At 63.3% G+C, this 57671-nt stretch carries 50 protein-coding genes (2 of these 50 cut by a window edge); 20 read left to right on the forward strand and 30 right to left on the reverse strand.

Annotated elements, in window-relative coordinates:
• The 4 genes in view from VGN62_RS06835 to VGN62_RS06850 are tightly spaced (at most 13 nt apart) and all read right to left on the reverse strand, a layout consistent with a single transcriptional unit that may run on beyond the window.
• Positions 1 to 74, reverse strand: the beginning of a protein-coding gene (locus tag VGN62_RS06835) for a hypothetical protein (RefSeq protein WP_327452134.1). Its footprint begins 529 nt before the window's first position; the window shows 74 of its 603 coding nt (coding positions 1–74); it begins with the start codon at positions 72 to 74; the stop codon falls past the left edge of the window.
• Positions 71 to 1069, reverse strand: coding sequence for a L,D-transpeptidase (locus VGN62_RS06840; RefSeq protein WP_327452136.1), 999 nt, complete (start codon positions 1067 to 1069; stop codon positions 71 to 73). Before VGN62_RS06840 ends, VGN62_RS06835 begins: the two co-directional genes overlap by 4 nt.
• A 13-nt stretch (positions 1070 to 1082) precedes the next feature.
• Positions 1083 to 1376 (reverse strand): hypothetical protein, encoded by a 294-nt coding sequence (locus tag VGN62_RS06845; protein ID WP_327452138.1) that lies wholly within the window; start codon positions 1374 to 1376, stop codon positions 1083 to 1085.
• On the reverse strand, positions 1373 to 1756 hold the full coding sequence (locus VGN62_RS06850) for a hypothetical protein (protein WP_327452140.1): 384 nt from the start codon (positions 1754 to 1756) through the stop codon (positions 1373 to 1375). Before VGN62_RS06850 ends, VGN62_RS06845 begins: the two co-directional genes overlap by 4 nt.
• Positions 1757 to 1996: 240 nt before the next feature.
• Here VGN62_RS06850 and VGN62_RS06855 point away from each other — a divergent pair, with 240 nt between their 5' ends.
• The 8 genes from VGN62_RS06855 to VGN62_RS06890 all read left to right on the forward strand — a co-directional run bounded on the left by VGN62_RS06855 (position 1997) and on the right by VGN62_RS06890 (position 9161).
• Positions 1997 to 2722 (forward strand): hypothetical protein, encoded by a 726-nt coding sequence (locus VGN62_RS06855; protein WP_327452142.1) that lies wholly within the window; start codon positions 1997 to 1999, stop codon positions 2720 to 2722.
• Between the two features lie 179 nt (positions 2723 to 2901).
• Positions 2902 to 3060 (forward strand): periplasmic nitrate reductase, NapE protein, encoded by a 159-nt coding sequence (gene napE, locus VGN62_RS06860; RefSeq protein ID WP_327452144.1) that lies wholly within the window; start codon positions 2902 to 2904, stop codon positions 3058 to 3060.
• Positions 3057 to 3563, forward strand: a complete 507-nt coding sequence (gene napF, locus VGN62_RS06865; protein ID WP_327452147.1) for a ferredoxin-type protein NapF — start codon at positions 3057 to 3059, stop codon at positions 3561 to 3563. Before napE ends, napF begins: the two co-directional genes overlap by 4 nt.
• Complete coding sequence (locus VGN62_RS06870; protein ID WP_327452149.1) at positions 3556 to 3849, forward strand: chaperone NapD; 294 nt, start codon at positions 3556 to 3558, stop codon at positions 3847 to 3849. The genes napF and VGN62_RS06870 overlap by 8 nt, the downstream gene beginning before the upstream one ends.
• Entirely contained in the window at positions 3846 to 6338 is a 2493-nt protein-coding gene (gene napA, locus VGN62_RS06875) for a periplasmic nitrate reductase subunit alpha (RefSeq protein WP_327452151.1), read from the forward strand. The genes VGN62_RS06870 and napA overlap by 4 nt, the downstream gene beginning before the upstream one ends.
• Positions 6335 to 6853 (forward strand): nitrate reductase cytochrome c-type subunit, encoded by a 519-nt coding sequence (locus tag VGN62_RS06880; RefSeq protein WP_327452153.1) that lies wholly within the window; start codon positions 6335 to 6337, stop codon positions 6851 to 6853. The genes napA and VGN62_RS06880 overlap by 4 nt, the downstream gene beginning before the upstream one ends.
• The gene (locus VGN62_RS06885) at positions 6850 to 7473 is read left to right on the forward strand and encodes a NapC/NirT family cytochrome c (protein ID WP_327452155.1); all 624 of its coding nucleotides are present in this window, start codon (positions 6850 to 6852) and stop codon (positions 7471 to 7473) included. The genes VGN62_RS06880 and VGN62_RS06885 overlap by 4 nt, the downstream gene beginning before the upstream one ends.
• A gap of 368 nt (positions 7474 to 7841) precedes the next feature.
• Positions 7842 to 9161: a site-specific integrase gene (locus VGN62_RS06890; RefSeq protein ID WP_327452157.1), complete on the forward strand. Its 1320-nt coding sequence runs from the start codon at positions 7842 to 7844 to the stop codon at positions 9159 to 9161.
• A 78-nt stretch (positions 9162 to 9239) separates the two neighbouring features.
• Here the strand turns inward: VGN62_RS06890 and VGN62_RS06895 are convergent, their stop codons facing one another.
• The 4 genes from VGN62_RS06895 to VGN62_RS06910 form a co-directional block, all read right to left on the reverse strand.
• Complete coding sequence (locus VGN62_RS06895) at positions 9240 to 9707, reverse strand: MucR family transcriptional regulator (RefSeq protein ID WP_327452159.1); 468 nt, start codon at positions 9705 to 9707, stop codon at positions 9240 to 9242.
• 173 nt (positions 9708 to 9880) lie between these two features.
• Positions 9881 to 11614, reverse strand: coding sequence for a ParB/RepB/Spo0J family partition protein (locus VGN62_RS06900; protein WP_327452161.1), 1734 nt, complete (start codon positions 11612 to 11614; stop codon positions 9881 to 9883).
• A 98-nt stretch (positions 11615 to 11712) separates the two neighbouring features.
• Positions 11713 to 12156, reverse strand: coding sequence for a DUF2958 domain-containing protein (locus tag VGN62_RS06905; protein WP_327452163.1), 444 nt, complete (start codon positions 12154 to 12156; stop codon positions 11713 to 11715).
• A 961-nt stretch (positions 12157 to 13117) separates the two neighbouring features.
• A complete protein-coding gene (locus VGN62_RS06910; protein ID WP_327452165.1) occupies positions 13118 to 13753 on the reverse strand; it encodes a hypothetical protein in 636 nt (211 codons plus the stop codon).
• Positions 13754 to 13848: 95 nt separating this feature from the next.
• Between VGN62_RS06910 and VGN62_RS06915 the strand changes: the two genes are divergently transcribed.
• Both VGN62_RS06915 and VGN62_RS06920 read left to right on the forward strand, forming a co-directional pair.
• Positions 13849 to 14532 carry a response regulator transcription factor gene (locus VGN62_RS06915; RefSeq protein WP_327452167.1) on the forward strand — a complete coding sequence of 228 codons (684 nt, stop codon included), beginning with the start codon at positions 13849 to 13851 and terminating at the stop codon, positions 14530 to 14532.
• A 983-nt stretch (positions 14533 to 15515) separates the two neighbouring features.
• The gene (locus tag VGN62_RS06920; protein ID WP_327452301.1) at positions 15516 to 15878 is read left to right on the forward strand and encodes an ATP-binding protein; all 363 of its coding nucleotides are present in this window, start codon (positions 15516 to 15518) and stop codon (positions 15876 to 15878) included.
• Here the strand turns inward: VGN62_RS06920 and VGN62_RS06925 are convergent.
• Entirely contained in the window at positions 15788 to 18880 is a 3093-nt protein-coding gene (locus VGN62_RS06925) for a CHAT domain-containing tetratricopeptide repeat protein (protein ID WP_327452169.1), read from the reverse strand. The two genes, VGN62_RS06920 and VGN62_RS06925, sit on opposite strands and share 91 nt — an antisense overlap.
• 720 nt (positions 18881 to 19600) lie before the next feature.
• Between VGN62_RS06925 and VGN62_RS06930 the strand changes: the two genes are divergently transcribed.
• The gene (locus VGN62_RS06930) at positions 19601 to 20116 is read left to right on the forward strand and encodes a hypothetical protein (RefSeq protein ID WP_327452171.1); all 516 of its coding nucleotides are present in this window, start codon (positions 19601 to 19603) and stop codon (positions 20114 to 20116) included.
• 222 nt (positions 20117 to 20338) lie between these two features.
• Here VGN62_RS06930 and VGN62_RS06935 read toward each other — a convergent pair whose 3' ends face one another.
• From VGN62_RS06935 to VGN62_RS06945, 3 genes are all read right to left on the reverse strand, one after another.
• Positions 20339 to 20905, reverse strand: coding sequence for a hypothetical protein (locus VGN62_RS06935; protein WP_327452173.1), 567 nt, complete (start codon positions 20903 to 20905; stop codon positions 20339 to 20341).
• Between the two features lie 241 nt (positions 20906 to 21146).
• Positions 21147 to 22679 carry a class I SAM-dependent methyltransferase gene (locus VGN62_RS06940; protein WP_327452175.1) on the reverse strand — a complete coding sequence of 511 codons (1533 nt, stop codon included), beginning with the start codon at positions 22677 to 22679 and terminating at the stop codon, positions 21147 to 21149.
• Positions 22680 to 22755: 76 nt separating this feature from the next.
• A complete protein-coding gene (locus VGN62_RS06945; protein ID WP_327452177.1) occupies positions 22756 to 28707 on the reverse strand; it encodes an autotransporter outer membrane beta-barrel domain-containing protein in 5952 nt (1983 codons plus the stop codon).
• A gap of 306 nt (positions 28708 to 29013) precedes the next feature.
• On the opposite strand from VGN62_RS06945, the gene VGN62_RS06950 reads away from it, so the two are divergent.
• Positions 29014 to 29550, forward strand: a complete 537-nt coding sequence (locus VGN62_RS06950; RefSeq protein WP_327452179.1) for a hypothetical protein — start codon at positions 29014 to 29016, stop codon at positions 29548 to 29550.
• A gap of 41 nt (positions 29551 to 29591) precedes the next feature.
• Here VGN62_RS06950 and VGN62_RS06955 read toward each other — a convergent pair whose 3' ends face one another.
• From VGN62_RS06955 to VGN62_RS06995, 9 genes are all read right to left on the reverse strand, one after another.
• Positions 29592 to 30101, reverse strand: coding sequence for an RNA polymerase sigma factor (locus tag VGN62_RS06955; RefSeq protein ID WP_327452183.1), 510 nt, complete (start codon positions 30099 to 30101; stop codon positions 29592 to 29594).
• Positions 30098 to 30589, reverse strand: a complete 492-nt coding sequence (locus VGN62_RS06960; RefSeq protein WP_327452186.1) for a hypothetical protein — start codon at positions 30587 to 30589, stop codon at positions 30098 to 30100. Before VGN62_RS06960 ends, VGN62_RS06955 begins: the two co-directional genes overlap by 4 nt.
• Before the next feature lie 219 nt (positions 30590 to 30808).
• Complete coding sequence (locus tag VGN62_RS06965; protein WP_327452188.1) at positions 30809 to 31729, reverse strand: HEPN domain-containing protein; 921 nt, start codon at positions 31727 to 31729, stop codon at positions 30809 to 30811.
• A 40-nt stretch (positions 31730 to 31769) separates the two neighbouring features.
• The gene (gene mobF / locus VGN62_RS06970; RefSeq protein WP_327452191.1) at positions 31770 to 34580 is read right to left on the reverse strand and encodes a MobF family relaxase; all 2811 of its coding nucleotides are present in this window, start codon (positions 34578 to 34580) and stop codon (positions 31770 to 31772) included.
• A complete protein-coding gene (locus VGN62_RS06975) occupies positions 34580 to 36478 on the reverse strand; it encodes a type IV secretion system DNA-binding domain-containing protein (protein ID WP_327452193.1) in 1899 nt (632 codons plus the stop codon). The genes mobF and VGN62_RS06975 overlap by 1 nt, the downstream gene beginning before the upstream one ends.
• The gene (locus VGN62_RS06980; protein ID WP_327452195.1) at positions 36475 to 36843 is read right to left on the reverse strand and encodes a hypothetical protein; all 369 of its coding nucleotides are present in this window, start codon (positions 36841 to 36843) and stop codon (positions 36475 to 36477) included. Before VGN62_RS06980 ends, VGN62_RS06975 begins: the two co-directional genes overlap by 4 nt.
• A 207-nt stretch (positions 36844 to 37050) precedes the next feature.
• Positions 37051 to 37578 carry a hypothetical protein gene (locus tag VGN62_RS06985; protein ID WP_327452197.1) on the reverse strand — a complete coding sequence of 176 codons (528 nt, stop codon included), beginning with the start codon at positions 37576 to 37578 and terminating at the stop codon, positions 37051 to 37053.
• Positions 37579 to 37640: 62 nt separating this feature from the next.
• A complete protein-coding gene (locus VGN62_RS06990) occupies positions 37641 to 37814 on the reverse strand; it encodes a helix-turn-helix domain-containing protein (RefSeq protein WP_327452199.1) in 174 nt (57 codons plus the stop codon).
• Between the two features lie 178 nt (positions 37815 to 37992).
• On the reverse strand, positions 37993 to 38844 hold the full coding sequence (locus VGN62_RS06995; protein ID WP_327452201.1) for a hypothetical protein: 852 nt from the start codon (positions 38842 to 38844) through the stop codon (positions 37993 to 37995).
• A gap of 420 nt (positions 38845 to 39264) precedes the next feature.
• On the opposite strand from VGN62_RS06995, the gene VGN62_RS07000 reads away from it, so the two are divergent.
• Entirely contained in the window at positions 39265 to 40533 is a 1269-nt protein-coding gene (locus VGN62_RS07000) for a site-specific integrase (RefSeq protein ID WP_327452303.1), read from the forward strand.
• Between the two features lie 26 nt (positions 40534 to 40559).
• On the opposite strand, the gene VGN62_RS07005 is transcribed toward VGN62_RS07000, so the two are convergent.
• On the reverse strand, positions 40560 to 40985 hold the full coding sequence (locus tag VGN62_RS07005; protein WP_120222407.1) for a DUF5990 family protein: 426 nt from the start codon (positions 40983 to 40985) through the stop codon (positions 40560 to 40562).
• Between the two features lie 94 nt (positions 40986 to 41079).
• Here VGN62_RS07005 and VGN62_RS07010 point away from each other — a divergent pair, with 94 nt between their 5' ends.
• The 6 genes from VGN62_RS07010 (at position 41080) to hutC (ending at position 46038) form a co-directional block, all read left to right on the forward strand.
• Positions 41080 to 41409, forward strand: a complete 330-nt coding sequence (locus VGN62_RS07010) for an ArsR/SmtB family transcription factor (protein ID WP_011542685.1) — start codon at positions 41080 to 41082, stop codon at positions 41407 to 41409.
• Positions 41410 to 41422: 13 nt separating this feature from the next.
• Positions 41423 to 41851, forward strand: a complete 429-nt coding sequence (gene arsC / locus VGN62_RS07015) for an arsenate reductase (glutaredoxin) (protein WP_011542686.1) — start codon at positions 41423 to 41425, stop codon at positions 41849 to 41851.
• A 9-nt stretch (positions 41852 to 41860) separates the two neighbouring features.
• On the forward strand, positions 41861 to 42925 hold the full coding sequence (arsB, locus tag VGN62_RS07020; RefSeq protein WP_011542687.1) for an ACR3 family arsenite efflux transporter: 1065 nt from the start codon (positions 41861 to 41863) through the stop codon (positions 42923 to 42925).
• A 5-nt stretch (positions 42926 to 42930) separates the two neighbouring features.
• Positions 42931 to 43686: an arsenical resistance protein ArsH gene (gene arsH / locus VGN62_RS07025; protein WP_011542688.1), complete on the forward strand. Its 756-nt coding sequence runs from the start codon at positions 42931 to 42933 to the stop codon at positions 43684 to 43686.
• A 162-nt stretch (positions 43687 to 43848) separates the two neighbouring features.
• A complete protein-coding gene (locus tag VGN62_RS07030) occupies positions 43849 to 45174 on the forward strand; it encodes an alginate export family protein (RefSeq protein WP_327452207.1) in 1326 nt (441 codons plus the stop codon).
• Between the two features lie 63 nt (positions 45175 to 45237).
• Complete coding sequence (gene hutC / locus VGN62_RS07035; RefSeq protein ID WP_011542690.1) at positions 45238 to 46038, forward strand: histidine utilization repressor; 801 nt, start codon at positions 45238 to 45240, stop codon at positions 46036 to 46038.
• A 6-nt stretch (positions 46039 to 46044) separates the two neighbouring features.
• Here hutC and VGN62_RS07040 read toward each other — a convergent pair whose 3' ends face one another.
• The 7 genes from VGN62_RS07040 to VGN62_RS07070 all read right to left on the reverse strand — a co-directional run bounded on the left by VGN62_RS07040 (position 46045) and on the right by VGN62_RS07070 (position 55728).
• Positions 46045 to 46779, reverse strand: coding sequence for a PepSY domain-containing protein (locus tag VGN62_RS07040; protein WP_011542691.1), 735 nt, complete (start codon positions 46777 to 46779; stop codon positions 46045 to 46047).
• On the reverse strand, positions 46776 to 47480 hold the full coding sequence (locus VGN62_RS07045; protein WP_011542692.1) for a PepSY domain-containing protein: 705 nt from the start codon (positions 47478 to 47480) through the stop codon (positions 46776 to 46778). Before VGN62_RS07045 ends, VGN62_RS07040 begins: the two co-directional genes overlap by 4 nt.
• Positions 47481 to 47491: 11 nt before the next feature.
• Entirely contained in the window at positions 47492 to 50197 is a 2706-nt protein-coding gene (locus VGN62_RS07050) for a TonB-dependent receptor domain-containing protein (protein WP_037553305.1), read from the reverse strand.
• A 285-nt stretch (positions 50198 to 50482) separates the two neighbouring features.
• Complete coding sequence (locus tag VGN62_RS07055; RefSeq protein ID WP_039578994.1) at positions 50483 to 51235, reverse strand: amino acid ABC transporter ATP-binding protein; 753 nt, start codon at positions 51233 to 51235, stop codon at positions 50483 to 50485.
• Positions 51232 to 52398, reverse strand: a complete 1167-nt coding sequence (metC, locus tag VGN62_RS07060) for a cystathionine beta-lyase (protein WP_232003384.1) — start codon at positions 52396 to 52398, stop codon at positions 51232 to 51234. Before metC ends, VGN62_RS07055 begins: the two co-directional genes overlap by 4 nt.
• A gap of 70 nt (positions 52399 to 52468) precedes the next feature.
• Positions 52469 to 54661, reverse strand: coding sequence for an ABC transporter permease subunit (locus VGN62_RS07065; RefSeq protein WP_223181174.1), 2193 nt, complete (start codon positions 54659 to 54661; stop codon positions 52469 to 52471).
• Complete coding sequence (locus tag VGN62_RS07070; RefSeq protein WP_327452212.1) at positions 54658 to 55728, reverse strand: amino acid ABC transporter substrate-binding protein; 1071 nt, start codon at positions 55726 to 55728, stop codon at positions 54658 to 54660. Before VGN62_RS07070 ends, VGN62_RS07065 begins: the two co-directional genes overlap by 4 nt.
• Before the next feature lie 55 nt (positions 55729 to 55783).
• On the opposite strand from VGN62_RS07070, the gene VGN62_RS07075 reads away from it, so the two are divergent.
• Entirely contained in the window at positions 55784 to 56689 is a 906-nt protein-coding gene (locus VGN62_RS07075; RefSeq protein WP_003046376.1) for a LysR substrate-binding domain-containing protein, read from the forward strand.
• A 36-nt stretch (positions 56690 to 56725) separates the two neighbouring features.
• Here the strand turns inward: VGN62_RS07075 and VGN62_RS07080 are convergent, their stop codons facing one another.
• A protein-coding gene (locus tag VGN62_RS07080; RefSeq protein ID WP_054589301.1) for a TonB-dependent receptor plug domain-containing protein crosses the window boundary here: on the reverse strand, positions 56726 to 57671 show its final stretch. It continues 1526 nt past the right edge of the window; only the last 946 of its 2472 coding nucleotides appear in the window; its start codon lies off the right edge, out of view; the stop codon is at positions 56726 to 56728.

A 57671-nucleotide genomic window follows, 5' to 3' on the forward strand; every position in this document is an offset into this window, starting at 1 on the left:
GCGGGCTGCCCATACGCCGGCAACGCCACCAGCAAAGTCAGCGCGAGGCCGGCGATGCGCGGCGCGCGCGTCATTTCGCTTCTTCGCTCGCGAGCACCGTCAGCTTGCCGCCGGTGGAGGCGGGCAGCACGGGCGCCTGCGTCACCAGCATCGTCGTCCCCGGCACAACCACCCCTAGCACCGCCTTGCGAAAGGCTTCGGGAATCCGCGCCTTGCCCGCGATGCTCATGTCGAGCGGCCGCCCCTGATCGCCGTCGTGCCCCGGGACGGCGACATAGGCCCAATGGCCCTCGGCACCGCCCGCGCCCGCGATATAGGTCAGCACATGCGTCTCGAAATTCTGGTCGGGCAGTTCGACGCGCGCGCGGCCGATCTCGATCCCGTTGCGCATCACGATCGCGCGCCCGTCGCTGCGCGACAGGATGATCGTCAATGGCCCGGTCGGCGACAATTCGGGTTGCCAGCGATAGCTTTCGTCGGCGGCGAGCGGCATATGGGTCCCGCGCCGGTCGCCCGCCGGGCTGAAGACACCCGCCGAAGCCCCGCCGATCGGTTCACCCGCGCGTCCGCTGACGATCACCGTCCCGCCGAGCTGGGTCGTCGCGAACAGAAGTTTGGAAAATTCGAGCGGCAGGTGCACGCAGCCGTGGCTTTCGGGATAGCCCGGCAGGCCGCCGGCATGGAGCGCGACCCCGTCCCACGTCAGCCGTTCCTGATAGGGCATCGGCGCGTCATTATATTTGCTCGACCGATGGTGTGGGTCCTTCTGGAGGATCGTGAACACCCCCGTCGGGGTTTCGTGTCCCGGCTTCCCGCTCGATACCGTCGAGACGCCGATCCGCACGCCGTTGCGATAGACGGTCGCGACCTGCCCCGACAGGTCGACGACGACGAGGACCGGGCCCTTGGGCGAAATTTCGGGCGCCCACACCCACTGACCGGGTTGCAGCCGGCCGGCCTCGCGCGCCAGTTCGACCGCAGACGTCGTATGCGCGCCCTGCGCGAGCGCGCTCGCGGGGAGAGCGACCGAGAGCGCCAACAGGCCGAACGGGATCAGGTGCAATGCCAAAGAAATCCTCCCCTTAAAGCCCGGGTCCCGCCGAGCGCCGCCACCGCGCGACCAGCTTGCCAATCCCGAGTAGAATCAGCATATTGAGCGCCATCGCGGCGGCCAGCAGGATCATCGTGGCGGCCGTCCCCAGCGTTGGCAAATGCCCGAGCGCGGCGCTCCACGGCAGCGCGAGCAGGATCGCGAACACCCCGCCGAGCGGATCCTGCGCAACGCCGAACCAGCCATATATGCTCGCCGGAACAAGCAGAAGCGCAATCAGGCACAGCAGCGCATAAAGCGCCGCGAGCACGCGAAAGACGATCACCTCACGCCGATCGTCAGCGTGTAATTGGCGGTCTCGTTCCGGCGTGCGGCGTTGCGCATCAGATAGACGCGCACCTTGTAATCGCCGCTCGACGGGATCTGGACGCTGGCACGGTTGCCGTCGGTCGACCCGGTGAACATCGCGGCGTCGGCACCCGGCGCGATGATGTTGAAATAAGCCGACGCATTGCTCGTCGTCAGCGACACCGTCATCGTCTGTCCCGCCCGCACGCCGAGCGCATAGTCGACCGTCTGATAGCCTTTGATCGACGCCTTGATCGCCTTCGACGAAGCGCCCTTGGCAAACTGGACGCGCTCGGTGCGGATCGGCGCCTGCGCCAGCGACGGCACGGCTAGCGCGGCAACCAGGACAGCGGTCATCAAGGTCTTCCTCATCACCTTTTCTCCTCACATCAGGGACCGGCAGTTCATGCAGTCGGTACGAACAGATTCAGTATAGCTGGGGCCGGGTTTGAACTTGCAACCGGTTTCCATCCATGTATCATTGAATCGAAACTTGCAAAAGCGATGAACAGTGGGAGATAGGGGGCGAAAACATCGCTTTTCCCGGCCTTGTCCGCTGTTCATATGTTGCCCGATCGCGTTTCGAGGAGGACAATGATGACCGTCCGGAAATCCGCTCCCACCCTTCTCGCGGCGTTCGCCATCGCATCCTTGCTGGCTTGCGGGTCGGGCAATCCCGACGCGAAGAAACCCGCGGACGATTTCGCCTGGCCCGCATCGCTTGTCACCGTCGGCGACGGCTATCCGGCCCCCGGCGCGCCGTGCCGCCGCGTCGGTGAATCCGCGGCGACCTCCAATTTCCTCGACGATTCAGCGACGCTCGTGGGCTGCCCCGGCCGCCCCGGCGATCCCGCCGCCAGCGCGATCACGACGATAGCCGGCACGGTCGTGGGCGAGGTCGATGGCGTGACGCTGATTTCGGTCCCGGCCGCGCGCGAGGCCGCGCCCGGCATGACCCCTCCGGTCGCCGCGCCCGCCGGCAAGGTAAGCGACGAGGGGGGCGATGCGCTCGTCGCCGGAACGAACTTCAACGCCACCGGGACCGTGCCATGCGCGCGCAGTGCCGGGCAACCGACCACCGAATGCCGTTTCGGGGTCGTGCGTGCGGCCGACGGCAGCGCGACGGTCACGATCTTCTGGCCGGGCGGCGGACAGCGCGCGATCTTCTTCGACACCGCGGGCAAGCCGACCGGCTTCGACGCCAACCAGGCCGACGGTTCGGCGAAGGCGCAGATCAGATCGCGACGCGATTCCGATCTCAACCTGATTTCGATCGGAACCGAGCGTTACGAGATTCCGGACGTCGTGGTCGTCGGCGACTAGCCGCGATGCCGGGAAGCGAGCCGATGTGCCGGATCATGACACTCTGCGAGTCAAAGCCGCGATCGCGACGAAGGGAGGCCTTGAAACAGGCGGGTAGCCGGTCGGCATGCATGGAAAAACGACGAAAGGTCTGTTAAGGTTAGACAACAGCTTGAGCATATGAACGGGGGAAACCGTCGATGAGTCAAAATGCTGATCCGGGGACGAGAAAAAGGGAACTGCGCCTCTTCCTCTTCATGACCGTAGTGCTGTTTCCGGTGCTCGCGGTACTGACCGTGGCCGCTTACGGCTTCCTCGTCTGGATGTGGCAACTCCTCAACGGCCCGCCGGGGGTGTGACCGGCACGGCGGCCTTTTCGGCGGACCGCCGCGCTTTCCTGCGCGGGCGCGCCGAGGTGCCGTCGCCGCTCCGTCCACCATGGGCGCTCGATGAGGCCCGCTTCGTCGATATCTGCACCGGCTGCGACGATTGCATCACCGCCTGTCCCGAACATGTGCTGGTCCGCGGCGACGGGGGCTATCCGCTCTTCGACCCGCGGCAGGGCGAATGCCTGTTCTGCGAAAAATGCGTCGAGGCGTGCGACACCGGTGCGCTCGACGGCAGATTGTCCGGCCCATGGACGATCAAGGCGGGCATTGCCGCCGCCTGTCTTGCGCACAATGGCGTGACCTGTTTCAGCTGCCGCGATGCGTGCGGCGAGGCGGCGATCCGCTTTCGCCCCGCGGTCGGCGGCGCGCTTCCCGAACTCGATCCCGCACGCTGCACCGGTTGCGGCGCGTGCGTCGGGGTCTGTCCCGTCGCGGCGATTTCGCTGGCGATGCCGGAGGCGCTCGATGGTTGACGAAGTCCATATCGCAAGCTTCATCGTCCACCACCGGCCCGACGCGATCGCCGCGATCGAGCATCTCGCCGCGGCGACGCCCGGCGCCGAGATTGCGGCGCGCGAGGCGGGACGCGCGATCCTGCTCCACGAAGGCGGCGGAACGCGCGAGCTTCTCGCCTGCATGGACGCGGTGCAGGCGCTCGCCGGGGTCGTCGGCGTCAGCCTTGTCTATCATCATGCCGAACCGCGCAGCACGCTCGGCGACATCGTCGAGCCCAGCGCAGAACAGGGGAGCCGTTTATGACGACGCGCCGTGATTTCATCCGGGCCAGCGCGGTGGGGGCCGCGGCATCGGCCGCCGGCATCGCGGTTCCCGCGAGCTTCGCCGAAACGGCGACGACCGCGGCGCCGGCCGACGTCAAATGGTCGAAAGCGCCGTGCCGTTTCTGCGGCACTGGCTGCGGGGTGCAGGTCGCGGTGCAGGCGGGGCGTGTCGTCGCGACGCACGGCGATGCCGATGCCGAGGTCAATCGCGGGCTCAACTGCGTGAAGGGCTATTTCCTTTCGAAGATCATGTACGGCACCGACCGGCTGACCACCCCTCTGCTGCGCAAGAAGGACGGCCAGTTTTCCAAGGATGGCGATTTCGAACCGGTGAGCTGGGACGAAGCGTTCGACGTCATGGCGGCACAGTTCAAGCGCGTGCTGAAGGCGAAGGGCGGGACCGGGATCGGCATGGCGGGGTCGGGCCAGTGGACCGTCTGGGAAGGCTATGCCGCGAACAAGCTGATGAAGGCGGGGTTCCGGTCGAACCATATCGACCCCAATGCACGGCACTGCATGGCGTCGGCGGTCACCGGCTTCATGCGTACCTTCGGCATGGACGAACCGATGGGCTGCTATGACGATTTCGAGGCCGCCGATGCGTTCGTGCTCTGGGGCTCGAACATGGCGGAGATGCACCCGATATTGTGGACGCGCGTCACCGACCGGCGGCTGTCGCACGACCATGTGAAGGTCGCGGTGCTGTCGACTTTCGAACATCGCAGCTTCGACCTTGCCGACATCCCGATCATCTTCAAACCGCAGACCGACCTCGCGATCCTGAACTATATTGCGAACCACATCATCCAGTCGGGCAAGGTCAACGAGGATTTCGTGCGCAAGCATGTGAGCTTCAAGCGCGGCAACGACGATATCGGCTATGGCCTCCGCCCCGACAATCCGCTCGAGCTGAAGGCCAGGAATGCGAAGGATGCGGGCGGCAGCACCCCAATCGATTTCGACGCCTTCAAGGAATTCGTCGAGCCCTATACGCTCGACTATGCCGCCGAGCTGAGCGGGGTCGAGAAAGGCTTTCTGAAGCACCTCGCCGAACTCTACGCCGACCCCAAGGTCAAGGTGATGTCGCTGTGGACGATGGGCTTCAACCAGCACACCCGCGGCACCTGGGCCAATAACATGGTCTATAATATCCACCTCCTGACCGGGAAGATCGCGACGCCGGGGAACAGCCCCTTCTCGCTCACCGGCCAGCCATCGGCGTGCGGCACCGCGCGCGAGGTCGGCACTTTCTCGCACCGCCTGCCCGCCGACCTCGTCGTAACCAACCCCGAGCACCGCAAGCATGCAGAGGAAATCTGGAAGCTCCCCGACGGGCTGATCGTCGACAAGGTCGGCTATCATATCGTCGAGCAGAACCGGATGCTGAAGGACGGCAAGCTCAATGCCTATTGGGTGATGGCGAACAACAATATGCAGGCGGCGGCGAACCTCGGGAACGAGGGCTATCCGGGCTATCGCAACCCCGACAATTTCATCGTCGTGTCGGACCCCTATCCCACCGTCACCGCGCAGGCGGCCGACCTGATCCTGCCCACCGCGATGTGGGTCGAAAAGGAAGGCGCCTATGGCAACGCCGAGCGGCGCACGCAATTCTGGCACCAACTCGTCAAGGCGCCGGGCGAGGCGCGATCGGACCTGTGGCAGCTCATGGAATTTTCCAAACGCTTCACCACCGACGAATGCTGGCCCGCCGAGCTGCTCGCCGCCAACCCCGCGTACAAGGGCAAGACTTTGTTCGAGGTGCTCTATCGCAACGGCAAGGTCGATCGCTTCGCACCGGGCGAGGTCGAAGCGGGCTATGCGAATGACGAGGCGGCGGCGTTCGGCTTTTACCCGCAAAAGGGCCTGTTCGAGGAATATGCCGAATTCGGGCGCGGCCACGGTCACGACCTCGCCCCCTTCGATGAATATCACAAGGCGCGCGGACTGCGCTGGCCGGTGGTGAACGGCAAGGAGACGCGCTGGCGCTACAAGGAAGGCACCGACCCCTATGTGAAGCCGGGAAGCGACTGGCAGTTTTACGGCAACAAGGACGGGCGCGCGGTGATCTGGGCCTTGCCTTATGAACCGCCGGCGGAATCGCCCGATACCGATTATGATCTGTGGCTCGCGACCGGGCGCGTGCTCGAACATTGGCATTCGGGGTCGATGACGATGCGCGTTCCCGAACTCTACAAGGCTTTCCCCTCGGCGGTCGTCTTCATGAATCCCGACGACGCCAAGGCGCGCGGGCTGAAACGCGGCGACGAGGTCAAGGTGATCTCGCGGCGCGGCGAGATGCGCAGCCGGGTCGAGACGCGCGGGCGCAACCGCGTACCGTCGGGGCTGGTCTTCGTCCCCTGGTTCGACGCCGCGCAGCTCATCAACAAGACGACGCTCGATGCGACCTGCCCGATTTCCAAGCAGACCGACTTCAAGAAATGCGCGGTCAAGGTGGTGATGGCATGAGGGGGCTTCTGATCCGCGCGCTGTTGCCGCTGGTCGCCGCCGCAAGCCTCGCCGCGTGCGGGTCGAAGCATGAGGAAACGCCGCGCAAGGCACCGAGCGCCCCGGTGGTCATCACGAATGCCGGGCAACAAATCGATGCGATCCGCCGCGGCGTCCCGATCGACAAGGAAGCCTCGCCGCTGCCGATGGCGCGCGTCGAGAATTTCGACCGCGTCCGCCCGGTGAATTACGAAATGCAGCCACCGACGATCCCGCACGCGATCGACAATTACCAGCTCACCGTGAACACCAACCGCTGCATGCTGTGCCACACGCGGTCGAACGCGAAGAAATTCCAGGCGCCGCCGGTCAGCGACGCGCATTATCTGACGCGCGACGGCAAGGTGCTCGAGGAGATTTCGTCGCGCCGTTATTTCTGCGTCCAGTGCCACGTCGTCCAGACCGACGCCGAGCCGCTGGTCGCGAACCGGTTCGAGGGCCTCAACACCACATTGGCGAAGGAGGAGAAGCAATGATCGGGGGGCGGCTTCGCACGATCTGGCTGCGCGTCTGGGGCTGGATCAAACCCTTCTGGACCACGGTGTGGCGGCCCAGCCTGCATTTCAGCATGGGGTTCCTGACGCTCGGGGGCTTCATCGCCGGGATCATCTTCTGGGGCGGTTTCAACACCGCGATGGAGGCGACCAATACCGAGGCATTTTGCACCAGCTGCCACGAAATGAACGACAATGTCTTCGCCGAGCTCAAGACGACGATCCACTACAACAACCGGTCGGGCGTGCGCGCGGTCTGTTCGGACTGCCATGTCCCGCACAATTGGACCGACAAGATGGGCCGCAAGATGCAGGCGTCGAAAGAAGTATGGGGCAAGATTTTCGGGTCGATCGAATCGCGCGAGAAGTTCCTCGATAAACGGCTCGAACTCGCCAAGCATGAGTGGGCGCGCCTGAAGGCGAATGATTCGCTCGAATGCCGCAACTGCCATCAATATGATTCGATGGACCTCACCCGCCAGTCGCCGCGCGCCGGGCAGATCCACCAGCAATATCTGGGGACGGGCCAGAAAACATGCATCGATTGCCACAAGGGCATCGCGCATCACTTGCCCAATATGAAGGGCATCCCGCAAGGCTGAGCCGGAGCCCATCTCCGTCGGACATCGGCCTTGCCGGACGCTTCGACCAAGCGGCGCGGTTTCGCGCGTTGCCGCGGCGAGACCAGCGGGTTGCAGGACGCACGGACGAGCAAGCCGCCACTCGGGCATCATTTCAGGAAAACGATGGAAAATCTGGAGCGGGCGAAGGGATTCGAACCCTCGACCCCAACCTTGGCAAGGTTGCATATTTACGTTTTTACTTGTTTTCCGTTGATTGCCCCTGACTACCAAAATCCTAATAATCCGACAATTTTTTTCGATCTAGCTTCCTGCAACCATCGGCAAACATCTTCGCGGTGGTAGCCCGGTGGTAGCCCAGAGAGAGAAAATATGCTACATACCCGCCCATGAAAACGAAACTCTCAAAGACCGCAGCGGAAGTCGCCGAAGCCCGATCGAGCCGTTACAATCTATGGGATTCGGAGATTTCCGGATTCGGATTACGGGTGACCCCGACAGGTATGAAAACCTGGGTGGTGAAGTACAGAACCGGCGAAGGCGGCAGGAGCGCGGTAGCCCGATGGTACACAATTGGCGGATTTCCAGAGATTTCTGCATCGGATGCGCGAAAAGCGGCCGAGATCGCGCTCGCGCGGGTGCGTCTCGGGGAAGACCCAGGAGGTGAGCGCATTACAAAGCGCACCGAAATGACAGTGGCGCAAGCCATCGACTTTTATGAGCAAGAGGGATGCTTCATTCAGCGCGGCATTCGGCAGGGCGAGCCAATGAAGCCGATGACGAAGGCTTACACTCTCGCGCGCCTCCGTCATCATGTCGTGCGGTTGCTAGGCAAAAGGCGCGTCACCGAGATCGACGAGGGCGACATCACGACATTCGTGCGCGACGTCAGCGCCGGAAAGACTGCCCGCGACGAGTGGATCATCGATCCCCAAACAGGCAGGCGCAAGCGCGTCATCGTGCGCGGAGGCGAGGGCGCCGCGCGCAAGGTCGTGCGCGATCTGTCGGCGGTGTACTCGTTCCTAAAGACACATAAGCGGAAGACGCGTGTCACGCATAACCCGGTCGAAGACGCAAGCGTCCGGAAGACGGACAACAAGCGGACGCGCTTCCTCTCGATTGAAGAAGTGAAGCGACTAGGCGCGGCGCTCGACGCGGTGGAAGCCGAAGGCGCGAACGCCAAGGCGGTGAATATCGCGCGCTTGTGGGCCCTGTCCGGCTGTCGGCGAAACGAGATTGCCGAGTTGAAATGGTCCGAGGTCGATCTCGAACGTGGTTTGCTGATCTTCGACGATTCGAAGACCGGCCGAAGCGTTCGCCCACTTGGCGCGGCAGCCACCGCGCTTCTCGAGGCCCTGAAACCCGAAGAGGCCGAGGGCTATGTGTTTCCGGCGGAGCGCGGCGATGGCTTCTATCAGGGGACAAAAACCGTATGGCAAGCGGCAATCAAGAAAGCCGACCTGCCGGGCGTGACTCCGCATGTCCTGCGGCATACGCTAGGCAGCACCGCCGCTTCGGCGGGTGAAGCGCTCCTGATGGTCGGGTCGCTGCTGGGACATGCAAATGCCCGATCGACCGCCATCTACGCGCACATCTCGCATGATCCGGCCCGCATGGCGGCCGATCGTGTAACCACCCCGATCGCAGAAGCATTGGGTCGGCCCGTTCCAGCGCGGGAGGGAAAGCCGGAAGTTGCCGCAGTGGCTTAATCGCGCCCTGGTCTTCGGGGCGGGATGTCGAGTTGTTCAGTCTCCGCCACGACGACCGGGATCAGAAAATGATCACCGTCAGGCTTCCGTATTGGACCGTCCGCGCCGCGCAGGCGCGGTCTTCGCGGAGGGTTTCCGGCCGCCACCGCGCCCTTTGGTGCCAAGGCCGATCTGCTTAGCGAGCGCACGGCGGGTTTCGGCGTAGTTTGGGGCGACCATCGGGTAATCCTTCGGCAGGTTCCATTTGATGCGATAGTCGTCGGGCGTCATACCATAGTGCGTCATCAAGTGACGGCGCAGCATCTTGAGCTTCTTTCCGTCCTCGAGACAGACGATGTAATCTGGTTTCACCGAAGACCGGATCGATACCGCCGGCTTCTGTTCTTCAACTGGTTCCTCGGCCGGGCCGCCAAGTCCTGCGAGCGCGCCATGCACGCGCGCGATTAGGTCGGGAAGATCCGCCATGCCAACGCTGTTGTTCGATACATGCGCCGCGACAATATCGGCGGTCAGCGTGAGCAACATATCCTGAGTGCCTTCGGCCATGGGCAATCTCCTCTTCTGGCGCCGCCCTATCAGCCGCCCGACTATCCGGCCATGATTATTCGACGGACAGAGTATCGCGCCGTGCGCCCTGAAAGGGCACGCGGCGCACAATTTTTTTGAGACGCTGTTTATCGAACGAATGGGCGACGGCAATTTGCCGTCGTCCATTCTGGTTACGCAGCCTCGCGCTGCGGTTCGTCCTCGTCCACTTCTGCCGTCTCTTCGGTGAGAGCTACGGCCGTGCTCACCCCGCCGCGCTCGGTGTAGGCGGCGAACGGAAAGGCCATCCACTTCGGCACCCACCCTTCGACCTTGGTGCGGCCATTGCTCCCGTCCAGATGATCGCGAACGATCGCCTTCAAGGTCGTGCCCCTCTCTTTGGCATTGGCGGCGGCAACCGCGTCCCCACCGACCTCGGCGACTAGCGCGGTCAGCACCTCCTTGTCGCGAAGCCCGTCGAAGAAGGCGTCGTCGGCGTTCCACCATGCCGCCATATCGATACCGATTTGGAGGCCCACGGCCTCGACGACCGCGCTCCCGGCGCACAGAGTTTCGCCCATGACGATAGCGATCACATCCATCACGGCACGGTCGGGCAAGTCGAGCAGTCGCTGGAACAACTCCGCGAGCGGCATCGAATTACCACTGGTTACTGTCGGCTCCTCGGCATCGAAACCGATCAGTGCTAGCACCGCGCGCCGCTTCTCGTCGAACACAGCCTCGGCCCTGCTGACCTCGACGCTTTCGCGCACATCATCATCCTTGGCCGACTGCGGCTCGACCCGCACATTCCAGAGCGGCGAACCCGCGATGGCGTGGGCGACCATCAAGCGCAGCGCTGTGGCCGGATGGCCGGTCAGTTCAGCGCGCACGGCGGCATGGCGATGAAGATCGACATAGGTCTGCATCCGCGAAGTCAGTTCCGGACGCGAGGCCTTCGGCGCGGCCTCGATCTTCTCGCTCTTTTCGAGCCGCGCCGCTTCCTTGGCCGTGACATAGCCCTCGTGGATGTCGACCTCGCCGCTATCGCGGACTTCGATATAGACACGCCCGCCCTTGCGCTTCGCCGCGTGACGATGTTCCCATTCGCGAAAATAGTCGCCCTTGGCCAGAACGACGACCTCGCTCCACCCCGCGTCCAGAAAGCACGCCCGCCGTCCCTCGACGGCGACAAGCTGCGCGGTCCAGAAAGCATCGCTGTCCGCGAAATAGCGCTCGTCGCCGAACAGGTCCGCGATGATCGCGAGGCCGCTCGCCTCGACGTCGAACAGGGCATGGGCCGCGCTGATCGCGCCGCCGCCGAACAGCCAGTTCTTGAGCTGCTGACCCTGCGGGCAATAGGCATCCGCGTCGTCGAACAGCGCCAGCCATGCGCGCTGCCGAGATTTGGATGCCAACGTCAGATGCCGCACCGTGCCCGCGCTGATCTTTTCCTTCGCGTAAAGCGAGCGGATGCGCGGCAAGAGATTGCCGAGCGCGAGGATGCGCTTCACCATCGCCTCGGGCATTCCGAACGTGTCGGAGATGTCAGAAACGCTCCGGCCCTCGCGGACCAGCCGCGTATAGGTGACCCATTGCGTGACCTCGTCGGCATCGCGTCGCGCCACATTCTCGATCAACGAGGCTTCGAGCGCCGCGGCATCGTCGCCTTCTTCGAGGATCGCGCAGGGGAGCGGCTCGGCGTCGCCCTTCTCGCCCGCGACGATGGTCGCCGCTGTGAAGCGCCGCGCGCCAGCCACGATCTCGAATGCGCCCTCGGCGCAATTCGGACGGACGATGAGCGGAACGAGGATGCCACGCGCACGGACGGTGGGCAGAATATCCGCTACGTCGGGCGCCTTCTTCGCATAGCGCATGTTGGTCTTGCTGATCGACAGCTTGCCAAGGTCGATAAAGTCGAGTTTCATTGTCTTCACCTTTCTTCTAGAAGGTGCCGGTCCGTCGAGTTTCGCGATTGGGCGGACCGGCTTAGGTTCGGCGGCGAGACGCGCCGCCCGCGTCTGCCTCAGTCCACGGACTTCGGAAGCTCGTCGCCACGCGCGGCACGGCGGAAATTCTGTTCGGCGGTGATGATCGATCCCGCGCGGCGCGCCGCAGCGGCCCAGCCCGACAGCGGAACCTCGGACGCAAAGCCCAGATCGCGCTCGATGCCGAGACCGAAGGGCAGTCGCACCGACGCCAGTTCGGACAGACTGAACGAACCGAGTTCGGGACAGCCGAAACCCAGATCGGCAAGCCCGAACAGCGTATCGCCATCCTCGCCCAATTCGGTCGCAAGCCATGTAGCCGCGCCGACCGGTGAGAAGAATTTGGCAACCGGCACGAAGTCCGGCTCGACTGCCCCCGCCTTCACGGCAGCGCGCCGCGCCTCGTCATTCGCGCGCAAGGCGGCATGCAATTCAGTGGACAGGAGCTTGCCCCCACCACGGCGTTCGTTGGTGTTTCCCATGTCATCCTCCATTCCCGCCCCCTAACCATCAGGCCCCCGGCGGAGCGGGGGTGGGCGGCGAGAACGACCTGCCGGGCGCGGCCAGGAAGGCGGCCCGCACCCGAAGGGCTGGAACGAAGAGGAAGAGCCGCGCAGCGGCTTGCGGGACGCCGGGACGCGCCCAGAGGGGAGAGCCGGCCAACCCAGCGACAGACGGGAGGCCGATCGACAACGCCGCCGCGTGCCACGCGGCGCCGACATGATCGTCAGCGACGAAAACCTATCCGCCGTTCCGGCGGATAGTGAGAAGGAACGCGCTCTCGGGCCGGCCGCAGGCGGTGGGGCTTGCGTGCGCAGATGTGCTTAGCCGCCGCACCGCCAAGATAGCCGGACCGAGTGCGCAGCGCGGTCAGGACAGACGCGCGATCCCTTTCGGCGCCTGCCGCCGGCAGCGAGCGCCCATTTTCAACCGCGCAAAATTTCCGGGGCGTCGCGGGGCGGCCAGCTCCTGCGGAAGGGGTACGGACGGACTATAGGCCGGTCGTGAGGGGAAGGCATTCCCCTCTCTAACTCTCGTTGGCCAAGAATGAGTCGGTTAAAGACGATACCATCATCGTGCTGAAGAGGAGAGATAGGGTCGTCACCTGTGCAACATTGGCGCCTTCGGTTTGACTTAGCGACAATCGTCGGAATTTCTTTTCAGTGCATCCCCTGCCCAAGCTAATAGTCATTGTTCCTTGTCGCAGCGAACGCCGGTCGACCGGCCATCGGGGCATCGCACCAGCACCGAGAGCTGCCCTCAGGGCCTTTCGCGCGGATGCAGCCGCCACCCCACTGCTCCACCTCGAACACGGCCAGTTCCCCGTTGGACTTCCTGCTCGATCGGACCTGCAAAATCAGCCGGTTTCCCAGCAGCTTCCAGTCAGCTATCGCCTCGTTACCCACGATGAAAGTGCCGTCGCCGCCGAGGACCATCGCGGGTTCAGTTGGTGAAGATGCTGATCGCTCCGGCGCTGCCGCCATCGGGCGCGATGGTATCGACGACGACGCTCTGCGGGCTGAGCGGACGCCAGCGGCACAGGACGCGTCCGCGCGCGCGTTCCTCGTTACAGAGGATCTTGCCGGCTTCGTCGCGAACGCGCAGACGGAGCGGGGCCGGAAATTGCGTCCGGGCATAAACGATCGCGGGCGCGCCGCCTTCGAAGCGCATGTTGATGGACCCTGGGTCGCCGGGCGACCGGACCATTTTCTGCCGTCCGCCTTCGCGTCCGCGGTCGATGCCTGGAAGCCTCGCCAGCCGGTCGAGCAGACCCTCGCGGCTGTCGCCCGCATTCTCGGCCGCCTGCCGCGCTTCGGCCAGCCGCGTTTCATAGTCGATCGACGCGACGCCCCCACCGGGCAGGAAAACCTGTCCTTTCGCCCAGCTCAGCATCTCGGCGGACGAGACCAGCGCCTCGGCGCGCTGCTGCGGATCGGTAGCGGAATAAGCCTGTTCGCGCGCGACATCCGCCTTCGCCAGCCACTCGACAGCGCTGGGCGGTGCCTCCTCCGCCCCCGCGAACCCCGTCGCAAGAACGCCCGCGCCCAGCCCGGCGAATGCCATCGCGGACCGACGCAAGGACCGGCGCCATTTCATTTCCTGACGGGATTCGTCAAATGCATCCATAGATGAATTAGCCTAGTATGAAACAATCCGGGGGGAAAGCGCAGGCTATGCATATCGCGATACTCGAAGATGAAAGCTACTGGATTGATTGCATTCGCCGGACACTCGACGCCGCTGGCTGGCAAGGCAGCTTCTTTCGTACCGGCGAGGATTTCCTCGCGGGCCTTGGCCGCAACGCGTTCGATGCCGTGATCCTCGACATGCATATCGCGAATTCCCCGATGACGGGCGCGGACGTGCTGTCGCAGCTTCGCCGCCAGAAATCGTCCGAACCGATCCTGATGCTGACCCAGTTCGCCCGGCAGCATAGCGCCGCCGCGGCGCTGGACGAAGGCGCCGACGATTATCTGGCCAAGCCCTTCGACGGCGACGAACTATGCGCCCGGATTCGGGCGATCCGGCGACGCATCGCGGTGGCCGACGCCGACATGGTCCACGCGGGGCCCCTCCACCTCAGCCGCCAGTTTCGGTGCGCGCACTGGTTCGACCGCCGGATCAACCTCAGAGGACAAGGCTTCGACATTCTGCTGATGCTGGTCGAGGCGGATGGCGACATCGTCACACAGGACGCCTTGTGGCAGCGGGTGTGGGCCAAATGGAGGAACCTCGACACCCAGGCCCAGCCAATCCAGGCCGGGGTATCGCGGCTGCGCAAGGATATAAGGGAAGTCACCAGTTTCGAGGTCGTGGCAACGGTACCGGGGGTCGGTTACAGGCTGGCGCTCGGGTGATCGAGCAACTGTCCCGCTGGACATGGCGACGCGCATTGCCGTTATTGGCGCTGCTCGCGATCCTGCCGGGTGCCGCAGCGCTTTTCCTTGTCACCACCCGCGACCAGATGATGCGTAGCGCGGAAAACGAAGTAAACGCCGATGTCGCGGCGCTGACGCGGCTGACCGACGTCGACGGCGTCGTCACCGCGATCGAGGTTCTAGAAGACCGGGGCGCCCGCGGTGCGTCGGGCGGCTTGGCCTATATGCTGATCGACCCTGAAAATGGCGCGACGCTGGCCGGCAACATGGAAAGCTGGCCCCGAAGCATCCCGCGCGTTCTCACCGGAAAACCGATCGTTGCCGCCGGCGAGTCGCCGGTCCTGATCGGTCGGGTCATGCTGCTCGACGATCACTTCCTGCTCTTCATCGGGCGCCGGATCGAAGGTTTCGCGACGCTGCGCGATCAGACGATCCAGGTGGTCGGAGGCATTACCGTCATCATCCTGGCGGGCGGGCTGATATTCGCCTTCCTTTCGATCCGTGCGGCCGAAAAGCGGATTGCGGCGATCGAAGCGACGCTTACGGCTTTCAGCCAGGGTCGGCGTTCCGTCCGGATCGACGATCGCCGCCACGACCCGCTGGGCCGGGTATCGGCACGCGTCAACGCCCTGCTCGACCTGGTACGCGAAAAGCTACGGCATCATGAGTTGATCGCCGAACAGATCGCGCATGAATTGCGCGGGCCGGTGGCAAAGGCAGCGACGGCGATTCAGGGACGCCCGGGCGATCCGGCCAAGGCCTTTCTGCTGGCGCGCGGGACGATCGATGGCCTGTTGCAGATGATCGACGGCGTCCTGTTCATTACCGGGATGCGCATTCGCGACCTGAAGGTCGAACGCGTCCCGCTGCACGAGGTCGCCTCAGAGATCGCCGAACTCTTTGGCGAGGTCGCCGAAAGCAAGGAGATCGAACTTGAACGAAGCCTGCACCCCGCTTTCATCATGGGGGAACGAGCGCTGATCGAAAGGCTCACGGCAAATCTGGTTGATAACGCGCTCAAATATTCACCGCCGGGAAGTGCCGTTCGCCTGCGGGTCCGGGCCGATGCCGATGGCGCGCTGCTGGAAATATCGGACAAGGGGCAAGGCCTTGCCAACTTTCCAGAAACGCCGGGGATGCTGCTCGCGCGCGGGCAGGCGACACAAGAGGTCGCGGGAACCGGCCTGGGTCTCGCGCTGGTGCTGCGTATCGCGGAACGCCACGATGCGCAGGTTCACTTCGCCGATCGCGAGGGCGGAGGATTGATGGTCGCGGTTCGTTTCGCGCCCGAATCCGCAGGGGTCCCGGGGCCACCGGCAACATAGGAAAGCGCCGCCCAATAGCGCGGATGCCGCCAGCGGCCCGAGGGATCATCGCGCAGCGCGATGGCGGACTCGCGCAAAGCGTCGGCCAGATCGATCCCAGGATCCGCGCCGACCCGGGAAAAAAATTCGCGCATCTGAACATGCGCGGCGGCATCGTCGAGCGGCCAGTGGCTCACCAGCAGGTTGCGCGCGCGCGCCAGGAAAAAGGCCCGGGCGAAGCTGCTGAGGGGGTCCGCGTCCCCCGGCATCGCCGTCGCCGTGTCGCAGGCGGTCAGCACGATCAGCGGATGATCGAGACGCAGGCTGCCGATGTCGGTGAGCGACAACAGCCCGTCATTCGCCGTCGCTCCCGCTTCGGGCGCCAGTTGCAACGCCGGTTCGACGACCGGGCCGGGCAGACGGGTGCTGTGCGTCGCGAAAATGATGACCGCGGCCGACGCGACCTCCGGTGCCGTGGCCAGCCAGCCTTTCGTGGCCGCCTCGCCCTTGCGCACCGTCGCCGCCGCGCCGAATATGCGCGCCAGATCGTCGAGCTGGCGTTCCGCGCCGACGAGCAGCGGCAGCGATGGATCGGCGGAGCCGACCGCGCCGAGAGCCACAATTCCTCCAGCGGCCAATCCCGGTTCGTTCCCCGCCGTGATGCTCGCCACCGATGGCAAGCGCGTGATCCGAAAACGGTCGACGATCCAGTCGCCATCCCAGCGCAGCAGCGATAGCGGCAGATGAGCCAGCGGACCGGACTGGACCACACGCAGGCTCCGGATTTCGGCGAGCTGACGGCCGAAAGGACCGAACAGATCCTGTCCCAGCCGGTCGGCGGCGTCGCGGTCGAAGGCACCCGGCCCCGCCCCCCGCGTGTCCATCTGACCGCGCACGATTTCGGCTGACCCGGACTTCAGCGAGGCATTGAGCGAGGCAATCGCGCCGTCGAACTGTTCCGTCGACAGGCCCGCCCTGCGCCACCAGATACCGCGCGACGTGACAAGCCACATATGGTTGGCGTGCTCCGTCGGCAGCGTCAGGAGCAGCGCCTCATCGCGCCGCAGGTCCCGCCGAAGCGCGGCGGTGTCCAGCGGGACCGGCCGCAGCGCGACTTCATAATCGGGATAGTCCGCGCGAATCCGGTGGCTCAGCGTATCGAAACGGAGGCGGGCCTCGGCGAGGCTGGTGGCGGTATAGCGATGGTCCTTGCCGTCGGGATTGTCGCGGAGCGCGCGGATCAGATAACGCTCGTCCTTCACAATCTGCCGCGCGAGCAGGAAGCGCTCGCGTTCGAAGGCCGCCAGCCTGTCATCCCCCGCGCTGATCGTCGCCTGCACGAGGTCGCGCGCGCGGATCGCGGCGCTCCGGTGCGCGCGCTGCGCGGCGGCGAAGCTGCGCAGCGCGGCCTCGCCTTCGCTCATCTGCCCGGCATCGAGCAGCGCCGCCACGACGTCGATCTCGGTTTCGGCGATGTTGCACAGGCCCTTGCCGGGGCCCAGCCCGCCCGCCGAACCGAAGCTGTCGATCGTCTCGCGCGTCAGCGATTGCGCCGCCGCCGCTTCCAGCAGCGTCAACGCTTCGCGCAGCGTCGCGGGGTCGCGCGCCAGGAGCTTCGCAAGCCCGGCGCGCAGGTTCAGCGTCTGACAATGCGCCGCCGGAAGCAGTTTTTCATATCCAGGCAGAACGGCGCGATAGAGGGTGATCGCTTCGCCCCGCTTGTCGCGCTGGGCGAGAATGGACGCCAGCGCGGCCTGGATGTCGAGACGCAGAAGCGCATTCGCGGTGACGAACCCGGCGAGCGCCTGCCGCGCTTCGACCTCGGCCTCTTCCAACCGGCCGGACGCCTGCAGCGTTTCGGCCATCGTCAACCGGGTCTTGGCGATAAGCGCGGGATCGGCGCCCGATTCCCGGCTGCTCGTGTCGAGGACCGACAGCGCCTCGCGCAGCAGCGGGATCGCTTCGCCGGGCCGCCCCTCGCTCACCAGAAAATCGGCGTAGGCGACGAGCGTGAAAGGCTGTTCGCGCGCCGGCGCCAGTCTGCGGGCATAGTCCATGTTGCTGAGGAACAATTGCTCGGCGGCGCGGGGGCGGCCCAGCGTTGCGAGCGTTTTGGCAAGGCCCAGTTCGGCCCGGCGCGTATCGCGACTGTCGGGTCCCAGGCGTTCGAGATAGATGGCATAGGATTCGCGCGATAGCGTTTCCGCCTCGTCGAAGCGGTTGAGCTGACGCAGCACGATAGCACGGTTGTGGAGCGTCGTCGCCCGCACGGGATGCGTGGCAGGATAAAGGCGCGACTGAAGCTCGATAACCCGGGCGGAGAGCGCGGCGGATTCTTCGAGCCGGCCCTGATTGTCAAGATTACGGGCCAGATTGTTGAATTGGGAGGCCAGAAGCGGCGCGCTCTCCTCTCCTCCCTTTTCGGCTATGGCGATGGACTGCCGATAACGATCCTCCGCTTCCTTGTAGCGGCCCATATAATCCAGCAGCACCCCCTCATTTCCCAGGCTGATAGCCAGATCGGGGTGCTCGGGACCGAACAGCTTGCGCGTGATCGCAATATCCCGGGCGCGAAGCACGGCGGCTTCCTCATAACGGCCACGGCGCAGGTAGAGCGATGCCAGCAGGCCGGACGCCGACGCCATAGCTTCGCTGTCGGGCCCGTCGGTGGTTTCGGCGGCGGCAAGAAAAGCCAGGCCTTCGACTTCGACCAGCACATCGTCCTGCGCGTAAAGGCCGCTGTCGAGCAGTTCGTTCCAGAGCTGATAACATGACCGGGGCGGCAGGTCGGTACGCGCGCGGCACGCATCGAGCTCCGTCTTGGCAAGCCGGGTCGAGGTACGAAAGTCGCCGGCCTCATAGGCAGCGGTATAAGCGGCGCTGGGCGCGACCATCACCATTTCCGCCTCTGCGGCGTCCACCGACGCGGCCCAGACGATGCTGGCGAATCCCAGCAGCATGGATAAATTGGCGAACGGCAGACCTATGCGATCGCCATTCGGCGCGCCCCTGAATTTCGTCATTGTCACCCCCAGCCCCGTCTATTCCGAAAAGTCTGGAGTGACAAAAGGGACGCGTCAATCGTCTATCCGCCACGCCTCCGGCACGGCGGCAGAAACAGGTCGTCATCAGGTCGTCGAAGAGGGCGACCGCCATCGGTCAGGCTTCTTGCCGCCGTTCCGGCTGCGCAAAGGGCCGAAGAGGCGAGATAGCCCAGGGACGCTGAGCACCCTATCGCCCAAACTTGAAGTTGCGGACCTGTTTCACCCCAGCCCATTGCCATACGCTCGATCTTCGCCTTCGGCTGGCGCGGCGCCGTTCTGATTAGCGCCTGCCCCGGAAAGCCTCCCGTCACCAAAGCCAGCGGCAGTCTTCCTGACGAGTTTTGTCAAGTGCTTGGACGCTGCGGTCGTTCTAAAATGAGGCCGATCAATGCGCCCCCCGGGGGGGGGGGCGGTTGGGCCGTGGTGAGGGATGAATAGAATGAAATGGTCAGGCAATTTATCGCCCTGGAAATATCATCGCCGGACAAAGCGCTGCAACTGGCCACCCTACCCCGCCTGGAGTATGATCTCTCTTCGCGCTGACGGTATCGCCTCACCCCTTCGGAGGCCGAGGACGATGTCCAGGCGGAGCCACGCCAACTGTAGCAGGTGGCCCAAGTTGATTTTGGTTTACCGCACCTCTCCTTCGGATCGATCGGCCCGTTCCTATTGGCCGGACACGAAGTGAGAGTGAACGGAATGGCGCGCTATCAGCTCCAATTGATGGGAGCCTTTCATTTGATTGCGCCAGACGGCCAGCGTCTTAGCGTAGCTAGCAAAAAGGCAGTTGCGCTGCTCGGTCTGCTTGCTTGTGCCAGGACAGGCGAGCGATGGCGCACGTGGCTTCAAGACAAGCTTTGGGGTTCGCGCGCGCTGCCGCAAGGACAAGCCAGCCTGCGACGGGAATTGTTTCTTTTGCGGAAGCTGACGTCTACCTCGCCGTCGCCGCTGATAGAAACCACATCGCGGTCGGTTCGACTCAATCTGAATGCAATTGATATCGACATACGAAACAGAGCGATTTCTACCCATTATCCGGCGGAATTTTTGGAGGGCATAGATATTGCCGGGGAAGAATCGTTTGAAGAATGGCTGAGGGAGATGCGAAGTAACATATCCCAGTTCTCCGAGACGATCTCCAGGGGAGGCGAATCCTCAGAGCATCGCTTCGGGACAACGAATGGGACCCCGACGTCAGAATCTCTTTCAATGTAGAAAAAGACCGTTGCACAATACGCCAGTATGCGCAGGCCGAACGCCACCTGCAAAAAGAAAAATACCGCTGACGTAGTCCGCCAACTTTACTGTTCAGGGGATCGATACCGGACAACGTGATAGCGGGATGAATACGGGTGCCTCAGTCACCAACCGTTCGCCAAATACTAAGTAATATGATTTCTCTTTGTCTCATCGCCTATATGCGCCCTCGCACACACATCAAAAATCGATGCTCCACCCATGACGATCATCACTGATTTCTTGGGCCACACTTACGAGATTCCTGCGCATTTCTGTCAGCCAGCCTTCGAAATGATCTTCGCCCGCCACTTCAAGCCCCTCGAGGAATTCCGCAGAGTTGAGGTTCAGATTCTGCCGGATATCGACATCGATGTCGGCGAGGTTGAGGCGAACGACCCGGAAATCGGCGCGCAGCAGCGAAATGCCGTAAGGAGCAGTCAGCTTCCGGACACGATGCAATTCGCGTCGCAGCCCGGCTTGCGCCCGTTGCGGATCGAGGGTGCCCCATAATTTTTCCTGAAGCCAGGAACGCCATCGCTCACCCGTCGGCGCCGTGGCAAGCAATGCGAGCAGGGCCATCGCCTTCATGCTTCCGAGTTCGAGACGCTCTCCGCTAGGAGCGAGCAGCCTAAACGCGCCGAGAAGCGACATCCGGTATGCCCGCTCGCGCGGTTCCCAGTATAGCGGGCGGACCTTGTTGGCGGCACCGACATCGGAACTACCAAAAAAGTTCAGATGCTCTTGTGAAGCGATGGAATTCGGCATGAACGATATCCCCCACGTCGAAGAATCGAGCAGGCCTCCCGAGAAACCGGAAGGCCGCCCCACAATTCGACCCACTGATATTTGCGCCCTGCCGCGAATTGAGCCCCCCGGCCATCCGCGTTGTCGCTTATGACATTCCAGATATTTCTTTGTTTTTCCACCTAGAAAACATTGCAGCCTCGAAAGACCGATTGCAGTCGCCGTACGATCCGCAGAACCGACATGCTAAGGAGTAGCCCGGTCACTCGGGCGCCGCTCCAAGTCGCTGCAGAAGCGGCATAAGACGGGTCGATACCTCTTTGCGTATTTTCCCGATTTCTTTGATATTCTCCTCGGCCGTATCCAGGGTTTTGCCATCGCTGACCAAACGCTCGCCCTGCGCCGAGAGCCAGCCCCAGACCGTTGCCTCAATCTCCTTTTCTCCATCCCACAAGGCGAGCAGGACGAGCTGCTGTACCCGCGTTACGCTGACAGCAGCGCCAATCCGCGGTGCCGCCAGATTATTCGCGCCGGCTGTGTATCTCGAGCGTCGGCAAAGCTCATGGTTGAGCGCCTGCGATGCCGCTATGTCCTGATCGGCTGTCGCGGACTGACTCGCAGGCGCTATGTCTCCGCGCCCGGTCAGCACGAAGAGCGCCTCCGCAAGCTGCCCCCGCGTGACCCCATTCTTCGCCAGCGTATCTGCAAGCGCGCTGAACGAAATGACCGCGCCCTTCGCTTCAAGAAGCGCCTTCCACACAGGCCGGTATATTTCCTCGCGCAATGTTGCCGAGCCGGCGGGTGTCGAAAGCGACAACGGCAGTTCCTTCAAATCGGCCAAGGTCAGAAAGCTGTATTCCTCTAGCCGATCGGCAATCTCGGCGACCGTCATCTGGCGCTTGCCTTTGACATAGATGTCGCGCCGAAACTGGCTGTTGACGAGATAATCGCGTGTTGTTTCGTACAGCGCGGGATCCGAAATGCCCGCAAGAAGCTCCTGACAGTGCGATGGCACGCCTAGCCCCGGCATGTTGTCGATCAGATTGGCCGATGCGGCGAAATCCATTTTGGCCTCGGCAAGGCGCGCCGATACCTCGGAAAAGGATTCAGGCAACCAATGCCGGTTGAAATATTCGTGCGACACATAGTTGCGGTCGAGCTTCCCGATCGCCTGCACCATGTTCCCGATCGTCGGATATTGGGCGAAATAGCCCGTATTTGTATCGACTAGACGCTGCGCGAAATGGAGCGAATCTTCAACACGGGCAAGCAGCCCGCCCGTCGCCGCCTTTTCAGCATGGAGGCTGAGTAGATGACGCAGCGGTTCGATCGGAGCCCAGCCCGGCTTGCAATTATAGCTCACGTACAAAATGCCGCCTGGCTTTAGCTTCGTGCGGACAATCTCGACGATGGCGTCTCGCGCTTCGCCGCTGACCCACGACCAGATGCCGTGTAAAGCGATGACATCGAATTGCGGCAGATCTTCGCGGCGAGCAAACTCTTCGAAACTATCGTCAAAAATGCGCACAGGCTTTCCGCTCGCTCGCGCGACTTGCGACGCATAGACGGTCTGCGAAGGGTTGAAGTCCGTCCCGAAAAAACAGCCAGAAGAGGTCGCTGCATTGATGTTCAACGACACGCCCTGACCGAAACCAAGCTCAAGATAATTGGGACAATCCCCGACGTCGTGAAAAATGCCCCGTGACAGCAGCGCGAACTTGAGCCGCACCGGCGCGAGTTCCGAGAAGTATCCATAAATATAATCAACCTCCGAAACATAGCCCGCATTCCACATATCACTCTCCAAAAAATATGGGGGACGCGTCTTGGACGCGCCCCCCTCGGGGGTAACCCCAGTGGACCAGTTGAGCTCAGAACTGGAAGGTTACGCCGCCACGCAGGCCGGTCACCTTGTTATCTCCTCCGAACGTCTGGCTGCCGGTGAAGAACAGGTTCAGCCTGTCCGCCACCTTCGCTTCGAACCCTGCTTCGATCATGCCGAAGCTGTCGGGCTCGGCGCCTTTCAGGATGAACGCATCGCCGCCGCCGACATAGCGAGCGGTGATGTCGCTCGGCAGGTTGCCCTGGAAGGTATAGGACGCCCGCGCGAAGGGACGCAGCGTGACGCTGTCCGAAAGCTCAGTTTCGGTGCCGAGCTTCACGCCAAGGACCGGCGAGAAGACCGTCTTCTTGCGGCCTTCGACGTCTAGGCTGAACGCGCCTGCACCCGTCTCGGTGAAGCCTTCGAGCGACGTCCGGCGCAGGACCAGCTTGCCGTACGGCGTGATCGTCACGCTGCCGGTGCGATAATCATAACCGGCCTCGAGGCTGACATCGAACTGCTTGGCGTTGATCGATGCCTCTGCCGTCCGGGCCAACAGGCCCATCGTGCGGGTCGCGTCATAGTTGGTCCAGCCATAAGCGAGCTTCGCATTGGCATAGATCGGCCCAAAGCCCTGCGTGACATAGGCACCGACGGTCCAGGTACGCCCATCGACCGCTTCCGGCGTGCCGCGTGCGGCGATGTCATGTTCGGCATAGGCACCGCCGAAGCCGAAGGCCCCGTCGGCCGCATAGGCGAAGTCGACACCGCCCGCGAGACCATAGCTGTTCGCCCGGATGTCCGAGGCGCCAAAGGCGTCACCATCGCCATATTTCGCCCAGTTACCGACCGGATTGAGCCAGAGCTGCGTCGCCAGATCGCCGCCGAACGAACGACGGTTCGTCATGACGTCGAGCATCTGCCCGAAGACGCCATTCTGATCGACAGCCGCCAGCGACCCGTAAACCTCACCCGACGACAGCTCGTTGAAGAGCTGCGCGGCCTGGTCCGACGACAGGCGGAAATCGAGCGCCGTGGCGACGTTGGCGATGTCCTGCGCATAACCGAGTTCGGTCACCGAAGCGAAGCCTGCGCCGCCGGCGGCGTCGGTACGGATCTTGGTGATCGCCGAGGCGAGCGCCGAGTCGAGACCGGTCGCAGCGGCAACAGCGTTGGGGTTGTTCGCCCCACCGGCATAGCTGCTGCGCTTCACTTCCAGACGCACTTCCTTCTTCGCCGTGTCGTGCACCAGGGTGAAGCCGACGAAGGGCGAAGTCAGGGTCGGTGCGGCGGCGGCCGAAACAGCCCCCGTGCCGGTGTAGGTGAACAGCGTATAGCCGTCGCCATTGGCGTAGAGGCTGTCACGATAGACGTTCACCGCGACCTTCCCGGCCAGGTTCAGATTGCCCGTGATGTTGACCCGCGACGGATCCACTTCAGCATCTGCGAGCGCCGGCGTGGTGAAATAGCCCACCGACACATTGCCCGCGACCGGAGCCAGCGGCTCGGGCAGCGAGTCACCATTACCAACCGCAGTGCGATAAACGCGAACCAGCGTCGGCGTCAGGCCAACGACGGTCGTGCCCGCCGCGGTCTGATTATAGTCGCCTACCTGACGGACGGTGATGCCGTCGATCAATTCGGTCTGGCCGACGAGGCTGTTGCCGAACTGATTCTGCCCCGGGGTGATGCGGCGGCCGAGAACCAGCGTCGCGGCGTTGTTGATATTGCCGCGGACCCCGAACTCAGCGTCTGCCGCCTGGCTCGTCGTTAGTTGGACCTCGCCCGCCTTGATGTTGAAGTTACCGACATCAAGGGTGTAGCTCGGCTTGCCGCCCGGGAGCGCGGGTTCATAGGCCGCGCCATTGATGACGAACGTACCCGCGCCCTCCTTGTTGAGCGTTTCGACCCCGACGACGCGCACCTGATAGTTCGATCCGCCGAACAGATCCTGTGCATCTTTCCCAAGCGAGAGAACCGGATTGGGTTTGTCGTCGCCGACCGGCCATTTCTGGTTCGGGTAGAGGATCGCATCGGCGCCGAGGAAGCCCGAGCCGACAAGATTGACCGTGGTATTCGTCGTCCGGTTGCCGTCCTCGTCGACCTCGCCGAAGATGCTGCCGAGCGTCGCTGACCCCGAATTGAGGTTGATCGTCGCCTTGACATCGCTCGTCTTGACCCGGCCTTCACCCGTCGGATCATTGTCGAGACCGCCCCGGACATCGAAACCGCCCGAAACGCCATTCTGGTTGACCGTATAGGTCTGCGCGAGGAGCGCCGCTGCGGGCGTATAGCTCTCCTCGGTCGACGTATCGGTGCGGACCACCGTGCTGATGCCCGTGTCAATGTTCCGGCCGAGGAAGGTCGTGCCGCGAACCGTGCCGTTGTTCGTCACCGTGCCTTCGCCAGCTTCGACAAAGATGTCGCCGCCGATGGTCGCGCCCGTAGCATTGGTCACGCTGGCCTTGCCCAGCGCCACAACCGGCGTCGAGGTATCGGTCGTCGTCTGCAGCGAAGCCTTGCCGAAATTGGTGGTTTCGCTGCTGGAGTTGGAGCCGATGACGATCGCCGAAGCCGACACATTGTCGCCGATCTTGCCGGTGTTGTTCACCGTGGCCGACGTCGCGCTGGTGACGAAAACATCGTCGCCGATCAGCCCTGCATTGGTGACACTTGCGGGACCGCCGACGATGGTCGTCTTCGTCTCGCTCGCCAGATTGACGGTGCCCTTGCCATCGTTGCTCGTCGTGCTGGTTGTCACGCTGTTGAAGGCGACGCTTTCGGCTTCGACATCGCTGGCGATGATCGAGCCCTTGGTGATTTCGACCGAGGCGCCGCTCACGCCATAGGCATAGACATCGTCGGTCGCCGCAGTCGCCTTGTCCTTCAGTGCCTGCACCGAGTCGACCAGAACGGTCGCCTTGCCGCCGACCCTCGTGATTTCGGTGGTGATGCTTTCTTCGAGCGTGCGACCGGTCAAGCTGCCGACGAGCGTGCCGAAGTTTTCGGACGCCGACTTAGTCTTGCCGGTCCATTCGCGCTCGATCGTGGTCTTGGTGACGCTGCCGTCCGCGATGGCAGTGACATAGTCCTCCGAAACACCGGTCAGGGTGACCGTCGCGTTGCCACGTCCGGCGTTCACATAGGTGCCGCCTTCGACGGTGCCGGCGATCGTTGCCGCGGCATTGCCCTGCGCCGCCGCGTCACCGCTGGTTGAGACGATCTTTTCCGAGGCGGTGGCCACGCCGGTCTTCGCATCGCGGACATAGCTCTGTTCGGTCGACGATTCGCTGTCGGTGCCGTTGCGGGCGTTCACGAACAGATTGCCGCCAACGACAGCCTTGCTCGCAACGTCAACGGTTGCCGACTTCACGCCATTGACCGAGACCGAACCGCCGACGGTGTCGCGGCTGGCCGAGGCCTTCCCTGTGATCGACGCCGACGCGACGCCGTCGGTCACGACGACCGAATTGCCGAATTTGACATTCAGTTCATCGGTGACAGGCGTGCCCTTGGTGATGGTTTGGGCGAAGCTGCCCGCATTGTTGGACTTGATCGCGTTGGCGCCAAAGGCATTGCTGGTGACATCCTGCTCGACCGAGCCGCTCACGGCGACCGAAGAACTGTTCGTGCCCTGCGAGAAAACGCTGGCGCTCCCACCCGCATTGCTCGTTGCCACCTGCCCGGCGATGACGACCTTGCTGTCGCCGCCGCTGATCGCTGTCGCCTCATAGGAGTCGGCATATTCGCCGCTGCGCGTGCCGTTGGCGTCGACATCGAGCACGACCGCTTCGCTGCTGCTGCTCTTGTCCAATGTTCCCGCGACGCCCGAATTGCCGGCCGTCGAGTTGACGTTGCCGAAAACCGATCCGGTCACGGTGACGGTGCTCGCGAGATCGGCAACCTGCGTGACGTTACCGATGGCTGCGGGCACGAAATTCTTCGTACCGTTTGCACCGGCGTAGGTGCCGGTCACGCTGCCGCCAGTTGCGGTGTAGCTGTTGCTGCTCGCGCGTTCCTCGGCGAAGCTGCTGCCGCCCTTGCCATCAACGATCGAAGTCGACTTGTAGGAATCGCTGGTAGCCGATTTCCCGCCGCTGCTCCGCGCATTGGTGATGCCGCGAACCTCGCCCTGATTAAGGATGGTGATGTCGCCGCCCGCATTCAGATCGACGGTGCCGACACCGTTGAAACCGACGACGCCGCCGGCTGCGTTAGTGAAGTCGATCTTGCCCGTCGCGTTGGCGTTCGTCGTTTCGATCACCTCGCTATATTTGGTCGTGGTCGTACCCGCTTTCGCGTCGACGACGGCCTCTGGCGTCAGTTCGGTACGGACATATGTCGAATCGTTGCCCGACGAATTGCCAGTCACACCGCTGCCGATGGTTCCGGCGTTGTTGATCGTGATGTCCTGCGTCGCATTCGCGACGACGCCGCCATCGATTTCGGCGCCCGCCGCGACGACGACCGAAGCATTGCCCTTCGACCGGGTATTTGACTCCTCATAGACATTGCTCAGGACGAGCGCGCCGGTGCTGTCGTAAACCAGTTCCTGGTCGATGACCCGGGTGTTGCCGGTACCCGCATTTGCGGTCAGGCTGCCGCCGATCGAACCGCCATTTGCGACCGAAGCATCCTTGGTCGCCGTAGCCAGTACGGACCCGCCGGACGAACCGGTCTCCGTAATGACGACGGTTGCGCTGCCGATGACCGGTGCGTTGACCTGCTTCGAGACATAGCTCAGCCTGACGCCCTTGCCGTCGAAGTTTTCGGTCTGTTCGAAGGAACTGACACCGCCGCTCCCGGCGTTGGCGGTCAACGTGCCTTCAACCTCTCCGGCATTTTCGACCGAAGCGTCGCCGCTTGCCGTCGCATTGACGTTTCCGCCGACCGACGCGCCCTCAGCAACCGAGATCTTGGAATTGCCGGCGACAGAGGTTGTGCTCGACGCGAACACCTGCTCGACCAAGCCGCCCGCCCCGTCGAGCGTAACGGTCGTTTTGTTCGTGCTGTTGATGTTGCCGAGGAGGCTCGCCCGGACATCGTTGACGACGCTTCCCGCGACCGCGATCTCCACATTGCCGTTGGCAAAGCCGAGAACCTCATCGACCTTGCTCTTCGCGGTCGTCGCAAGCTTGGCGGAGCCGGGGGTGTAAGTCGTGTTGGATTCGTTGGTGACGGTCGTTTTTCCGGCCGGCGGCGCGGCGACGAACGTGTTTTCGATCGTGCGCGCGGCACCACCCGAATAAGCCAACACAGTGCCGGCGGTACCGGTCACCGTGCCGTCGGCGTTGCCGGATTGGCCGAAGAAGGTGACATTGCCCTTGGTCTTGCCGTCGGCGCTCGCCACATCGCCGACCGTGCCGGTCGCGTTGCCGCCGGCGGTGACGTCGGTCGTGGTGTCACCCGAAACGGTAGATTTGGTCGTCTCCACCGCGGCAACGACGACATTACCCGAGCGAACGGCGCCGGTCGAAGCGATCTTCACGTCACTCTTGCCGGCAAGAATGACGCCGTTGTGGATGGTTCCGCTATTGTCGAGCGACACGGTGCCACCAAAGCCGGTCGCCGAAAAACCACCGGTGACCAACCCGCTATTGGTGGCAGTCAGCGTATTATCCGCCTTGGCCGACGACCCGTTAAGCACGACGCCGACCGAATCGGTCACCGCGCCGGCCTTGTCGACCGCACCGATACTGCCGGCGTTGCCGAAGACGATTGCTCCATCGCCCTGTCCCGCGATCGGCGAGATGCCGATCGTGCCCGGCCCCGTGACCGTCCCCTTCGACGTCACCGCGATCGAGATGTCGCGATCCGGCGTCGCCTTGGCCGCGTCGATCTTGGCCTGAACGCTAGCGGCCGTTTCCGTGGCGCTCACCTCCACCGTCTGCTCGGCGTTCGCGCTTTCCGCAACGATCAGCGCCGAAAGCGGGAAAGCTGCCGAAACAAGCAGCGCGCCCTTAGCGAAACTGCGCAAATGAGAAGTGGAGTTGGTCGTCATGATTATTCCTCTGCTTGAATATGGCGAGTTACTGACCGCGCCCGAAGCCATGCGGGCGACAGGTAGGGCTGCGAAAACCAATAGAAGTCGAAGTATTCCCCCTGATTCAGACCGGTTGTTCGGTCGATCAAGGACGCAGATGCCAATTGCTGCGTTTGCAGAACGTTATTGATACGTCTTCATAGCGTTGCCGTAGCGTTATTAATGCGTCCGGCGCCTCTTCGGCATTGCTCCCGACTTTGGCCGCGTCCTATCCGATCCGGGCAACTGCGGTTTGCCGTGCGGGGATTGGAAAGGGAGGTGGGGGTGAACGGATTGGCCCGCTATCGGTTACGACTTCTAGGAGCATTTCAGTTGGTGGCGCCGAACGGGGAGCGGCTCGATGTGACCAGCAAGAAGGCAATCGCACTGCTTGCCCTCCTCGCCAGCGCCAATTCCGGCGAGCGATGGCGAGCATGGATCCAAGACAAGCTCTGGGGCTCGAGAGAATTGCGTCAGGCGCAGTCCAGCCTGCGGCTTGAACTGCATCGGTTACGCAAACTTACCGCGGGCACTCCTTTCCCCCTCGTCGAGGCAACCTCGCGAACGGTGCGCCTCAATCTGTCCATGATCGACATCGATATCCGGAACGAAGAGATCGTTGCACGGTCCACCGGAGAATTTCTCGAGGGGATCGACATCGCCGGAGAAGAGTCGTTCGAAGAATGGCTTAGGGAAATGCGCAACAACATCGCCGACCTGTCGAGTTCCCTACCGGCAGACAGAAAGACTTCGTCTCCCGCGAACACCAACTCTTCCCACGGCAGTCAAACCCAATCCGAGAATCCGCCCATTCCGGAATAGATTATTCGCTTCGACGATCTCGCGAACGGGGTAGAATCAAGTCATTGCAATCGGGCGGCTGCCTTCCTGCAACGGCTCAAAGCCCGCATCATGTGATATTGGACGCATTTATCACCGACGCCGAGTTCGTCCTCGATCTGGCGATACGACAAGCCTTTCAACCGGTGCATCAGGAATATGCGTCGGGTTCTCTTCGGCAGAGCGAGTAGCGCACGCCGATATACCGCTCGAAGTTCCCCACCTTCGATCTTCCGTTCCTGTTCCGGCGGGAGAGGGGCATCGCGCGCTTCATCGAGCGGATAGAGCATGCACCCTTTCCGGTGCCATGTCCGCGCCCGGTTAATCACCAGATTGCGAGCCGTCCGCGTCAAGTAGCCATTGGGATTTTCGAGCCTATCGAAAGCCCCGCTTCGCAGCACACAGGTAAATGCCTCCTGCACGAGATCCGGAGCTTCATCACGCCCAACTTTCCTCCGGAAGAAATGGAACATCCGATCATGCTGCGCCCTGTAGAATGCTTCGAACGTGGGGTAGGGTCCCGCGGCGGTCATGGCCGGTCTCCCTCGCGCTCGCGGGTGGGCAGCGGCGCATCGCGCGACGCACGATAGAGGGTGATCCCGCCCTCGATCCGATCGAGAATGAAGGTGTCGCGCTCGGCCTTTGCGGCGCGGATGTCGGACTTCGAGTAAATCCCGACATCGACGGCACAGCGATTGCCAAGCTCGCGGTCAATGGTCGCACGCGCGCGGCGCCAACAACGCTCGTCGGCAAAGAGCGGATGATTGACGACGACCCAGAATTCATAATCGGAAAATTCGATCGTTCGGCTGTCTTCGTACCAAGATCGCCGCGCATAGGGGCCGATGAGGATGATGCGCCTGATCCGTCCGGGCTCGGGCGCCTGAACCTGCGAGGGGTCAAACAGGCCGCGCAATATGCGGGTGATGCGCTCAATTTCGCGCTGCTTGCGCCGGATGAGGTGGCCGACGCGCGCCATCACGACTTCGCGCGCGTAAACGTCGGTTAGTGGGGGTATCATTTGCAGCTCGCACCGCGGCGGTCCGCGCGATTGCGCGCGGATAGGCAAGCGGTGTTCGCTGTGGTGCCGCCTGAGCGGCAATCAGCAACCGTCCGACACGCGGCCGGACCTACATGATGCCTGGCAGGATAATCCCCGGAATGGCCGCCAGTCGTTCCATTCCGTGAGACGGATTATGTCAGAATCCGGGAGTCCCGGCAAGCGGCCCGGGGCCAGCGCCTATTGACGCGCCGCCGCCTCAAGCTCGGCGATCTTGTCCGAGCATACTTGATGGACCACGCGACCAAGTTCCTCCACGCGCTCGCCGAGCCACGCGAGTTCCTCTTCGCTGATCCGATAGTGTTTTGAGTACCTTGCCTTCGTGTACGCTTCTTTCAGCTTCTGAAACATCGCGCGTTCGCGATGCGTCGCCTCGGGCCAGATGCCGTAAAGGCGACGGTCGAGCCCCTCTGCGAGCGAACGCAGGAAGGCGATATTGTGATTGTAAGGGGTATAGAAGGTCAGGGTGAGCAGAAGTCCCTGGTACAGTCGTTCCGTCGCTTGATGGAGGTCAAAGGCGGCGTATTTGAGCTGATTATCACCGACGCTCTTTCTCGCGCGTTCGAGAGAATATTGGGCCGCCGGCATATACTCGTCGAAATAATCTTTTGCCGCGGCCAAGGCTTGGCTCGGCGTTTTCGGCTTCGGGTTGGCCAATTCGCTATCGTCAGCTTCGTAAAGCGCGATCCCGTCCTTCGCGACCTCCATGAAGAAAACGCGGCCATGTGACAGCCCGTCATTCACCTCATGGAGGCTGTGAACGATGAAATTGACCGGCGTGTGGAGCGTCTTCTCAATCGTATAAGCTCTAATGAGCCGCTCCTCGGCAGTCGTCCAATAGGCGGCGCGGTCGGTCATCTCCTTCTGGCTGACGATGACGAGGATGTCATAGTCAGATTTATACTGGTTCGCCGACAGCGGCGCATCCACCCAGTCGCCCCGCGCATGGCTGCCGAACAGGATGATCTTGAGGATGCGCGCACCTTTGCGCGGTCCCGTCGCATTCTCGGTCGCGCGCCGAAACTCCTCGACGATCGTCTCGACGATCCGTTCGAGCTCGCGCTGCTTGGCGGCGGGAAGATGGGTGAGATCGGTACGCATGTAGCGGAATCTTCGGGAAGATCGGGCGCTTTGGCAAGAGCTAAAGCCCCATGCCGGGCAGCGAGGGCGCCGCTTGTGAGACCGCCGCGCTGATCGCCTGATTGGCGGCGGGCGCAGCGACGGCAGCTTGCGCCATGGCGGCCCCTGCGGCGGGTGCCTGTGAGAGCGCGGTCTGGACGACCCCGGCGCGCTCGTTGATCGCCGAAGTCAGTTTCGCGCGATCGTCGGTGATGATCGTTGCCGACTCCTTCGCGCGCGATATGCCGACATAGAAGCTCCTCTGGTCGACCAGGTTGGTGGCGCGGCTGTCGGCGTGGATGATAACATGATCGGCGGTGCGGCCCTGCGCGGCGAAAGCGGTATCGACATAGGCGTGGGCAATATGCCGGTCGCGCGCCGCGTCGAGGTCGAGGATCTGGGACTGACCACGAGAGCCGATCACCGTAGCCGTCCGCGCCTGCTCGTCGATGGCCGTGACTTCGCCGCGCGCGCCATTGATCCGCCCAGCATCGCGATCGTTGCGGGTAAAGCGGATGTTGTCGCCGGTTCTCAGGTCCATATTCTGCGGTGCGAACACCTGCACATTGCCGGCGCCCCATTGGCGAAGGCGCCAATCGACCTCACGCCCATCCCCGGACCTCAGCGCGATGGCGGCTTTCGCCGGATCGACCGCTTCGACACGATAGGCCTCTCCGCGCGCTACACCCTTGTCGGCATAGTCGCGCGTGAACCGCACGACATCGCCCCGGTCATAGCCTAGCGGGTCACGCGCCTCGGCGCGGGTGACCCCCTTGTTGACGAGGCTTTCCACGGCGACGGCGGGACCGGAAAGCGAGCCCGACTTCACCAGCGCCGCCCTTATGTCCGCCGTCAGAGTATCGCGCCCCTCGCGCGAGGGTTCGATGACCAGCGTTCGCGCCCGCTCCGCCTTCTCGAGCCCGGCATAGCGCTCGGCGATAGCGGCGAAGCGGCCGGAGCGATCCGCATGTTCCACAATCTGGCCGCCGCCACGATCGAGCGCGGCGAGCGCCTTCTTCGCATCGCCCTCGATCGACGCGAGCACCGCCTCCTTCGTGGCTGCATTGCTCTGCCGGACGATCTCGCCGAGCGTGGCGGTTTCCATGCCGACGGTCTGGAGCTGGGCGAAGGCCGCTCCGGCCTCGACCGATCCAAGCTGCTTGACATCACCCACAAGGATGGCGCGGGCATCGTGCTGCTCGGCCAGATCGAACAAACGCGCGGTATCGCGCGCCGACAAGAGCGAGGCTTCGTCGACGATCCATGCGAGCGGCTGACCCGGCGCAGAACCTTCCGGCACGAGCAGATGCCGCGCCACCGTATCGCCGCGTGCGCCGAGCGCTTCGCCGAGTGTCATAGCCGCCGATGCGGTCGGCGCCAGCGCGATCACCGAAACGCCGCGTGCCTCGGCCTCGCGCGCGAAGGTCGCAAGCACCGTCGTCGTCTTGGCGGTCCCGGCATAGCCCTGCACCGCAGTTATGCGATTGCGGCTGGTAAGGAGCTGTTCGGTTGCGGCCTTCTGGTCAGCGTTCCAGCCAAAGCCGGACCGCTCCGCCTGCGCCGCCGCACGCGCGACCGCCTTGGCGGCGCCGAGCGGGGATGCGATCGGCGCAAGCGCACCGCGTCCGCGCGCTTCCATCCGCAGCAACTTCTCCTCAGCGGCTATATTCTGCCGCGTCGCGAACCCGCCGAACGCGGCGCCGCGCCGATCGAGAAAGGTGCGATCGACCAGCTCGCCCTCCTTTGTCGCCCGCCCGATCGCTTCACCGATCTCGGCATAGCCGACTTTCCCAAGACCAACCCGTCCCGCTTCCTCGTGCAGCGCCGCGACCGAGAACACCGATTGCCGCTCGCCAAGCTTGTCGGCAGCGTGCGCCACGGCGCGATCGGCGATCGATGGATTGGGAAAGTGAAGGCCGCTCGCCGCCCTGGCCTCGGCCTCGCGCACCAACGCCAGCCGCGCGTCGGCATCGAACCCCGCCCGGTCGGCGGTCTCGCGCCAGTCGGCGACAAGCGCGCCATGGTCGGTCGCCACTTTCGCCTGCCGCGTATCAAGCGCGGCAACCTGCTTTTCGGCAGCGCTGGCTTCCTCACGCGTCGTGCCCCGTTCGCCCAGTGCTGCCTCAATCTCGGCGCTACGCGTGCTGAACGCCGCCATGACGTCGGCCGAGACGCCCTTGATCTCGAACATCGACTCCTTGCCCGGCGCAATCTCATAGCCGAGTTCGCGGACCTTCAGGGCCAGCTCTTGCCGGTAGATGGCGCCGATGTGCTTCTGAAGCTGATAGATGGCGCGCGGTTCGAGGCTTCGCCAGCTTCCATCCTCGCCCTGCGTCGCGTTCATGATGACATTATGGGTATGAAGCTGCGGGTCCTGCGCCCGGCTCGTGCCATGCTGGAAGCTCGCGACGACGAGATTGCCGGTGGCCTCGCGGTTAACCGTGCCGCCATGTCGGACCCGCGTCGCGGCCATATGCGCCTCGACATGCGCGAGCGCGGTCTTCACCGCCTGTCCATGTGCTTCGATCAACCGCCGGTCGCCCGCGACCTCGGCCATGATCGACACCGACTTGGGCGCACTCAGCGTCACATCCCAGCCGGGCCGATGCTCAAGCTGGCCGTCGCGCACGGTGCCGAGTTGCTGGCCCGCGACCTTGCCGTCGAGAAGTTCGCGGAAGGTGTCGCGATCGACGTCACCCGATAGTCCAAGCTCCTCGGTGCCCTTGCCGTTCCATTCGGACGGCGACAGCCCGCCGTCGGCGTAATAGTCGTCAGCCTCATAATAGCTGCTCGCCTGCGCCGAACTGGTCAGCGCCGATACCGACGCGACCATTAGATCGGCCCGCCATCGTCCGCAGGCGGAGGCGCTGATGGTTTTTTCCCTGCCTTCGGCTTTTCGACGACCTGCTTCTCGGCCGGCGGCGACACATCGCTGTCGGGCTCTCCTTTGGGCGCTGCCTCCAACGGCCGGTGCCAGAGGGTCGTCTCGGGATTCGCCGCGACGAAAGCGGGCTGACGCGGCTCGCCGCGTTTCTCGATATGGTCGGCGGTGAGCGCGATGCGCGCAACCGGGAGCCCATCGGGGAACAGCAAATAGCCCTCATAACGCGCGAGGCGGAGTTCGCTTTCGAACACGGCGGGACGCGTCTTGCGCTGGCGGCCGAGCGTCATCCGTGGCTTGTCGTCGCCATCGCCCAGCGCGCCGGTCATGGTCTGGATCTCGACCTCGCAGGTGCCGATCGTGTCGCTCGCCCAGCGCCGGGATTCGCCGTCGCCCATCTGGAGGAACAGTTTGGTGTTGCAGCAGCCGAGCATGGATTCGGCAAGATCGTCGCCATAGCGATGCCGCATCTGCCCGACGCCCTGGAAGGTCAGCACGACCGCCGCCCCGAACTTGCGGCCCTCGGGCAGCAACCGCGTCAGATTGTCGACGCGCGGCAAGTCGGCAAGTTCGTCGAGGAGGAACCAAACGCGGCGGTCCGATGACGGAGCAAGGCCAAGCATCGCACTCGCGGCGCATTCGAGCCAGCACGCCAGCAAGGGCTTCAACGCCGCAAATTGCTCCTCCTTTCGCGGCACGAAGATCCAGGGCTTGGCGCCCTTCGTTTCGTCAAGCCCGGCGATGAACTCCCGGAACGAAAAGACCTTCTCGCCCTCTTCAGGCATCCGAAGGAACTGGATCAGGTTCGCGGCCTTCGCGAGCATGAAGAGCACGCTGCCGGTGGCCCGGTCGGCGTCGTCGGTGAAGGTGCGCGCCGACGACGTGTCCTTGAGCCAGGTCTTGAGCTCTTCCTTGCCCAGCGTCTTCAGTGCCGTGTGCAGATCGAGCAGCGTGCATCTTTCCTCTCTCCAAAGTTCGCGGATCATGTTGGCCACGAGGATGCGGCTCGTCTCCAGCCAGACATCCTTGTCCTTATCACTGGTCTCGGTAACGAGCTGCTGCGCGATGCGATCGGCGTCGGCGGGATGCGCGATCTCGGCGAAAGGCGACCAATAGACGCAGCGGGCATCGAAGGGATTGAGGATGATGTCACCGCACTCGGGCCGGAAGTAATGGGCGATGAACTCGCCGCTGGTGTCATAGACCAGCGCGGCTTCGCCGCGCGCGGCGATACCGTCGAGCATCTGGCGCAGCACCGTCGTCTTGCCGCTGCCCGTCGTGCCGACCATCGCCATGTGGCGGGTTTCGAGGCGGCGGGGAAAGGGGACGGGACCGATCGCCAGCGGATGCGAACCGGCTTCGGCTCGCGCGCGCTTCACAAGCTCCTTCTCGCTCGTCACCTTGGTGCCGTCGATCACGCGATCCCGGAGCGCGCGTTCGCGCCTGCGCGCCGCGACATCGCGGAGCAGGAAAAGGCCGGACAGCCACGCGACAAACCCCAGCATGGCGCCGCGCATGACGAACGACTTGGCGATGCTCGCCCGGCGAACCCAATAAGGATCGGTCGCAACCGTACGGGCGGGAGTCAGATAGTCTCTCCCCTCGTAGCGGATCACTATCCCGGGATCACCGCCGTTGCCTGCAAACCATGACAGCATCTTCGCGTGATAATGGGTGCCGGTGTCCCGGAGGATGCTCGGGTCGAGCATCAGATAGGGCGCGGCCAAACCGCCCAGCGCGATCGACGCGACCATGATCGCGAACTGTCGTTTGAACCGCCGCGTCTGGCTGTAGCGAAGATGACGCCGCAGCGTCTCGGCATGAAGCCGGAGATCGTGAGGCTCGCTCATGACCGTTCCTCCGCTGTCGCGCGTTGCCGGTTATAGGCCCGCTGTGTCTCGGCGGTGATGACCTCGTCGGTCTTGCCGCCGCCCATCGCCGCGCTGCGCGCATAGCAATAGGCAGCGCAGGCCGTGTGCAAGGTGCGGTCGAGCAGGCGTTCGACATCGGCGAGGCGCGTGCTCATCGACGCCACCTCGGCGACCAGTTCGCGATCGCCTGAGCTGCTGATGGTGGGATTTACATGACCGTCGATCCCAGTCTTCACGCAGCGGCGGAGCATCGCGTAAACTGTCTTGCCTTGACGCTCGGCCAGCGCGCGAAGCGCCGTGTCGAGCGCCGCAGGCAGGCGAACGGAATGTTGGACGGTCTTCATCACGCCGCCTCCCTGAGGGTGCGGATCGCACCCTTGAATTTTGGCGGAATTGCGTCGCTTCGGCGAAACGACGGAGGAGCGCACTCTGATCGCACCCTCGAAAAGTGGCGGAAAAGCTGGATGCACCCGTGCGTGAGGTGTGTATCCAAATTACGGGTCCGATGCGTAGCATCGCGGCCCCGCAACCTCGCTTCGAAGAGGACCGGTTCAGACATGATCCGGACCCTCCGTGACGGGGCGCTTTGTTCCCTTGCGAGCGGCCCAATCGGCGATCATTGCCTTCGCTTTGCGGTCGGCTGTTTGGCGGTCGTAAGGATTCTTTGCCGGTGGAGATTCGCGGCGGCCATTGTCCGCAAGCCAGGCGAGAATAGCGCGCTCGATAGCTGCCCGCATATGATCTCGAAGATCGTTCGCCTCGAAAGGATCGAGGGCAATCGCGACGCCGCGGCTGAAGATTTCTCCGCCCAAGGGAAGCGCAAAATCGCCCGCCATTTGAAGCGGACCATCGATGTGGCAGTGGCTCACGTCGCCATCGTAGACTGCCAGCGGTGGCCGCTCGGCGTAGCGCCAGAAATTGACCGCAGCGCGGTAGGTGTCGCCATCCTCGCCATGGGCGAGCAACTTTTCGATGATCGGCCACATGTAGGCGGCGGTCTGAACATCTGCGTCGATGTGCATGTCGGGCTTGGGGTTCGAAGAAAAGAAGCGAGCAAGAGCGTTGCGAAGAACGGACATGTCGTGTCCTCCTGAATCGAGAGCTGATCGGGGTGCGCGGACGGCAATTCGCCGCGTCGGCATCAAGTCGCGGGGCGAGCCTCGGTGAGCCGCGCGATGGACGCGGTCGTGATCAGCGTTCGCGTGCCGATTTTCAGCGCATCGACCTGGCCGGTCTTGATGAGCTTGTAGATTGTACTCCGGCCGACGCCGAGCGCCTTGGCCGTGCGGTTAATCGAGTATGCGAGTTCATCCATTGTCGCCTCCGTTGGAGTGCCGCGATGCGGCGGGCGACAGGATCATTTGCAGCTAATCGCCGGCAGTTCCAACGGCATACGGATGTACCGGGAATCCGCCGTTCGCGGCTGTTCCCCGGTAATTGCCTACCTCGGGAAACCACACAAATGCGTGGCTCCCCGGTAATTCAGCGCCAGATTAAGACGAACGATTTTTCGCGATCGTCTCCAAAATTTGATTTGCGTACGGTGCAAGCTGCGTCTGGCTGGGGACCTTTAGGCGCCTGCCGCGATACCAATCCTCCATCAGCTCTATGATTTCCCTCTGATTGCCGCGCTTCTTGGAGATATCGAGCGCTCGCACCTTGGGATGATCAATCAATGCGATGATTGCATTGGTATGATCGTACTGCTTCGGCGCCCCCTTGCGACTTGGTTCGGCTTTGGCGTCCGCAATGAGCTTGTCGACGTCCGCTTCGAGGAAAAGCTCGCGGCCGAACCAGAAGCCGACCGGGCCGACGAGCGCGCTTCGAATCGCTCCTTCTCGCGCCACATGGGCAGCTCGAAGTTTGCCGAAGAAATAGCGGTGATCGACATACCGCCGCACCCCGCTCTTCGTTCGGTAGAACGCGCGCAGAGTCGACTCTCGTTGGAGGAGAGCAAATAATCGTTCCAGGTTCCGCGCTGCCGGCTCGTCAGGGTTGGAATAAGCGGCATCCTGCGGAGCGGACGCCTTGATCCCCCCGTATTGAAGGGCGCGCCACGACGCGACCACGGTCATTGTCAGGATGAAGCAAGCTAGCCCGATGATCAGCAATGTATCGGCGCCGGATGCTCTGTTGATAGTCCACACGGTTCCCAAGGTCAGCATCAGAATCGCCGAGATGGCGGTCGCGACTAGCGCCAACCACAGCGCCCAATAGCGGTTCTGGACAAGACGCGAGGAGTCCGCCGCGATGCGGTCGAGCTCGGCGAGGCCAGCCTGTTCGTCATCGTTGACGAAGCGAGCCGCGACGATGCGGAGCGGCAATACTTCCTTCCGGTCGTCCACCATCTTCTCCTACCGAGAGATGGCTACATTGCCTCGATTACGTCAGCGATACAAATGCTTGCGCACGCGCGGGCGGGCAGCGAAAGACGTCTGCAGCCAGCTCGGATCGTGGTAGCCCGGTGGTAGCCTGATAAAAACGAGAGCGTCTGGGGCCGCAACCGGGGCCTCGCAAATCGTTGATATCACTAGGAAAACTGGAGCGGGCGAAGGGATTCGAACCCTCGACCCCAACCTTGGCAACTTGACCTTCGGGCTTTCCTAGAGCTTCCAATGCTATCCTAAAACCCTATATTTCCTATATTTCTTGATTTTCTTTCTGCCCTCTCGTATCCTAATTTTGTCTCCAGTTTGACGGTTGCAGGAGACAATTTGGAGACAAAGCCGCTCGGTTTTGGTTTTGTCTCCAGCAGGAGAGACATGATGCCGACGGGCAAGCTGACCAAACGGGCGATCGACGCGCTTGCCGTGCCAGACAGCAAGCAGCTCATCTATTGGGATAGCGAAGTGAAGGGCTTCGGCCTGAGGGTGCTCCCTTCGGGGCTCAAGACTTTCGTCGTTCAATATCGCAATGCCGAGGGTATCAAACGCCGGATGAACCTCGGCCGGTTCGGCGTGCTGACGGTCGATACGGCCCGCGATCTTGCAAAGCTCAAGTTGGCCGAGGTCATCGTCGGCGAGGATCCCGCCGACAAGGTCAGGCAGGTCCGCAAGGGAATGACCGTAGCGGAGATGTGCGACTGGTATTTGGAGGAAGCTCGCGCCGGGAATATCCTAGGCCGCAAGAATCTTCCCATCAAAACGTCGTCGCTCGATATGGACGAGAGCCGGGTTCGAACCCACATCGTACCCCTGCTTGGCAATCGCATCGTGAAGCATCTCCGGATCGCCGACGTCGAGCAGATGCAATCCGACGTAAAGAACGGGAAGACGGCCAAACCCCGAACGGGAGGGCGAGGCGGCATGGCAACGGGCGGGCCCGGCGTGGCGGGCCGCTGCCTCGGCACGCTTCAGGCGATCATCGGTCACGCGAAGCACAAGGGTCTGCTCGAAGTACACCCGACCCTCGGGGCCAAGAAGCTCGCGAGCAAAAAGAAGACGCGGCGCCTCAGCGTCGCTGAAATCGAGATGATGGGGAAGGCCATCGCTCATGCCGAGGTGAGCGGCGAGAATCCGGTCGCTCTCGGCGTCCTGCGCACCTTGCTGCTGACGGGCTATCGCCGGGAAGAAGGGCAAGCGATGCGCCGCAGCTGGCTTCATCCCGATGCCGGCTATGTTGCTTTTCCCGACACGAAGGGCGGCGCACAGATTCGAGCGATCGGTCCGGCCGCGGTGCGGGTTCTGCAAGACCAGGCAGAGATTGCGGGCAATCCGCACCTGTTTCCCTCGACCATCGGCGACGGTCCCTTCACGGCGGTTAGCGAGTGCCTCCGGCGCGTGTGCGTTTTGGCAGGTATAGAGGGTGTGACGCCCCATACGCTTCGCCACACCTTCGGAAGCGTCGCGGGAGATTTGGGATTCTCGGAACTCACGATCCGCGCAATGCTCGGACATGCTTCGCAGAATGTGACCCAGGATTATGTCCACATCGATGAAGCGCTGAAACTCGCTGTCCGGCGGACCTCGGACGAAATCGAGCGGCTGCTGGCGAGCGGCGCGGCCAAGCTCGGGACCATGCGACACGCCGCTTGACGGGACGGAACAGGATACGAGCTCTGCTAGGCGATGCGCCGCATCGTCGGACGCACCGTCGCGCACGCGGGCGTGCCATCCTTACCCGTGCCAATGATCGCAATCTCGATGGGCCGCATATCCTTCGCGGCCGCGTCGAGCAGCTCCTGATCGATATCATGTATGTCGATCTTCATCCGCCGCGACCAAGGCGAAGCCGCGTCACCCGCCATTTGCCCGACACGAATATAGACGAACCGGCGCTCCGGCCCCTCGCGCCGCACCTGGTCGCCGAAGAATTTGGGACCCGGGCCGACGCGCACGGAGAAATCGAAGGCCAAGGCTTCACCCATGCGGGACGCTTTGGGATCGAGCGGCCGGTCGTCCTTGCCTTGCAAGCTGTGAAGCACGCCAGGCACCGGCTGTTCGATGACGATCCGAAAGGCGATCTCGCTCTGCTGTTCGCGACCCATGACGAGGCTATAGCCCGATCGCGCAAGCGGACCAACTAATCGGATATTCCCGATTGGAATTGACGGATGCGATTCCATCGGATAATTCCGATGCATGCAAACCGATTCCGCCTTGTCCATTCTCGCCGCGCTGGGACACCCGACACGCCTCGATGCCTTTCGCCTGCTCGTCAAACATGAGCCCGACGGCCTGTCGACGGGTCAACTTGTCGAAGCGTCGGGACTCACCCAGAGTACCTTCTCCACCCATCTCGCGGTGCTCGCCAAAGCCGGCCTCGTGATATCCGAGAAGCGCGGGCGTCAAATTATCCAGCGCGCGGATATCGACGCGCTTCGCGGCCTGATGCTCTTCCTGGCGAAGGACTGCTGCCAAGGCCGGGCGGAGCTGTGCGAGCCGCTGCTCGCAGAACTCGCCTGCTGCTGAAGGAACGCGCGCTATGACCGACATCGTCATCTACCATAACCCCGCCTGCGGGACCTCCCGCAACACCCTCGCGATGATTCGCAATGCCGGGATCGAACCGCATGTCGTCGAGTATCTGAAGACGCCGCCGTCGCGTGCGCTGCTCGAACAGTTGATCGTCCGCGCCGGCATCACGGCTCGCGAACTCCTGCGAGAGAAAGGCACGCCCTATGCGGAGCTGGGGCTCGGAGACATGGCCCTTGGCGACGAAGCGCTGATCGACGCGATGATGGCGCATCCCGCCCTGATCAACCGCCCGTTGGTGGTCTCGCCGCTCGGCGTGAAGCTCTGCCGTCCCTCCGAAACGGTACTCGACCTCATCCCTGCGGGGCAACGCGGCGCCTTCGCCAAGGAAGACGGCGAACAGGTAATCGACGCCGCTGGCAACCGCGTCGGCGCCTGAGCCAAGCCGATGACAGAACCCAAGCGGGAACGGCTGTCGTTCCTCGATCGCTATCTCACCCTCTGGATCTTCCTCGCGATGGCGCTCGGCGTGTTGCTCGGTTCGGTGTTCACCGGCCTGCCCGCCGCGATCGATGCCCTCTCGTGGGGCTCGACCAACATCCCGATCGCGATCGGCCTTATCCTGATGATGTATCCGCCGCTCGCGCGCGTCCGCTACGAGGAATTGCCGCGCGTGTTCGAGGACAAAAGGGTGCTCGCCATCTCGCTCATCCAGAACTGGATCATCGGTCCCGTGCTGATGTTCGCGCTCGCGGTGATCTTCCTGTCAGACAAGCCCGAATATATGACCGGGCTGATCCTGATCGGCCTCGCGCGCTGCATCGCGATGGTGATCGTCTGGAACCAGCTCGCGAAGGGCGACAATCAATATGTCGCGGCACTGGTGGCGTTCAACTCGATCTTCCAGATCCTGTTCTTCAGCATCTATGCCTGGTTCTTCCTGACGATATTGCCGCCGCTGTTCGGTCTCGAAGGCAGCGTTATCGACGTAAGCTTCTGGACCGTCGCCGAAGCCGTCCTCATTTATCTCGGCGTTCCCTTTGCGGCGGGCTATCTCACTCGCAAGTGGCTCGCAGACGCCAAGGGCAACGAATGGTATGAGACGCGCTTCCTCCCGCGCATCGCGCCGATCACGCTTGTCGCGCTGCTCTTCACGATCGTCGCAATGTTCAGCCTCAAGGGCGGTGAGATCGTCACCATTCCCGGCGACGTCGTGCGCATCGCCGTCCCGCTGACCATCTATTTCGTCGTGCAGTTCGTCATCAGCTTCTGGATGGGCAAGCTGATCGAGGCCGATTATCCGCGCACGACCGCGGTCGCCTTCACCGCCGCCGGAAATAATTTCGAGCTTGCGATCGCGGTTGCGATTGCCGCCTTCGGGCTCGCCTCGCCGGTCGCCTTCGCCGCCGTCATCGGCCCGCTCGTCGAAGTTCCCGTGCTCATCCTGCTGGTGAGCGTCGCCTTCTGGTTCGGACGCCGCTGGTTCCCGGCATCCACCCCCGCGAAAGACTGATTGTCATGGCTTCCCCCACCTTTTCGCGCCTGCGCGCGCTCGCCGATCCCACCCATCTTCCGGCGCTCAGCGCGGAATATATCCGCTCGCAGCCCGCGCTCGGCCTCGGCCCGCTCGACCCAGCGCCGCGCATCCTGCTGCTCTACGGCAGCTTGCGCGAACGCTCCTATTCGCGGCTCGTCGTCGAAGAGACCGCGCGCCTGCTCCAGCTCTTCGGCTGCGAGACGCGCATCTTCGATCCGTCGGACCTGCCGCTGCCCGATTTGATCGCCGACGACGACCACCCGGCCGTCGAGGAACTGCGCCAGCATTCGCTCTGGTCCGAGGGCCAGGTCTGGTGCAGCCCCGAACGGCATGGCCAGATCACCGGCATCATGAAGGCGCAGGTCGATCACCTGCCGCTCGCATACAAAGGGCTACGCCCGACACAGGGCCGCACCCTCGCGGTGATGCAGGTGTCGGCGGGGTCGCAATCGTTCAACAGCGTCAATACGCTCCGCATCCTCGGCCGCTGGATGCGGATGATCACCATCCCCAACCAGTCGAGCGTCGCCAAGGCTTATGCCGAGTTCGACGAGGCGGGCCGGATGCTCCCGTCGAGCTATTACGACCGGATCGTCGACGTTGCGGAGGAACTTGTGTGCTTCACCGTGCTGACGCGCGGCCATGCCACGCAGCTTGTCGACCGCTATTCGGAACGCAAGGACCGCGCCGAACCCGTCGTGACGCCGGCGCGATTGGCGGGGCTGCCGGGAGCCTGAGCCCGGGACCACGTCCAGCCCAGGTCGGCACCGAAGCGATCTTGCACCAGGGGCGCCTCCGATCTAGAGGCGGATTACCGGGGCCGCGCAACCTCCCGGTAAAGCGTCCCGGCGCTCAAGCGTTGCCTGTTCGTCCTCGATTTCGGGGATCAGGAGGTTTGCTTGAGGCTGTATCTTGCCGCGACTTTACTCGCCCTGCCCGCACCCGCTCTCGCCGAAGATGGCCTGACCATCACGGGCAGCATGCGCCTGCGCTATGAAATGATCCAAGGACAGGCGCCGACGGGATTCGACGAGAAGGACGACCTGCTCAATGTCCGCACGATCGTCGGCGGCGAATATCGCAGCGACGGATTTCGCTTGGGCGCCGAACTCTACGACAGCCGCGTCTATGGGAGCGAGGCGGGAACCCCGGTGACGACGGGCGAAGTCAACGCGTTCGAACTGGTCCAGGCCTATGTCGGCTATGAGGCGCGCGATGCCTTCGGTGCAGGCACGAAGCTCGATCTCCAGGCCGGCCGCTTCACGCTGAACCTGGGATCGCGGCGGCTGGTGGCCGCGGACGATTATCGCAATACGACCAGCGGCTATACGGGTCTCCGCGCCGACCTGGCGCTGCGCGGAGGTGTCGCGGCGACCTTTATCTATACGCTTCCGCAGGTGCGGCTGCCCGACGACCGCGCGTCGCTCGACGCCAACCGGGTCAAGTTCGACAAGGAGAGCTTTGACCTGCAACTCTGGGGCGGCCTCGCGACGAAGAAGCTCGGCGGGTCGCGCGGCTCGGTCGAGATTTCCTACTTCCATCTCGGCGAGCGCGACGCGCCGCAGCGGCCGACGCGCGACCGTTCGCTCGAAACGATCGGACTGCGCGCCTATCGCGATCCCGCGCCGGGCCGGTTCGATTATGAGAGCGAGACTTTCTACCAGTTCGGTACGATCAGCAGCAGCCTCGCTCCCTCGGCAGCCAAGTCCGATGTGTCGGCGTGGTTCACGCATCTCGAGGCGGGTTACAGCTTCCGCCACCCTTGGTCGCCGCGCCTATCGCTCGAATTCGACTATGCGAGCGGCGACGGCCGGGGAGGCGATTTCGGCCGCTTCGATACCTTGTTCGGCATGCGCCGCGCGGAACTCGCGCCAGCGGGCCTCTATAATGCGGTCGGACGGGCCAATCTTCTGTCCCCGGCGATCCGTATCGAAACAATACCGTCAAGGCGCCTCGATGCCTTTGCGGCCTACCGGCCGCTCTGGCTGGCCTCGCGGTTCGACAGTTTTTCGACGACCGGCGTTCGCGATCCATCCGGCGCCTCCGGCCGCTTCGCGGGACACCAGGTCGAAGCGCGCCTGCGCTACTGGCTCGTACCGAAGCGCCTCCGCCTCGAATGGAGCGGCCTGTTTCTCGGCAAGGGCCGGTTTCTCCGAAACGCGCCCAATGCACCGGCCGGGGGCAACACGCTGTATAATTCCTTCAATGCCACCATCAGCTTCTGAAACCGGCGCAGGTCGCAAACAGCATGCTTGGCTTCTGCGAGCAGCAACCTGTATAGACGGGTTATGGATGTTACCACTCGCACCCCCGGACGCGGATCAAAACTCTCGAATGGATCTGCGGCCGCCCGGCCCGGCAACTCCGATGACGAAAATGACAAGTCTCCGCCTCGCTATGCCGCCATCAAGCAGAGCATTTGCGATGCCGTTCGCGACGGACTTCTTAAGCCGGGCGACCGGGTTCCATCGGAAGCAGAGCTAGTCCAACAATTCGACGTGTCACGGATGACCGCCAATCGGGCGCTTCGCGAACTACAGGCGGCAGGCGTTCTTGTACGCCGCGCGGGTAGCGGATCGTTCATCGCCGAGCCCAAGCCGATCGGCCAGATGATCGAAATTCGCAATATCGCCGAAGAGATCCGCGAGCGCGGTCACATCTATCGGGCCCGCGTCGTGCAGAATGACGAGATACGCGCCAATGCGGACCTTGCGGCGCTACTGGAGGTTCCGGTCGGCACGAGGCTTTTCCACTCGATCATCGTTCATCACGAAGCCGAGTTCCCGATCCAGCTCGAGGAGCGTTTCGTGCTCGCGTCGGCGGCTCCCGATTATGGGAAGATCGACTTCACCCAGATGACGCCGAACGAATATCTGACGCGGACGGCGCCGCTCGAGCGCGTCGAACATCGGGTTCGCGCCGAGATGCCCGACGCGCACACCCACAGCATGCTGGGGCTCTCGGACGGCGAACCCGTGTTGCGGATGACGCGGCGGACGTGGAGCCATTCGCGCCTCGTCAGCCATGCCTGGCTGACGCATCCCGGATCGCGATTCGAGCTGTCGGCGGCCTTCTCGATCGACGATTGACGCCGCTCAGCTGGTGCGCGTGACGACCACCGGTTTGCGGCGCCGGCGCAGCCAGCGGAAATCGGCGCGGCTGAAGCTCTTGAACAGCAGATAGAAGCCGGTGCCCGAGAGCCAGAGCGCGCCAAAGGCGACGAAAATGATGAGCGGGTGGTTGAAGCTCTTCCGGTTGATGTAATCCATGTTGTGGAGCATCCAGAAGAAGTCCCACGTCCGCCAGGTGTCGCCGCGCATGACGAGGAAGCGCGCGGTGTCGAGCGAGACATAGGCGCTGCTGTTCTCGTCGTCCGCGAAATCGACGCGCCACATCGCCCCCTCATGATCGCGCGATTCGAGGTTCGGCTTGGCGATTACGCTCACCTCTCGGATCGGCGCCTCGTTCATCATGGAGGCGACTTCGCGCGCCATGGCCTCGTCGACCCGGATGTGCTCGCCGCTTGTCGCGTCGACGAGACGGACGCCTTTTGCGGAGCGCACTTCATAGACCGGCCGGGTTCCGAGATCGCGAAGGATCACGCCCGTGACAGGTTCGCCGCGCGGCAGGGCCGCCACGTCGAAATATTCCCCCGGTGGCAGTGGATGCGCATGCGACATCCCGCCGCCGTGCCCGCCGACCTTATCCTTGTCGAGCAGCGCCATCACCGATCCGCTGAGCGCCCAGAGCAGGAACTGGAGACCCAGGATCAGCCCGACCCATTTGTGGATGCGCCGGAAGAAGAGCGGCGTCAGTCGGATGCGTTTCATGCCTGCTTCCTCTTGCGGCGTTTGAAGGACCAGATCAGCAACCACGCCCCGCTGATCGCCATCGCGAAGACGCTCCAGGTCGCGACGCGGAGCAACGGGTTGTTGACGTCGGTCCGCTCATCATAGTCCATGATGTGGAGCATCCACGCGAAGTCGAACACGCGCCACAATGCGTGGCGGCGCGAGATAAGCTCACCGGTCGTCGGCGACAGATAGAGCGTCGGGCGGTTCCAGCCCTCGAACTCGACCTGCCAATAGGGCGGCTTGCGCGACTGCATTTCCTGTGGCGCTTCGGTCAACAGCCGCACCGACACGATCTTGCCGTCGCCGGTGTAGATGCGCCGCGCCTGCTCGCGGACCTGGGACTCGGTAAGCGCAGGCAGCGGCGCACCCGAGCGGGCATCGAACAGCCGCGCCCCTTCGGGAGTTTCAGCGCGCCAGACGGGGCGATCGAAGAACCGCTGCAAGCGAACCTCGGACGCACCGGGCGCGGCCGCAACGATCCGCGACGGCGGCGCGAGGCCCGCGAGGTCGAAGGGCTGAACCATCGGCGCGCGCACGAGATGGTCGCCATGGATGGTGTCGATATGCACGACCACCATGTAGAAGCCGGTCAGCGTCCAGAGCAGCGCCTGGACGCCGACCACCAAGGCCAGCCATTTATGCGTTCGCCGGACGAGCAGCGGCCAACGGATCGCCATATCGATTACCCTCAGAACGCGGTGCGGAAGCCGACGTAGAAACGCCGTCCGAGCAGGTCATAGGTCATCGTGTCGGTGTTCGCATCGGTGAAGCTCTGGATATAGGGCGCCTTGCGATCGAAAAGATTGTCGACACCGACCTGGAACCGGGTCTTCTCGTCGATTTCGAAAGCGACCTGGAGATTGTGGTAGAAGACATTCGGCGTGCTGTAGCCGATGTCGCCGGGGGCCGCATTGAAGTCGGTCGCCTTGCCGATCCACTGGGTCGACCAGGTCGCGCTGACCCCGTCCTTTTCAGCGGTCAGCACGCCATAGCCGCGCCATTTCGGATAGCCGCCATTGCCGCCGCCGATAAAGCCGTCGAAGTCGATCGGCGCGCCGCCGGGGAAAGGCAGGACCACATATTTGTTGAGATAGGTCACGTTGACGTCGAGCGAGACGTTCACGCTGCCGATGTCATTGTTGTAAACGAGACCCAGATCGAGGCCGTTCATTTCTTCGCGGCCCGTGTTGATCGGTTGCGCGGAGAGGAAGGTAACCTCGCCGGTCAACGGGCTGCGGGTAAAATCTTCGCAGAAGGGATGCGAAAGATTCTGGCTCGCATAACAAATGCTGAGCTTTGTCGAGCCCGGAATAGCACGGATCGCATCCTTGATCTTGATGTCGAACCAGTCGGCAGTGAGCGAGAGTCCCGGAACCAGTCCCTTCGGTGAAATCACCGTCCCGACGGTCCAGGTCGTCGAGCTTTCGGGTTTCAGATTCTCGTTGCCGCCGACCGTTGTCAGGATCGTTGTACCGAGCTGAACATAATTGGCCGGCACGCCCGACGCCTGACAATTGGCGATCAGTGTCGCATTGCCGCTGGTCGAATAGCGCGAGCAGGGGTCGGTGGTCGTCAGATTGCCCTCGGAGACGCCGCCGAACAATTCGGGGACGTTCGGAATGCGAAAGCCGGTGCCGTAGGTGCCGCGCAGGCGGAAGCTGTCATTGATGACCCAGTCGACGCTCCCCTTGTAGTTCCAGTCGCTGCCGAACAGGTCGTAGTTCGAGTAGCGAACCGCGCCGTCGAGGGTAAGCGACTGGAAGAAGGGTGTGTCGGCCAGAACGGGCACCGACAGTTCGAGATAGGCTTCCTTCGCCGTGCTCGTTCCGGAGATCGGATCCTGCTGGTTGGTGTTGGCAATACCGAGCACCGTCAGCGGATCGGGATCGCGCCAACCCTTTTCCTTGCGATAGACGACACCCGCCGCGAAGGAGACGGGGCCTGCGGGCAGCTTGAAGAGATCGCCGTTGATATCGGCGGTGACCGTCGCAAGCTCGTTGCCGCCGCGGTCGCGCGACGTGAACAGGATATAGTCGAGAACCTCCGGGGTCAGGTCGCCGAACCCGAGATAGTCGGCGCAGGGGATCGTGGCACCGGCAGCAAGACTGCACTTGGTCGTATCGAGGGAATTCGCCACTCGCTCGAGATTGGCGATGTTGGTCGAACCATCGACCGCGGTGTTGCGGCCGAAGGCGCCCGCGATTTCCCATCCCCAATCGTTCGAGAGCTTGCCGCGGAGGCCAAACGTACCCTGCCAGGTATCGGTTTCCTGGAAGAATTGGCGCGGGCCGGGCTCGGCGAGGCGGCGCTGGATGAGGACGATATTCTGCCCCGTCGGATTGGTGGGATTGCTCGCCGCGATCGAGAGGTTGCGCAGCGTTCCGGGCGTCGCGATCTGATTCGACTTGCGGAAGGTGTAAAGGAATTCGCCGAACGCCTCGATATTGTCAGTGATGTCATAGTCGGCGAAAAACGCCGTGCTCACGCGCTCGACCGGGCTCACCGCGTTGAGGAACGGGTTCGAGTTGAAGTTGTGCTTGGCAGCGCTGTACGGCTCGAAGAAGTTGCCGTTACCGCCCAGCACCTGATTGAAGTTGATCTGCTGGCCGTTCGGCAGCACCGCGCGGCCGCCGATCGTCGAGGCGCTGTTCACGCAGCTCAGCATGCCGGGCGTGGTTTCGGCAAGCGAGCAAGGCGCGCGCGTTGCCATATTGACCGCGCTCGTCTTCTGATAGGTGACCGCCGCCATGAAACCGCCGCGATCGTTGCGGACGCCCCACAGGAGGTCGGCGGTGAAGTCCGAGCCATCGCCCTTTTCGGTGATGCCTTGGCGCACGCTGAGGCCGAGGCCTTCATAGTCAGTGCGGGTCACGAGGTTGACCACGCCCGCCATCGCGTCGGCGCCATAGATCGCCGAGGCGCCGTCCTTGAGCACATCGGTGCGCGCGAGCGCCGCGACCGGGATCATGTTAAGATCGGGCGAGGAGTTCGCGCCGGTGCCGCCCGCGACGAGGCGGCGGCCGTTGAGCAGAACAAGCGTGCGCTTGATGCCGAGACCGCGCAGGTTCACCTGCGCCGTGCCATATCCATTGTTCGCCCAATAGGCGGAGGTCTGGTTGCCTGCGAAGCCGGCGTTGGCGGGAAGGCGCTGCAGCACCGTCTCGATATTGACGACGCCGGTGTTCTCGATCTGCTCGGCCGACACGACGGTCGCGGGGCCGACGCCCGCGAGATCCTGGCGACGAATGCGCGAGCCGGTCACGACGATGTCCGATCCGTTCGGAGCATCCTCCGCGGCGGGTGACTGCGTCGCAGCATCGCTCTGCGCGAGCGCTGGCGTTGCAAAGGTCGCGACCGCTGCGGCGCTGGCGAGCAAAATTGTCCTGGTCATCATAGCGAAACCCCCTGATGGTTGGCTGATTCCCCTCAGAGAGCATCAAATGTATATACAGGTCAATAGGAATTTATTGAATCATATCAATTGGTTATGAAGTAAATTCCGGGCGCACGATACTTACTAGATACGCACCCCAAAGCTCTACCCCTCATCAATTTTGAAATTTTTTCCGGCCTGAGCCTTTTCGCGCAAGGAGCCGGCGGGCCCCTCCCTCGGCTTGCTTATGAAATGACATGATTAAGTGGGTCGGCACAGCTTGGGGGCGCGACCGACTTGAGCCGCTCAATGCGAAAGTATCTGTTCGAGAAAGGTCCGTGCGCGCTCGCTTTTCGGCGCGGCGAAAAAATCTGCCGGCCTTGCGTCTTCGATGATCTGGCCCTGATCCATGAAAAGCATGCGATCGGCCGCCTCGCGCGCGAATCCCATTTCGTGCGTCACGCACACCATCGTCCGTCCTTCGCCGGCAAGGGACGTCATCACATCGAGTACCTCCTTGATCATCTCGGGATCGAGCGCCGATGTCGGCTCGTCGAAGAGAAGAATCCGGGGCTCCATCGCCAGAGCGCGGGCTATCGCGGCCCGCTGTTGCTGCCCTCCCGAGAGCTGCCCCGGATATTTGCCCGCCTGGTCGCCAATCCTCACCTTGTCCAAATAGGATATGGCGCGCGCCTCCGCCTCCGGAAGAGACAAGCCGCCGAGCAGGACGGGCGCGAGGGTGCAATTCTCCAGCACCGTCTTGTGCGGGAACAGATTGAACTGTTGAAAGACCATGCCGACGGCGCGGAGCGCCGCAACGGCCTCCCGCGACGCGTCGGTTATCCTGGTTCCCTCGATCAGGACGGCACCGGAGTCGGGCACCTCGAGCCTGTTCATGCAGCGAATGAGCGTCGATTTGCCGGAGCCTGAAGGGCCGCAAATCACGATCCGCTCGCGCGGGGCGATTTCGAGGTCGATCGAGCGGAGGGCATGATAGGCGCCATAATATTTGTCGACCTGCCGCAAGCTGACGGCCGCGTGGCCCGAGGCGTCGGTCATGACGCCTGCCCCCGGCCGCGGAGCGCTCGTACCCGCGCGAAGGCTGCGGCGAGGTCGGCGATCAGATCCTGCGGCGCTTCGAGGCCGGCGTGAATGCGGATCAGCGCCCCATCTGCCTCGCCATTGGGAAAATCGCGGATCGGAGCGGGCCACGCCGGAACCGCGAGACTTTCGAAGCCGCCCCAGCTCGAACCGAGCTGGAATAGCGAGAATTCGTTGAAAAAGGCGCTGGTTTCGGGCGGGGTCAGGCCATCGAGCTGAACACCGAACAATCCGGAAGCACCGGTGAAATCCCGCTTCCAGATTGCATGGCCGGGGTCGGCGGGATGAGCCGGATAGCGGACCGCAACCACTTCGGGTTGCTGGGCGAACCATTCGATCAGCGTCGCTGCGGTGCGCTGGTGGCGTTCAAGGCGCGCATCGAGCGTCCTGATGCCCCGGTGGACCAGATAGCAATTGTCGGGACTCGCGCAGTTGCCCCAGCGCGCCGCCGCATCCTTGAGCTGGCGGTAGACGGCATCGCTGGCCGCCGTCATCGTGCCGAGCAGACAGTCGGAGTGCCCCGAGAGATATTTGGTTGCCGAAGCAAGCGAGATGTCGACGCCATGGGCCAAGGGCTTGAAGAAGAGCGGCGTGGCCCAGGTGTTGTCGAGAGCGGTCAATATGCCCCGGCTGCGCGCAACCGCCGTGATCGCGGGGACGTCGATCATATCGAATGTCTGCGAGCCCGGGGTCTCCATATAGATGAGCCGGGTGTTGCTGCGGCACAGCCCGGCAATCTCCGCTCCGATATCGGGCCGGAAATATTCCACCTCGACCCCGAAACGCGCGAGAACGTCGGTCAGAAACTTGCGGGTCGGCCCATAGACGCAGTCCGCGACGAGCAGATGGTCGCCCCCGGCCACGAAAGCCGTGAGGGCTAGCGCGATTGCGCTGGTTCCGGACGAGGTGATGACGGTCGCGCAGCCGCCTTCAAGTTCGCTGACAGCCTCGGCGAGCGCAAAGGTCGTTCGCGTTCCGTACAGGCCATAGATGACCTCATCGTAGAGACCCTGGTGCCGGTCCATATAGGCCTCGACGCTGTCGTAGATAATGGTGGAGGCCCGGTCGACGGGCGGATTGATGAGGCCCCGCTGATCGCACGGACGGGGACCGCCGTGCACGGCACGCGTCGGATCCTGCCAGGCGCGCCCTTTCGGGCTTGCCGGCTCCCCGGGCCATTTTCTGTCGTGATTATCCTGCATAGTTTAGTTTCCGTTCGATCTTCATGCTGAGCCGGGACAGGGAGAAACAGAGGAGGAAAAAGATTGTCCCGGTAAAAAGATAGGCTTCGGCGAAATAGGGTCGCCATTGCGCCTCGACGTAGGAGAGGCGGGTCGTCTGCAACAAATCGAAGACGCCGACGATGAGGACGAGCGTCGTGTTCTTGACCTCGCTGATCGAAGTGTTGACCAGCCCCGGCACGCTGACTTTCAGCGCCTGCGGCAACAGGATATGGCGCCGCGCCTGCCATTTGGTGAGGCCAAGAGCATGCGCGGCCTCGGCTTGCCCGACGGGAACCGCCAGCAGGCCGCCCCGGATGACCTCGGCCATATAGGCGGCAGTGAAGAATATGAGCGCGAGCTGGACGCGCGGCAGGCTGTCGATCGAGAGATAGGAGGGCACGAACAGCGGGAACAGGACCGCAGCGAGGAAGAGCACTCCGATCAGCGGCGTTCCGCGAACCAGCTCGATGAAGGCGACGCTCGGCCAGCGAATGCCGCGCCGCGCCGACCTGCGGCCGAACGCGAGGAGTATAGCCAATGGAAAAGCGCCGACCACCGCAAGGCTCGCGAGCAGCAATGTGACCGGCAGGCCGCTCCACTTCTCCATCGGGACATAGGAAAGGCCCGCGAATCCTCCTCGTAGCAGAAGTACCGCCACGGCGATTGCGCCGAGCCAGACAAGCCCGAGGCGGCTGCGCCAGAATCGCGGGACGAAGGAGAAGGCAAGGCATGAAAGCAGCGCGGCCGCCGCTGCTGCGGACCGCCACTGCTCGGCTTCGGGATAGGTGCCAAACAATATCAGCCGCGCATTTTCGCGGAGGAATGGCCAGCAAGCACCGCTGGCCAAACGGCAATCGGCCGCGCCCCCGGCGAAGGTCGCGTCGAACAGCAGCCACGAGAGCCCCTTGCCGGCGAAAGCCGCGGTCATGGCGAGGATCGCGATGGTGAGTATCGACTGGCGTCCTCCTCTGAACAGATTGCGCCGTATCCACGACGGCCAGGCGGTCGCCGAGCGCAGCGGAAAGGGTTCGAGGGGCGCCGACTGGATGCTCCGGCCGGGCTGCCCGGCGACGCTCCAGCCCAACTGGCGGGCATAGAGGCCGGTGACGAACGACAAGGATAGCGAAAGCAGCAGGAAGGTCGCGACGATCAGGCCGACGCCCTCGATCGCCTGCCCTGTCTGACTGATGACGGTATCGACCACCGAGACAAATTCGGGATATCCGATCGCGACCCCCAGGGAGCTGTTCTTGATCGTGTTGAGATGCCAGCTCGTCATCGGCGGTATGGCGATGCGCAGCGCTTGCGGCATCACGATCCGTCCCATTGTTTGCGCGGGCGACAGGCCGAGCGCTTTGGCGGCCTCGCTCTGCCCTGCGGGAACGGCGAGGATCGCGCCGCGGAATATCTCGGCCAGATAGGCCGAGGCATAGACCGAAAGGCTGGCGACCAGCGTCAGAAACTCCGTGGAGAGCGACAATCCGCCGACGGTTCCGAAGCGCCCCGCCCGCGGCAGATCGATCCCGCCCCACAGCAAGAGCGGCACCAGGGAGATGCCGGCGAAGGCCAGCGCAGTGCGCGTGCGAACGGCTCCTCGCCGCACGGCACCCAGCAGGATCGCACAGGCGACGATCGCGATGAGAAAGACCGGCCGTCCCGGATCGGCCAAGGAGAGCGCGGGGAGGTGCAATCCCCGATTATCGAGGTCGAACGGTCCGACGGCGCCCGGGCCGGGTCCGGGCAGACCGAACAGCAGCGCGGCGTACCAGACGAACATCTGGAGCAGCAGCGGAATATTGCGAACCAGCTCGATATAAAGGCCGGAGAGCCTCGCAAGCAGCCAGTTGGACGACAGGCGCGCCATGCAGACCGCGAGGCCGAGCAAGGTCGAGAAGATGATGCCGAGCGCCGATATCAGGAGCGTGTTGAGAAGACCCACCGCCAGCGCCGCGGCATAGGAATCGCCCGGCGCGTAAGCAATCAGCGTTTCGCCAATCGCGAAACCCGCCCGGTCGAACAGGAAACCGAACCCCGTCCGGATGTTTCGGTCCGCGAGATTGTCCGCCAATGTCGCAAACAGGCCGTAGGCGACCACAAGCCCGCCCGCGATCAGCAGCCAGGGTAACGCAGCGATGGCAAGCCGCCTGTGTTTATGAGTCATCGCATCGGCAACGGGTAGATCAGCCCGCCGTCCCGATAGAGCTTATTCTGTCCGCGTTCGACGCCGAGCGGCGTAATGTGCCGGTCGAAGATTTCGCCATAATTGCCCGTCGCCTCGATCGCGCGATACGCCCAGTCATCGTCGAGGCCGAGCGACTTGCCGAATCCGGGCAGGCCGCCGAGCATCTTGCGCACTTCGGGGTCACGCGAGGCCATGCGCATGCGCGCTGCATTCGCGCGGGTGACCCCCATTTCCTCGGCAGCAAAGAGCGCGTTCAGCACCCATTTGTTGATCTCATACCATTGCTCGTCGTCGCTGCGCACGACGGGACCTACCGGCTCCTTGGTGAGTCGTTCGGGCAGCACAACATAATCGTCCGGATGCGCGGTATCGGCGAGACGGATCACGGTCAGCGTGAAGGCATCGGTGGTCATCGCGTCGCACCGCCCGGCAAAGAAGGCGAGCTTGGCTTCCTCGGGATTCTCGAACACGACCGACTGGAAACGCAGCCCCTTGCGCTCGAAATATTCGGCGGTGTTGAGTTCGGAGGTCGTCCCCTTGGTGATGCAGATCGATGCGCCATCGAGATCCGTCGGAAGCCGCACACCCGATCGCCGGGGCACCAGGAAGCTCTGCCCGTCATAATACATGGTGCCGACGAAATTCACCCCGAGGTCGGTGTCGCGCGTCAGCGTCCATGTCGTCGTCCGCGACAGGACGTCGGCCTCGCCCGTCTGCACGATCGTGAAGCGCTTGTTCGAGGCGACCGGCATGAACCGGACCTTGCGGGCATCGCCGAGGACCGCAGCGGCGAGCGCCCGGCAGTAGTCGACGAAGAACCCCTGCCAGCGCCCGCGCTTGTCGAGATAGGACATGCCGAGCTGCCCCGTATGAATTGCGCAATTGAGCGTTCCGCGCGCGCGAATCCGCGCAAGCGTCGATCCCTTCGCCGCGGCGATTTCATGCCCACCGGTGCCGGCGGGCTCGCGGCCGCAGCCGGCGAGTAACAGGGCGCCTGCGGCGAGCAGCGCCGGTAACCAGCGGCGCGATGCGTGCGACCTATTCATAAACGAGGCTTTCAATGCTAGCGCCATAAGAAATAGCTATAGGGAGCGATGTCCGATGAACCTGCGTCACCTCGAAGCCTTCAGGGCCGTGATGCTCTCGGGATCGGTCACCCAGGCCGCGCAGTCGCTCAACCTGTCGCAACCCGCGGTGAGCAAGATGCTTGCCGAGCTCGAGCATCAGCTGGGCTTTCAGCTCTTCCTGCGTTCGCGCGGCAGCGCGCTCACCGTGACGCCCGAAGCCGACGCCTTTTTCTACGAAGTCGAGCGGAGCTTCTCGGGCATTGCGGCCCTGAAGCGGGTAGCGGAAGACATCCGCAACATGGCGACCGGCACGCTCCGGATCGCCGCCCTTCCGGCGCTCGCGGTCAGTTTCCTGCCGCGTGTGATCGCGGCCTTTCGCGAGACACATCCCGGCGTCACCGTTCAGCTCCAGACCCGCAGTTCCTCGACGGTGCGGCAATGGATGGCGAACCAGCAGTTCGACATCGGGCTCGCGACGCCGGCGCGCGAATTGCCCGGCATAAGGATGGAGCGCTTCCTGCGCTGCCCCGGCGCCTGCGTTCTCCCTGCCGGCCACCGCTTGGCCGTCAAGGACGTCATCCGGCCGGCCGATCTCGAGGGCGAGCCCTTCATTTCGCTCGCGCTCGAGGACGGCGTGCGTCACCGCATCGACCGCATTTTCGAGGACGCGGGCGTCCACCGCGAGATGGTCATCGAAACCCAATATGCGATGACCATCTGCGCGCTTGTCATGCAGGGGGTCGGATGTTCGATTCTCAACCCCGTGACCGCAGCGGATTATGCCGAGCGGGGCCTTACGGTCCGTGATTTCGCGCCGGAGGTCCATTTCGAATATATGCTCTTCACGCCGAAGTTGAGGCCGATGTCCCAAGTCGCTGCGGCCTTTATCGCGGTGCTCGAATCCCACCGCGACGCGATGTTCGGCTCCGACGCCAGCTGAAGACACAAGACGCCGCACGGCCCTCACGGCCACCGATCAGAAGGAGGCGGTCGCGCGGACGTACCAGAAGCCCCCGTTGAACCCCGTCGGCGCGAAGCGGAGATATCGGATCCCGTTGTTGATCTGGGATTGCCGCGCCTCGACGTCGGGGTAATTGTCGAAGATATTCTCGCCGCCGACCGCGAGCTTGAGCATGTCGCTAACCTTGTAGGACAGCTCGAGATCGACCAGCAGTTCGGCGCCGCCCGTCTGGTCGGCAGCCGGTGCGGCGCCATAGTCGGTCCATTTGCCATAATAGTTCGCGCGCGCGACGAAGCCGAAGCGCTCGCCCGCATAAGTGAAGGACGCATTGCCCTTCCACTTCGGAACGAAGCCCTCGAGTTCGAGCAGCCGCTCGCGGTCCGCAGTGATCACCGGCGAGGCCTTGATGACATCGGTTTTGGTATAGTTGCCGTTGAGGCCGAGCGTGGCCTTGCCGTCGCCGAGGTCGAAGCCCACGGTGAGCACCGCATCGACGCCCTGGGTGCGGCTGTCGAAGGAATTGGTGAAGAAGCTCACCTGCTGGAAGGAATCCCCACCGGGAATGCCAAGCGCCGCGAGCTGCGCACGCTGCGCCGGGGTGAGATTGAAATTGCCCGATACGGCGATCCGGTCTTCGACCTTGATGTTGAAATAGTCGAGCGTGAAGGTGATGCGATTGGAGGGCTTCACCACGATGCCGCCGGCGACGTTGAACGAATTCTCGGGCCGAAGCGGCGTCGCGCCGAAGAATTGCGCCACCGGATTGTTGGGCGCGATAATGCCTGCGGTCAGCGGCGCCCCGGTTATCGAGTCGATGTTGGTCTGGACCTGCGAGGCGTTCGACTGGCCCGGCGTCGGCGCCCGAAAGCCGGTGTTGACCGATCCGCGCACCGCGAAGACGTCCGAGAAATCATATCGCCCGTTGATCTTCCAGGTGAATTTCGAGCCGAAGTCCGAGTAA

Source organism: Sphingopyxis sp., from assembly GCF_035998905.1.
In the GTDB taxonomy this organism is placed as follows: domain Bacteria; phylum Pseudomonadota; class Alphaproteobacteria; order Sphingomonadales; family Sphingomonadaceae; genus Sphingopyxis.

Coding starts and splice junctions, on each gene's coding strand:
- VGN62_RS06900 (WP_327452161.1), bottom strand. CDS start 11,614: ATGAAACTCGACTTTATCGACCTTGGCAAGCTGTCGATCAGCAAGACC.
- hutC (WP_011542690.1), top strand. CDS start 45,238: ATGGATGTTACCACTCGCACCCCCGGACGCGGATCAAAACTCTCGAAT.
- VGN62_RS06935 (WP_327452173.1), bottom strand. CDS start 20,905: ATGCCGAATTCCATCGCTTCACAAGAGCATCTGAACTTTTTTGGTAGT.
- VGN62_RS06905 (WP_327452163.1), bottom strand. CDS start 12,156: ATGGGAAACACCAACGAACGCCGTGGTGGGGGCAAGCTCCTGTCCACT.
- VGN62_RS06885 (WP_327452155.1), top strand. CDS start 6,850: ATGATCGGGGGGCGGCTTCGCACGATCTGGCTGCGCGTCTGGGGCTGG.
- VGN62_RS06850 (WP_327452140.1), bottom strand. CDS start 1,756: ATGACCGCTGTCCTGGTTGCCGCGCTAGCCGTGCCGTCGCTGGCGCAG.
- VGN62_RS07070 (WP_327452212.1), bottom strand. CDS start 55,728: ATGAATAGGTCGCACGCATCGCGCCGCTGGTTACCGGCGCTGCTCGCC.
- VGN62_RS07050 (WP_037553305.1), bottom strand. CDS start 50,197: ATGATGACCAGGACAATTTTGCTCGCCAGCGCCGCAGCGGTCGCGACC.
- arsH (WP_011542688.1), top strand. CDS start 42,931: ATGGCTTCCCCCACCTTTTCGCGCCTGCGCGCGCTCGCCGATCCCACC.
- VGN62_RS06895 (WP_327452159.1), bottom strand. CDS start 9,707: ATGGCCGAAGGCACTCAGGATATGTTGCTCACGCTGACCGCCGATATT.
- napA (WP_327452151.1), top strand. CDS start 3,846: ATGACGACGCGCCGTGATTTCATCCGGGCCAGCGCGGTGGGGGCCGCG.
- VGN62_RS06965 (WP_327452188.1), bottom strand. CDS start 31,729: ATGCGTACCGATCTCACCCATCTTCCCGCCGCCAAGCAGCGCGAGCTC.
- VGN62_RS07000 (WP_327452303.1), top strand. CDS start 39,265: ATGCCGACGGGCAAGCTGACCAAACGGGCGATCGACGCGCTTGCCGTG.
- VGN62_RS06975 (WP_327452193.1), bottom strand. CDS start 36,478: ATGAGCGAGCCTCACGATCTCCGGCTTCATGCCGAGACGCTGCGGCGT.
- VGN62_RS07075 (WP_003046376.1), top strand. CDS start 55,784: ATGAACCTGCGTCACCTCGAAGCCTTCAGGGCCGTGATGCTCTCGGGA.
- VGN62_RS07045 (WP_011542692.1), bottom strand. CDS start 47,480: ATGGCGATCCGTTGGCCGCTGCTCGTCCGGCGAACGCATAAATGGCTG.
- VGN62_RS06945 (WP_327452177.1), bottom strand. CDS start 28,707: ATGACGACCAACTCCACTTCTCATTTGCGCAGTTTCGCTAAGGGCGCG.
- VGN62_RS06870 (WP_327452149.1), top strand. CDS start 3,556: ATGGTTGACGAAGTCCATATCGCAAGCTTCATCGTCCACCACCGGCCC.
- VGN62_RS07005 (WP_120222407.1), bottom strand. CDS start 40,985: ATGGGTCGCGAACAGCAGAGCGAGATCGCCTTTCGGATCGTCATCGAA.
- VGN62_RS06930 (WP_327452171.1), top strand. CDS start 19,601: ATGGCGCGCTATCAGCTCCAATTGATGGGAGCCTTTCATTTGATTGCG.
- VGN62_RS06890 (WP_327452157.1), top strand. CDS start 7,842: ATGAAAACGAAACTCTCAAAGACCGCAGCGGAAGTCGCCGAAGCCCGA.
- VGN62_RS06940 (WP_327452175.1), bottom strand. CDS start 22,679: ATGTGGAATGCGGGCTATGTTTCGGAGGTTGATTATATTTATGGATAC.
- VGN62_RS06880 (WP_327452153.1), top strand. CDS start 6,335: ATGAGGGGGCTTCTGATCCGCGCGCTGTTGCCGCTGGTCGCCGCCGCA.
- VGN62_RS06955 (WP_327452183.1), bottom strand. CDS start 30,101: ATGACCGCCGCGGGACCCTACCCCACGTTCGAAGCATTCTACAGGGCG.
- VGN62_RS06985 (WP_327452197.1), bottom strand. CDS start 37,578: ATGTCCGTTCTTCGCAACGCTCTTGCTCGCTTCTTTTCTTCGAACCCC.
- VGN62_RS06915 (WP_327452167.1), top strand. CDS start 13,849: ATGCATATCGCGATACTCGAAGATGAAAGCTACTGGATTGATTGCATT.
- napE (WP_327452144.1), top strand. CDS start 2,902: ATGAGTCAAAATGCTGATCCGGGGACGAGAAAAAGGGAACTGCGCCTC.
- mobF (WP_327452191.1), bottom strand. CDS start 34,580: ATGGTCGCGTCGGTATCGGCGCTGACCAGTTCGGCGCAGGCGAGCAGC.
- VGN62_RS06990 (WP_327452199.1), bottom strand. CDS start 37,814: ATGGATGAACTCGCATACTCGATTAACCGCACGGCCAAGGCGCTCGGC.
- VGN62_RS07010 (WP_011542685.1), top strand. CDS start 41,080: ATGCAAACCGATTCCGCCTTGTCCATTCTCGCCGCGCTGGGACACCCG.
- VGN62_RS06925 (WP_327452169.1), bottom strand. CDS start 18,880: ATGACGAAATTCAGGGGCGCGCCGAATGGCGATCGCATAGGTCTGCCG.
- VGN62_RS07065 (WP_223181174.1), bottom strand. CDS start 54,661: ATGACTCATAAACACAGGCGGCTTGCCATCGCTGCGTTACCCTGGCTG.
- VGN62_RS07055 (WP_039578994.1), bottom strand. CDS start 51,235: ATGACCGACGCCTCGGGCCACGCGGCCGTCAGCTTGCGGCAGGTCGAC.
- VGN62_RS06855 (WP_327452142.1), top strand. CDS start 1,997: ATGACCGTCCGGAAATCCGCTCCCACCCTTCTCGCGGCGTTCGCCATC.
- VGN62_RS06960 (WP_327452186.1), bottom strand. CDS start 30,589: ATGATACCCCCACTAACCGACGTTTACGCGCGCGAAGTCGTGATGGCG.
- VGN62_RS06980 (WP_327452195.1), bottom strand. CDS start 36,843: ATGAAGACCGTCCAACATTCCGTTCGCCTGCCTGCGGCGCTCGACACG.
- arsB (WP_011542687.1), top strand. CDS start 41,861: ATGACAGAACCCAAGCGGGAACGGCTGTCGTTCCTCGATCGCTATCTC.
- VGN62_RS07040 (WP_011542691.1), bottom strand. CDS start 46,779: ATGAAACGCATCCGACTGACGCCGCTCTTCTTCCGGCGCATCCACAAA.
- arsC (WP_011542686.1), top strand. CDS start 41,423: ATGACCGACATCGTCATCTACCATAACCCCGCCTGCGGGACCTCCCGC.
- VGN62_RS06920 (WP_327452301.1), top strand. CDS start 15,516: ATGGGGGAACGAGCGCTGATCGAAAGGCTCACGGCAAATCTGGTTGAT.